49 protein-coding genes are annotated in these 52,622 nt (G+C 70.5%); 30 read left to right on the forward strand and 19 right to left on the reverse strand.

The features are described from left to right. The 4 genes from VK923_00610 to VK923_00625 all read right to left on the reverse strand — a co-directional run. Nucleotides 1-353: hypothetical protein (locus VK923_00610; GenBank protein HSJ43168.1), on the reverse strand; the 353-nt coding region annotated here is incomplete at its 3' end. A 168-nt stretch (nucleotides 354-521) separates the two neighbouring features. Then, nucleotides 522-1,427 carry a carbohydrate ABC transporter permease gene (locus VK923_00615; GenBank protein HSJ43169.1) on the reverse strand — a complete coding sequence of 302 codons (906 nt, stop codon included), beginning with the start codon at nucleotides 1,425-1,427 and terminating at the stop codon, nucleotides 522-524. Between the two features lie 3 nt (nucleotides 1,428-1,430). Next, nucleotides 1,431-2,366: a sugar ABC transporter permease gene (locus VK923_00620; GenBank protein ID HSJ43170.1), complete on the reverse strand. Its 936-nt coding sequence runs from the start codon at nucleotides 2,364-2,366 to the stop codon at nucleotides 1,431-1,433. A gap of 2 nt (nucleotides 2,367-2,368) precedes the next feature. Then, the gene (locus VK923_00625) at nucleotides 2,369-3,619 is read right to left on the reverse strand and encodes an ABC transporter substrate-binding protein (GenBank protein ID HSJ43171.1); all 1,251 of its coding nucleotides are present in this window, start codon (nucleotides 3,617-3,619) and stop codon (nucleotides 2,369-2,371) included. Nucleotides 3,620-3,787: 168 nt separating this feature from the next. On the opposite strand from VK923_00625, the gene VK923_00630 reads away from it, so the two are divergent. After that, the gene (locus VK923_00630) at nucleotides 3,788-5,800 is read left to right on the forward strand and encodes a glycogen debranching N-terminal domain-containing protein (GenBank protein HSJ43172.1); all 2,013 of its coding nucleotides are present in this window, start codon (nucleotides 3,788-3,790) and stop codon (nucleotides 5,798-5,800) included. A 58-nt stretch (nucleotides 5,801-5,858) separates the two neighbouring features. On the opposite strand, the gene VK923_00635 is transcribed toward VK923_00630, so the two are convergent. From VK923_00635 to fadI, 3 genes are read right to left on the reverse strand one after another with little or no spacing between them, the layout of a single operon-like run. Beyond that, on the reverse strand, nucleotides 5,859-7,568 hold the full coding sequence (locus VK923_00635) for an acyl-CoA dehydrogenase family protein (protein HSJ43173.1): 1,710 nt from the start codon (nucleotides 7,566-7,568) through the stop codon (nucleotides 5,859-5,861). Beyond that, entirely contained in the window at nucleotides 7,565-9,760 is a 2,196-nt protein-coding gene (gene fadJ / locus VK923_00640) for a fatty acid oxidation complex subunit alpha FadJ (GenBank protein HSJ43174.1), read from the reverse strand. Before fadJ ends, VK923_00635 begins: the two co-directional genes overlap by 4 nt. A gap of 1 nt (nucleotide 9,761) precedes the next feature. Continuing rightward, the gene (gene fadI / locus VK923_00645) at nucleotides 9,762-11,054 is read right to left on the reverse strand and encodes an acetyl-CoA C-acyltransferase FadI (GenBank protein HSJ43175.1); all 1,293 of its coding nucleotides are present in this window, start codon (nucleotides 11,052-11,054) and stop codon (nucleotides 9,762-9,764) included. A gap of 202 nt (nucleotides 11,055-11,256) precedes the next feature. Between fadI and VK923_00650 the strand changes: the two genes are divergently transcribed. Next, nucleotides 11,257-11,475, forward strand: a complete 219-nt coding sequence (locus tag VK923_00650; GenBank protein HSJ43176.1) for an Rdx family protein — start codon at nucleotides 11,257-11,259, stop codon at nucleotides 11,473-11,475. A gap of 14 nt (nucleotides 11,476-11,489) precedes the next feature. Here VK923_00650 and VK923_00655 read toward each other — a convergent pair whose 3' ends face one another. Then, nucleotides 11,490-11,921, reverse strand: a complete 432-nt coding sequence (locus tag VK923_00655) for a hypothetical protein (GenBank protein HSJ43177.1) — start codon at nucleotides 11,919-11,921, stop codon at nucleotides 11,490-11,492. Between the two features lie 108 nt (nucleotides 11,922-12,029). Between VK923_00655 and VK923_00660 the strand changes: the two genes are divergently transcribed. The 4 genes from VK923_00660 to VK923_00675 all read left to right on the forward strand — a co-directional run bounded on the left by VK923_00660 (nucleotide 12,030) and on the right by VK923_00675 (nucleotide 18,932). Then, nucleotides 12,030-12,518 carry a cupin domain-containing protein gene (locus tag VK923_00660; protein ID HSJ43178.1) on the forward strand — a complete coding sequence of 163 codons (489 nt, stop codon included), beginning with the start codon at nucleotides 12,030-12,032 and terminating at the stop codon, nucleotides 12,516-12,518. A gap of 538 nt (nucleotides 12,519-13,056) precedes the next feature. Beyond that, nucleotides 13,057-15,897: an aconitate hydratase gene (locus tag VK923_00665; protein HSJ43179.1), complete on the forward strand. Its 2,841-nt coding sequence runs from the start codon at nucleotides 13,057-13,059 to the stop codon at nucleotides 15,895-15,897. 12 nt (nucleotides 15,898-15,909) lie between these two features. Next, complete coding sequence (locus tag VK923_00670) at nucleotides 15,910-17,262, forward strand: NADH-ubiquinone oxidoreductase-F iron-sulfur binding region domain-containing protein (GenBank protein HSJ43180.1); 1,353 nt, start codon at nucleotides 15,910-15,912, stop codon at nucleotides 17,260-17,262. Nucleotides 17,263-17,390: 128 nt separating this feature from the next. Next, a complete protein-coding gene (locus VK923_00675; protein HSJ43181.1) occupies nucleotides 17,391-18,932 on the forward strand; it encodes a citrate synthase in 1,542 nt (513 codons plus the stop codon). A gap of 39 nt (nucleotides 18,933-18,971) precedes the next feature. On the opposite strand, the gene VK923_00680 is transcribed toward VK923_00675, so the two are convergent. Then, complete coding sequence (locus VK923_00680) at nucleotides 18,972-20,759, reverse strand: serine/threonine-protein kinase (GenBank protein HSJ43182.1); 1,788 nt, start codon at nucleotides 20,757-20,759, stop codon at nucleotides 18,972-18,974. An 81-nt stretch (nucleotides 20,760-20,840) separates the two neighbouring features. After that, on the reverse strand, nucleotides 20,841-21,410 hold the full coding sequence (locus VK923_00685; GenBank protein HSJ43183.1) for a YceI family protein: 570 nt from the start codon (nucleotides 21,408-21,410) through the stop codon (nucleotides 20,841-20,843). 818 nt (nucleotides 21,411-22,228) lie between these two features. Between VK923_00685 and VK923_00690 the strand changes: the two genes are divergently transcribed. The 4 genes from VK923_00690 to VK923_00705 all read left to right on the forward strand — a co-directional run bounded on the left by VK923_00690 (nucleotide 22,229) and on the right by VK923_00705 (nucleotide 24,737). Next, nucleotides 22,229-23,164 (forward strand): NAD-dependent epimerase/dehydratase family protein, encoded by a 936-nt coding sequence (locus VK923_00690; protein ID HSJ43184.1) that lies wholly within the window; start codon nucleotides 22,229-22,231, stop codon nucleotides 23,162-23,164. Between the two features lie 148 nt (nucleotides 23,165-23,312). Beyond that, on the forward strand, nucleotides 23,313-23,747 hold the full coding sequence (locus VK923_00695; GenBank protein ID HSJ43185.1) for a hypothetical protein: 435 nt from the start codon (nucleotides 23,313-23,315) through the stop codon (nucleotides 23,745-23,747). Further along, on the forward strand, nucleotides 23,693-24,271 hold the full coding sequence (locus tag VK923_00700; protein HSJ43186.1) for a DUF4349 domain-containing protein: 579 nt from the start codon (nucleotides 23,693-23,695) through the stop codon (nucleotides 24,269-24,271). The genes VK923_00695 and VK923_00700 overlap by 55 nt, the downstream gene beginning before the upstream one ends. Before the next feature lie 163 nt (nucleotides 24,272-24,434). Then, a complete protein-coding gene (locus tag VK923_00705) occupies nucleotides 24,435-24,737 on the forward strand; it encodes a hypothetical protein (GenBank protein HSJ43187.1) in 303 nt (100 codons plus the stop codon). Here VK923_00705 and VK923_00710 read toward each other — a convergent pair. From VK923_00710 to VK923_00725, 4 genes are read right to left on the reverse strand one after another with little or no spacing between them, the layout of a single operon-like run. Next, nucleotides 24,707-25,696 (reverse strand): amidohydrolase family protein, encoded by a 990-nt coding sequence (locus VK923_00710; protein HSJ43188.1) that lies wholly within the window; start codon nucleotides 25,694-25,696, stop codon nucleotides 24,707-24,709. The two genes, VK923_00705 and VK923_00710, sit on opposite strands and share 31 nt — an antisense overlap. Continuing rightward, nucleotides 25,693-26,589 (reverse strand): hydroxymethylglutaryl-CoA lyase, encoded by an 897-nt coding sequence (locus VK923_00715; GenBank protein HSJ43189.1) that lies wholly within the window; start codon nucleotides 26,587-26,589, stop codon nucleotides 25,693-25,695. The genes VK923_00710 and VK923_00715 overlap by 4 nt, the downstream gene beginning before the upstream one ends. After that, nucleotides 26,555-26,929, reverse strand: a complete 375-nt coding sequence (locus VK923_00720) for a hypothetical protein (GenBank protein ID HSJ43190.1) — start codon at nucleotides 26,927-26,929, stop codon at nucleotides 26,555-26,557. The genes VK923_00715 and VK923_00720 overlap by 35 nt, the downstream gene beginning before the upstream one ends. 30 nt (nucleotides 26,930-26,959) lie before the next feature. After that, on the reverse strand, nucleotides 26,960-27,211 hold the full coding sequence (locus VK923_00725; GenBank protein ID HSJ43191.1) for a hypothetical protein: 252 nt from the start codon (nucleotides 27,209-27,211) through the stop codon (nucleotides 26,960-26,962). An 85-nt stretch (nucleotides 27,212-27,296) separates the two neighbouring features. On the opposite strand from VK923_00725, the gene VK923_00730 reads away from it, so the two are divergent. Next, nucleotides 27,297-27,461 carry a hypothetical protein gene (locus VK923_00730; GenBank protein HSJ43192.1) on the forward strand — a complete coding sequence of 55 codons (165 nt, stop codon included), beginning with the start codon at nucleotides 27,297-27,299 and terminating at the stop codon, nucleotides 27,459-27,461. Between the two features lie 1,653 nt (nucleotides 27,462-29,114). Continuing rightward, nucleotides 29,115-29,489, forward strand: a complete 375-nt coding sequence (locus VK923_00735; GenBank protein ID HSJ43193.1) for a DoxX family protein — start codon at nucleotides 29,115-29,117, stop codon at nucleotides 29,487-29,489. A gap of 8 nt (nucleotides 29,490-29,497) precedes the next feature. Here VK923_00735 and VK923_00740 read toward each other — a convergent pair whose 3' ends face one another. The 4 genes from VK923_00740 to VK923_00755 all read right to left on the reverse strand — a co-directional run bounded on the left by VK923_00740 (nucleotide 29,498) and on the right by VK923_00755 (nucleotide 32,861). Beyond that, on the reverse strand, nucleotides 29,498-29,920 hold the full coding sequence (locus VK923_00740; GenBank protein ID HSJ43194.1) for a pyridoxamine 5'-phosphate oxidase family protein: 423 nt from the start codon (nucleotides 29,918-29,920) through the stop codon (nucleotides 29,498-29,500). A gap of 48 nt (nucleotides 29,921-29,968) precedes the next feature. Then, entirely contained in the window at nucleotides 29,969-30,136 is a 168-nt protein-coding gene (locus VK923_00745; protein ID HSJ43195.1) for a hypothetical protein, read from the reverse strand. Nucleotides 30,137-30,323: 187 nt separating this feature from the next. Then, complete coding sequence (locus VK923_00750) at nucleotides 30,324-31,688, reverse strand: NAD(P)/FAD-dependent oxidoreductase (protein ID HSJ43196.1); 1,365 nt, start codon at nucleotides 31,686-31,688, stop codon at nucleotides 30,324-30,326. 75 nt (nucleotides 31,689-31,763) lie between these two features. Next, nucleotides 31,764-32,861, reverse strand: a complete 1,098-nt coding sequence (locus tag VK923_00755) for a sulfite oxidase (GenBank protein HSJ43197.1) — start codon at nucleotides 32,859-32,861, stop codon at nucleotides 31,764-31,766. Between the two features lie 190 nt (nucleotides 32,862-33,051). On the opposite strand from VK923_00755, the gene VK923_00760 reads away from it, so the two are divergent. Genes VK923_00760 through sigJ form a run of 3 tightly spaced genes read left to right on the forward strand, consistent with a single transcriptional unit; the run spans nucleotide 33,052 to nucleotide 35,276 of the window. Further along, nucleotides 33,052-33,969, forward strand: coding sequence for an NAD(P)-dependent oxidoreductase (locus VK923_00760; protein ID HSJ43198.1), 918 nt, complete (start codon nucleotides 33,052-33,054; stop codon nucleotides 33,967-33,969). Then, complete coding sequence (locus VK923_00765) at nucleotides 33,962-34,411, forward strand: hypothetical protein (protein HSJ43199.1); 450 nt, start codon at nucleotides 33,962-33,964, stop codon at nucleotides 34,409-34,411. The genes VK923_00760 and VK923_00765 overlap by 8 nt, the downstream gene beginning before the upstream one ends. Then, nucleotides 34,401-35,276, forward strand: a complete 876-nt coding sequence (gene sigJ, locus VK923_00770) for an RNA polymerase sigma factor SigJ (GenBank protein ID HSJ43200.1) — start codon at nucleotides 34,401-34,403, stop codon at nucleotides 35,274-35,276. The genes VK923_00765 and sigJ overlap by 11 nt, the downstream gene beginning before the upstream one ends. Nucleotides 35,277-35,300: 24 nt before the next feature. On the opposite strand, the gene VK923_00775 is transcribed toward sigJ, so the two are convergent. Beyond that, nucleotides 35,301-36,044, reverse strand: coding sequence for a GntR family transcriptional regulator (locus VK923_00775; GenBank protein HSJ43201.1), 744 nt, complete (start codon nucleotides 36,042-36,044; stop codon nucleotides 35,301-35,303). A gap of 438 nt (nucleotides 36,045-36,482) precedes the next feature. On the opposite strand from VK923_00775, the gene iolC reads away from it, so the two are divergent. The 15 genes from iolC to VK923_00850 all read left to right on the forward strand — a co-directional run. Then, complete coding sequence (gene iolC, locus VK923_00780) at nucleotides 36,483-37,523, forward strand: 5-dehydro-2-deoxygluconokinase (protein ID HSJ43202.1); 1,041 nt, start codon at nucleotides 36,483-36,485, stop codon at nucleotides 37,521-37,523. Beyond that, nucleotides 37,516-38,418 (forward strand): deoxyribose-phosphate aldolase, encoded by a 903-nt coding sequence (locus VK923_00785; protein ID HSJ43203.1) that lies wholly within the window; start codon nucleotides 37,516-37,518, stop codon nucleotides 38,416-38,418. Before iolC ends, VK923_00785 begins: the two co-directional genes overlap by 8 nt. After that, nucleotides 38,415-39,353: a 5-deoxy-glucuronate isomerase gene (gene iolB / locus VK923_00790; protein ID HSJ43204.1), complete on the forward strand. Its 939-nt coding sequence runs from the start codon at nucleotides 38,415-38,417 to the stop codon at nucleotides 39,351-39,353. The genes VK923_00785 and iolB overlap by 4 nt, the downstream gene beginning before the upstream one ends. Continuing rightward, nucleotides 39,350-41,278, forward strand: coding sequence for a 3D-(3,5/4)-trihydroxycyclohexane-1,2-dione acylhydrolase (decyclizing) (gene iolD, locus VK923_00795; GenBank protein ID HSJ43205.1), 1,929 nt, complete (start codon nucleotides 39,350-39,352; stop codon nucleotides 41,276-41,278). The genes iolB and iolD overlap by 4 nt, the downstream gene beginning before the upstream one ends. Beyond that, the gene (locus VK923_00800) at nucleotides 41,275-42,771 is read left to right on the forward strand and encodes a CoA-acylating methylmalonate-semialdehyde dehydrogenase (protein HSJ43206.1); all 1,497 of its coding nucleotides are present in this window, start codon (nucleotides 41,275-41,277) and stop codon (nucleotides 42,769-42,771) included. The genes iolD and VK923_00800 overlap by 4 nt, the downstream gene beginning before the upstream one ends. Nucleotides 42,772-42,790: 19 nt before the next feature. After that, nucleotides 42,791-43,729, forward strand: coding sequence for a TIM barrel protein (locus VK923_00805; GenBank protein ID HSJ43207.1), 939 nt, complete (start codon nucleotides 42,791-42,793; stop codon nucleotides 43,727-43,729). Between the two features lie 61 nt (nucleotides 43,730-43,790). Continuing rightward, nucleotides 43,791-44,834: an ABC transporter permease gene (locus tag VK923_00810; protein ID HSJ43208.1), complete on the forward strand. Its 1,044-nt coding sequence runs from the start codon at nucleotides 43,791-43,793 to the stop codon at nucleotides 44,832-44,834. A 9-nt stretch (nucleotides 44,835-44,843) separates the two neighbouring features. After that, nucleotides 44,844-45,653 carry an ATP-binding cassette domain-containing protein gene (locus VK923_00815; protein ID HSJ43209.1) on the forward strand — a complete coding sequence of 270 codons (810 nt, stop codon included), beginning with the start codon at nucleotides 44,844-44,846 and terminating at the stop codon, nucleotides 45,651-45,653. A gap of 30 nt (nucleotides 45,654-45,683) precedes the next feature. Beyond that, the gene (locus VK923_00820) at nucleotides 45,684-46,688 is read left to right on the forward strand and encodes a Gfo/Idh/MocA family oxidoreductase (protein HSJ43210.1); all 1,005 of its coding nucleotides are present in this window, start codon (nucleotides 45,684-45,686) and stop codon (nucleotides 46,686-46,688) included. 39 nt (nucleotides 46,689-46,727) lie between these two features. After that, nucleotides 46,728-47,582 carry a sugar phosphate isomerase/epimerase gene (locus tag VK923_00825; GenBank protein HSJ43211.1) on the forward strand — a complete coding sequence of 285 codons (855 nt, stop codon included), beginning with the start codon at nucleotides 46,728-46,730 and terminating at the stop codon, nucleotides 47,580-47,582. A gap of 125 nt (nucleotides 47,583-47,707) precedes the next feature. Beyond that, nucleotides 47,708-48,712: a sugar ABC transporter substrate-binding protein gene (locus VK923_00830; protein ID HSJ43212.1), complete on the forward strand. Its 1,005-nt coding sequence runs from the start codon at nucleotides 47,708-47,710 to the stop codon at nucleotides 48,710-48,712. A 68-nt stretch (nucleotides 48,713-48,780) separates the two neighbouring features. Next, entirely contained in the window at nucleotides 48,781-49,959 is a 1,179-nt protein-coding gene (locus VK923_00835) for a Gfo/Idh/MocA family oxidoreductase (protein HSJ43213.1), read from the forward strand. 67 nt (nucleotides 49,960-50,026) lie between these two features. Continuing rightward, entirely contained in the window at nucleotides 50,027-51,028 is a 1,002-nt protein-coding gene (locus VK923_00840; protein ID HSJ43214.1) for a sugar phosphate isomerase/epimerase, read from the forward strand. Nucleotides 51,029-51,281: 253 nt separating this feature from the next. After that, on the forward strand, nucleotides 51,282-52,115 hold the full coding sequence (locus VK923_00845; protein HSJ43215.1) for a TIM barrel protein: 834 nt from the start codon (nucleotides 51,282-51,284) through the stop codon (nucleotides 52,113-52,115). A gap of 99 nt (nucleotides 52,116-52,214) precedes the next feature. Next, on the forward strand, nucleotides 52,215-52,622 hold a 408-nt coding region (locus VK923_00850; GenBank protein HSJ43216.1), incomplete at its 3' end, for a Gfo/Idh/MocA family oxidoreductase.

Raw genomic sequence — 52,622 nt, forward strand, 5'->3', positions numbered from 1 at the left:
TGGGGGGCGTAGGTGGTCCGGTGGTAGCCCCAGCCGCTGGTGAACCGGTGCGCCGGCACGCCCGCACCCAGCCACCGCCCGTCCACGCTGAACCAGATGCCGTCGAGCAGTTTGATCGGCGGGGCCCAGAAGCCACCCATCTCGCCTCGGGTGTGGAACCCCATCGCGGGATACAGCCCGTCGGCGGTCGACGTGGCGTACAGCTGATCGCCGATGACCACGGCGCGTCGGTCGGCCAGTCGCGTCGTCTCCGACAGCTCCGGCGACCGGGTCAGGACGCCGGTCGTCGTACCGACGCCCTCGGCGCCGGCCGGCACGGCCAGCACCGACAGCGTGAGCGCGATCGCCAACACGACGCCAACGAGACGTCCACGGACTCGACGCATTGCCATCCCCCCGGTTCAACACCCGGCCTCCCCCGGGATCACCCTGGCCCGTCGTGACGACCGCCGGCGGCGGCCTCCCTGTCGGTGGTGCATCGACCGCCGACACCTCGTCGGGGTCGTCCAGCTGCAGCCGCGCTAGCCCTTCACGCTGCCGGCGGTCAGGCCGGCGACGATCCTGCGTTGGAAGATCAAGGTCATGATGATCAGCGGGATCGAGATGACCACGCAGGCGGCGGTGATCGTGCCGATCGGACGCTCGAACTGGCTCGCACCCGTGAAGAACGCGATGGCCGTGGTGGCCGTCTGCACCTCGAGGTCGCGTGGTGCGAATGTGCTCGCGATCAGGAACTCGTTGGTGGCGTACACGAACACGATGATCGCCGCGGCGAACACACCCGGCGCCGCGAGCGGCAGCACCACCTTGTAGAAGGTCTGCCACGGCGTGGCACCGTCGACGCGCGCCGACTCGGCGAGCTCCATCGGGATCGTCGAGAAGAATGTCACCAGGATGAAGATCGTCAGTGGCAGCGTGAACGCGATGTAGGGGATGTACAGCCCTGGGTAGGTGTTGAGCAGCCCGAGCGCGCGCCACGCCTCGTACAGCGGAGGCACAAGCGCGACCGGCGGGAACAGGCTGGCCGCCAGCACCCCCGACATCCACAGGACCTTCTTCTTCAGCGGCAGCCGTGCCAGCGCGTAGGCCGCGAAGCTGCCGATGACGATGCAGATGACGGTCGTGAAGATCGCCACCACGAACGTGTTGCGCAGGTTGTAGATGAAGTTCTGCTCGAACACGGTCTGGTAGTTGCTGATGCCGAACGGGCCCTGGAAGATGTTCGGGTCGTTCAGCGCGTCGTTGCCCTGCTTGAGGCTGGTGCTGATCAACCACACGAAGGGGAACAGACACCACGCGAAGATGGCCAGCAGCAGCACCGCCTTGCCGACCTTGCGGGCGGTGGTGTCCTCGGTCGAGGCTGCCGCTCTCCGCTGGGGGGGCGGCGCCGTGGTCTCGGTGGTCTCGGCGTCGATCGTCTGACTCATGGCCTACTCCTCCACCCCGATGACCAGATCCCTGCCGAGCGCAGAGATGAACACGATGCCGATCGCCAGGACGATTGCGAACGTCAACGTCGAGAACGCCGAGCCCAGTCCGGGGTCGGGCGTCTGCACCACGAACTGCTGCACCAGGACCGACAGGGTCTCGGTGCCGAACGCGCCGTTGGTCATCACTGCCGGCAGGTCGTAGATGCGCAGGGCGTCGACGGTGCGGAACAGCAGGGCCACCAGGATCGCTGGCCGCAGCAGCGGCAGCGTGATGTTGCGGAACCGCTGCCAGGCGGTGGCGCCGTCGACGCGCGCGGCTTCGTACAGTTCCCCCGGGATGGTCTGGAGACCTGCAAGCAGCAGCAGTGCCACGAACGGCGCCGTCTTCCAGACATCCGCGAAGATGACCGCGAACATCGCCCAGTAGTCGGCGCCCAACCAGTTGAAGTCGGCGGGGACGAACGGGAGCACCGAGTTGATGAAGCCCGGTGTGATGTTGAACATGAAGAACCACATCTGGGCGCTGATGACCGTCGGGATGACCCACGGGATCAGGATGGCCGCCCGCGTGACGCCCCGACCGAAGAACGCCCTGTTCATGATCAGCGCGAACACCATGCCGATGATGAACTCGAAGAACACCGACCCGACGGTGAACACGAAGGTCGCGATCACCGAGTCCCAGAACCGCGGGTCGGTGGCCGCCTCGATGTAGTTGCCCAGGCCCGCGAAGCCGGTCCGCTGGCGCCCCTGGTAGGCCCACAGGCTCAGGAAGGCCGCCCAGATGATCGGGAAGCCGGCGACCAGCACCATCGCGGTGACCGACGGCGCCATGAAGGCGCGGGCCAGGGTGCGCTCGGACATGCCCTGGGGCTGCGACCTCGGCGGCTCGGACTGCTGTCCGGCGCTCGCGGTCTCCTCGGTGTCGACGGCCATGCCTAGCCCTCCAGTTGGCTGGTCAGCTCGGTGTTCAGGTCATTGATCGTCGGCCCGACGGGCGCGCTGCCGTTGTACGCCGGGAAGATCGCCTGCTGGATGTCCTGGCTCAGGAAGTTGTACGACGGGACCGGAGGACGCGGCTTCGACTGCGGCAGGATCTCCGCCAGCAGGCTCATCACCGGGTCGTCGGACAGCTCGTCGTAGACGTCCTCGCGGGTCGGCGGCAGCGAGTCCTCGGCGAGCATCTTCTGGGCCTCCGGGTCGGTCGCGGCCCAGACGACGAAGTCCTTGGCCTCTTCGGTCTTCTCCGAGTAGGCGTTGACCGCGAGGTTGAACCCACCGAGCGCCGACACGGTGCCCTCCCCCGTGAACGTCGGCAGCGGTGCGATGTCGAACTTGCCCTCCACGGCGCTCGGGTTCTCCTCGTCCTCACCCTGCATCAGCGAGTAGGCATACGGCCAGTTGCGCATGAAGACGGCTTTGCCGCTCTGGAAGGTGTTGCGCCCCTCCTCCTCCAGCATGGTGTTGAAGCCGGGGGCGAACGTGCCGTCCTCCAGCGACGTCTGCATGAACTCAAGCGCCCGTTGCCCGGCCTCGTTCTGGTCCAGTACGGCCTGGCTGCCGTCCTCGTTCACCAGCTCGCCGCCGGCACCCCACACCAGCTCGAGGTAGTTGACGACCAGTCCCTCGTACTGGGAGCCCTGACCGACGTATCCGCCGATGCCCTCCCGCTCGCCGATCTCCTTGGCCATCGTCGCCAGCTCGTCCCAGGTCTTGGGTGGCTCGTCGACCAGGTCGGAGCGGTAGTAGAGGAACCCCGCGTTGGTGTTGAACGGCGCCGCCCAGACCTCCTCCTGGTGCAGGGCGGACTCCAGCGCCGGGTCGAGCACCACACCCTCGAGGTCGCCGCGTCGGTCCTCGAGCTTCTCGATCCAGCCGTTGACCGCGAACTCGCCCGTCCAGATCACGTCGAGGCCCAGGATGTCGAACGTCGGGCTCTGCGCCTGCAGCTCGTAGGCCATCTGCTCGCGCTGCAGGTCCGCTTCGTCCGGCAGCGGGACCAGCTTCACGGCAGGACGCGACGGGTCCTGCTCGGTGTAGAGCGTGGCGATCCTCTCGTTCACGGCGCCCGGTGCGGCGGACGCGCCACCGACGGCCCACACCAGGTCATCGGGTCCCGCACCGGTCGACGACGGCGCAGGCAGGCTGCACGCGGCGGCGAGCAGTGCGAGCACCACGAGCGCGGCCACCCTGCGACCGGCACCCACGGCCGGGTTGCGCGCCCCCCGCCCGCGTTGCCTCCTTGGTCTCCGGTTCGGAGCGATCGGTCTGTTCCAGCGCATTCCACCCATGGCCGTGGTATAGACGAAAAGAGCCGATCTGGCTAGACCCCATCGTCGCCACGTCGTGGAAAGGGCGTGCTCATCACGACCCTTGCGTCCCTGCACACCGCGGTCGGTGGCGGTGCGGTGCTGATCACGGCATCCGACGGTGGTGTTACCCCGGACGGGGTCACCGGCCTCTATAGCGGCGACCGCCGGCTGCTGTCACACCTGGCCCTCACCGTGGCCGGCCACCACCATGAACTGCTCGACAGTGCAGACCCGGGTCCCGACCGGCGCACCCTGCACCGGCTGGTCCGGGATGCCGCGGGACGGCAGCGGGCGCTGCTGTCCCAAGTGCACCACGTCGACGGCGGCCTGCGCGTCGATCTGACAGTGCGGTCGCTCGGTGGCGAGGTCACGCTCGAGCTGGTCATCGACGTCGCGACCGACCTGGGTGACCTGCTCACGCTGCGTTATGGCGAGCCCCCACCGCCGCCCGTGCCCTACCGCCCGGCCGGCGCCGGGCTGGTCGGCGGGGACACCACGGTCGGGGTCGAGGTGACCGCTGGCGAGGCGATCCTGGACCCCACCGGTCGGGTGTCGTGGACGGTTACCGCCACCCCGGGGGTGTCGCGCACCGTCGGGATAGACGTCGCACGCCGGCCGCGACGGCGATCGTCCGCGCCCGCCGTCGCCGACGTCGAGGTGACCGGCGACCACCGGTGGCACCGGGCCGTCGCGTCGGCGCGTGCCGACCTCGTGGCCCTGCACATGCACGACGACGAGCGCGGGCTCTCGTGGATCGGCGCCGGCGCGCCCTGGTACATGGCGCTGTTCGGCCGCGACGCCCTCCTGACGGCCCACCAGGCCCTGATCCTGGGCACCGGCCAGGCGCTCGACGTCCTCGAGGCGCTGGCGCACTTCCAGGGGACGACCGACGACGAGCGGACGGGCGAGGCACCCGGCAAGGTGCTCCATGAGCTGCGCACCGGCGACAGCGGCGTCTTCGGGCTGGCGCCCTGGCAGCCGTACTTCGGGTCGGTCGACGCCACCCCGCTGTTCGTCATGCTGCTCGCCGAGGCGTGGCGGTGGGGCGCGGACGCCGATCGGGTGCGCGCGCTGCTGCCCGCGGCCCGCCGCGCGGTGGCGTGGTGCCGCTCCGTGGCCGAGGCAGACGCAGGCGGCCACCTGACCTACGACGCCGACCCCGACGGGCTGATCAACCAGGGCTGGAAGGACTTCCCCGACGCGATGGTGCACGCCGACGGGAGCATCGCACCACCGCCGATCGCGGTGGTCGAGGCCCAGGGCTACCACTGGCGGGCGCTGCGCGACCTCGCCGAGCTGGAGCGGCACGTGGGGGATCCGGTCGCCAGCGACAGCCTGGGCGCCGAGGCCGCGGGCGTGCGGTCACGGGTCCTGGCGGCGTTCCGCTCACCCGCCGACCACGTGCTGGCCATGGCGCTGGACGGCCACGGACGCCCTCTGGAGGTCACGTCGAGCAACGCCGGCCACCTGCTGTGGGTCGGCATGCTTGACGCCGCCGACGCTGCGGCGCTGGCCGACCGGCTGACGGCGGCGGACATGGACAGCGGGTGGGGCCTGCGCACGTTGAGCAGCACGGCGGCCGCGTACGACCCGTTGTCGTACCACCGCGGGTCGATCTGGCCCCACGACACCGCCCTCGTGATCGACGGGATTGCCCGCGCGGGACGGCAGCGGCGCGCCGCGAACCTCATCGACGGGGTGCTGCGGCTGGCCGAGCACGCCGGATGGCGCCTGCCCGAGGTGGTCGCCGGATACGGCGTCGACGAGGTCGACGCACCTGTGCCCTACCCCACCACCTGCAGTCCACAGGCGTGGAGCGCCGCGGTGCCGCTCGCCCTGCTGCGCACGCTGCTGAGGCTCGACCCCGACGTGCCGGCGGGCAGGGTGGCGCTCGGGCCCGCACTGCGCGATGACGTGACCCTCACCGTCACGGGCATCCGCCTCGGCGCCCACCGCCTCGACGTGTCGCTCGACCGCGGCCGCATCTCCGCGCGCACCGACGCCCCCCTCGATGTCACCGTGCGCGACGAACCAGATGTGTCATCGGATGCACGATGACCCGATTCGGTCATCCACCCGGCGGTGCAGCCGCGTCACGGCAGGCCCGCCCGTGGTGTCAGACCGTGTGGTGGTAGCGGTCGCGTTCATAGGCGGCCCGCGCGATCTGGAACGCGCGGTCGTCGTCGTTGCGCTCGATCTGCTCGAACTGGCGGCGGACGCGCTCGGCGGCGCGGACGCAGAACGTCTCGGCGATGAACGGCTCGTCGCCGACCATGCCCTGCTCGGGGTGGTCGAGCACGTCGGACACGCGCGCCAGCGTCGCGACCTGCGCGAAGATGTCGGTCACCGCCGATGCCAGCCGTTTGTGCTGCGCACCTCGCAGCTTGATCGCCTCGCCGTGGTGACGCAGCAGCTTCTCGGTCACCGAGCGTAGCTGCTCGACCTGCTCGCCGACCTCCCGCGCCTGTGCGGCGAAGCGCTCGTGGGTCAGGGTCAGCTTCGGGGGCTGGACGCGCCGGCGGACCATGCCGCCGACGTAGTCGGCCACCACACCGACGGCGTTGATCGGGTCCCGCAAGTCCAGGTGGGACAGGCCCGACAGCTGCGCGGCGACCGGCTCGATGCCATTGAGCGCGATGTAGCTGCGCAGCACGTCGTTGGCGCCCTCGAAGATCGGGAAGATCCTGATGTCGCGCAGCACCTTCTCGTACGGCTCGGTGCGCATGTAGGCCCTGCCGCCGGCCAGCTGGAAGGCCCGGTTCGCGGCCGCCCAGATGAAGTCGGTCCCGGCGACCTTCACGATCGCCGACTCCAGCGAGAAGTCCTCCAGGCCGCGGTCGACCATGCCGGTCGTCAGGTACGCCATTGCCTCCAGGCCGTAGGTGTAGGCGACCATCCAGCCGATCTTGTCCTGCACCAGCTCGAACTCCGCGAGCGGCCGGCCGAACTGCTCGCGGCCGGTGACGTGGGTGATCGCGAGGTCGGTCAGGCTGCGCGCCGCCGCGACCGAGGCGGTGCCCAGCGACATGCGCCCGTTGTTGAGGATCTCCATCGCGATGGTGAAGCCCTCGCCCTCGGACCCGAGGACGTTGGCCCTCGGCACCCGCACGTCACGGAACGACAGGCGGCGCAGGTCGTTGGCCCGCAGCCCCATCGTGTCGTAGCGCTTCCCGACCTCGAAGCCATCCATGCCGCGTTCGACCAGCAGCGCGACGTGCGCACCCGCGGGTGTGCGCGCGAACGTGGTCAGCACGTCGGCGCGCGAGCCGTTGCCGATGTAGCGCTTGTCGCCGTTGAGGATGTACGAGCCGTCGGCCTGCAGCTCCGCGGTCGACTCGAGGTGGTAGGCGTCGGACCCGGCGTTGGGCTCGGTCAGCGCGAACGCCGCCAGCCTCCGGCCGCGTGCGAGGTCCGGCAGGAACCGGTCCTTCTGCTCCTCGCTGCCGAACAGGTGGATGCCCTTGTAGCCGATCGACTGGTGGACGCCCAGCACGATCCCAAGCGTCGGGTCGACCCCGCTGATGGCCTCGAACATCCGGCAGTAGGCGGTCTGGCTCAGCCCGAGCCCTCCGTGTCGCGGGTCGACGAACAGGCCGAGCAACCCCATGTCGCCGAGCGCGTGCAGGACGTCGTCGTCGATCCACCGCGCCTCCTCGACCGCGCGCGCGTCGTAGTGCTCCGCGGCCCAGTCGCGCAGCTGTCCGGTCAGCGCGTCGACACGCGCATGCTCGTCGGCGGCCATGCGGGGGTAGGGCGTGACCAGTCCCTCGTGCAGTTCGCCGAGGAACAGCGGCTTGACGAACGACGGTGCGGTGTGCCGGGTCACCGCGGGGACACATCCGCGGTGAACGACCCGCCCCGCTCGGCGACCTCGATCAGCAGCGGTGCCGGCGTGAAGCGCTCGCCGTGGTCCGTCACCAGGGCGCGCAGGCGGTCGACGACGGCGCCGGGACCGCGGTCGTCGATGTAGCGAAGCGGGCCGCCGAGGTGCGGTGGGAAGCCCAGCCCGAAGATGGCGGCCGCGTCGCCGTCGCGCGGCGAGCGCAGCACGCCGTCGCCGAGCGTCCATGCCGCCTCGTTGGCCATCGCCAGCACCGCCCGGTCGACGATCTCGTCGCGGCGCGGCGCCGGCCGCGGTGACCGTGCCACGAGCTCGTAGATCGACGGGTCGACCTCACCGCGGACCTGGCCGCCGTCGTGCTGCTGGTAGCGGTAGAAGCCGCGACCGTTCTTGCGGCCCTCGCGCCCGTCGTCGACGACCGCCGCCATCGAGGGCGCCGGCGCCATGCGGGAGCCGATGCCCTCCTGCAGGATCCCCGAGATCTTTGCGGCGACGTCGATGCCGACCTCGTCGACCAGGCGGAACGGTCCCACGGGGAAGCCCAACTGCTCCAACGCGGTGTCGATCGCGTCGACCGACGCGCCGTCGGCGAGCAGGTGCGCCGCCTCGTTGATGTAGGGCCCGAGGATGCGCGACGTGTAGAAGCCCGGACCGTCGCCGACCACCACGACCGTCATCCCCTGGCGTCGGCCGACGTCCACCGCGGTGGCGGTGGCCCGCGGGTCGGTCCGCGGCCCCTCGACGACCTCCAGAAGCGGCACCCGCGGCACCGGCGAGAAGTAGTGCATGCCGATGACCAGCTCCGGCCGGCGGTAGCCGTCGGCGATCTGGTCGATGGGGATCGACGACGTGTTCGTCGCGATGATCACCTCATCAGACGTGACCTCGGCGACCTCCTTGAGCACCTGGTGCTTGACGGCGAGGTCCTCGACGACGGCCTCGATCACCAGGTCCACGCGGCCGAAGCCGCGGTAGTCCGTGCTGGGATGCACCAGCGACAGCACGCGGTCACGCTCGTGGGCCGTGATCCGCCGCCGTTCCACGCGTTGATCCAGGTAGTCACGGATCGAGCGCATGCCGCGGCGCAGCGCCGCCCGATCGACGTCCTTCAGGCGCACCGGCAGCTCCGCACGGCTCGTCGTGACCGCGGCGATGCCTGCACCCATGAGGCCGGCGCCGATCACCGCGACCTTGCCGACGTCCCGCGCCTGCTCGGCCGCAGCGCGTGCCTCGCGGCGCAGCTGCTGGCGCATGTCGAGGACGCGCATCAGGTTGCGCGCCTGCGGCGTCACCGCGAGCTCGCCGAACGCCTGCGCCTCGGCGGCGTAGCCGGCCCGTGCACCCTGCTCCACGCCGGTCCGGACCACCTCGATCGCGCGCAGCGGCGCCGGCAGGTTGCCGTGGGTCCTCGCGCGCACGTTGGCCTCGGCCTGGCGGAACAGAACCGCCCGGCCCGCAGGGTTGTCCTCCAGCAGCGCACCGCGGACCCGCTCGATCAGATCCCGGCGCCGACCGTCGGTGCCGTGCGACGACGCGAGGGCGCGTGCCCGATCACACGCGACGTCGACGAGGATGGCCGGGTGCACGACCTCGTCGACGATGCCCATGCGCCGCGCACGCGACGCCGACACGTCCCTGCTGGTCAGGATCAGGTCGAGCGCCTGCTCGATGCCGACCAGCCGCGGCAGGCGCTGTGTGCCACCGGCACCGGGGATCAGCCCGAGCTGGATCTCCGGCTGGCCGAAGCGGGTCGCCGGGTCGTCGGAGGCCACGCGGCCGTGACAGGCCATCGCCAGCTCCATGCCGCCGCCCAGGCACGCGCCGTGGACGGCGACGACGACCGGTGTCGTGCAGCCCTCGATCCGGTCGAACACACGCTGTCCGTCACGTGACAACGCCACGCCCTCGGCGACCGAGCCGACGCCCGCGAGCATCTCGATGTCGGCACCGGCGATGAAGCTGTCGGGCTTGCCACTGGTCAGCACGATCCCACGCACGTCCCGGTCCGCCTCCAGGTCGTCGAGCAGGCGCTCGAGCTCGGCGCTGAAGTCGGTGCGCAGCGTGTTCATCGACTGACCTGGGACGTCGAGCACGACGATCGCGACGTCGTCTCGGCGCTCGACCGTGAACGCGGACTGCATGTCGTCCGCCCTGTCGCTGTCAGTGGTCGAGGTCACGTCATGCCTCCAGGATCATGGCGGCACCCATGCCGCCGGCGGCGCATGCGCTGCACAGCGCGACGCCACCACCGCGCCGGCGCAGCTCGTGCAGGGTCTGGGCGATCTGCCGCGCGCCGGTCGCGGCGAACGGGTGGCCCAGCGCGATCGATCCGCCGAGCACGTTCACGATGTTCCAGTCGACTTCGCCGATCGGCTCGTCGACCCCCGCGTAGCGTTTGCACATCTCGGCTGACGCAAACGCCTGCGTGACCGACAGCACCTGCGCGGCGAAGGCCTCGTGCAGGTCGATGAGGTCGAGGTCGTCGAACGCGACGCCGGCGCGCTGCAGTGCGATCGGCGTGGCGCTGACCGGACCGAGCAGCAGCTGGTCGGCCGGGTCGAGCGCCGTGAAGGCGTAGCTGCGCAGCCAACCGAGCGGCTCGCGTCCCTCGGCCTCGGCGCGGTCCTCGCTCATCAGCAGGAGTGCTGCGGCACCGTCGGTCAGCGGCGAGCTGTTGCCGGCCGTCAGCGTGCCGTGGTGGCGGTCGAAGACCGGGGCCAGATCGTCGTAGCGTCGCCGGTCGCTGTCGAACCGCACCGTCGTGTCGACGTCGACCGTCTCCTCGTAGCGCGGCGGCACGTCGACCGACACGACCTCGTCCGGCAGCTTCCCCTCGTTCCAGCCACGGGCGGCCAGCACGTGGCTGCGGTGTGCGAAATCGTCCTGGGCGCTGCGGTCGATGCCATTGATCTTGGCCATCCGCTCGGCGGACTGTCCCATCGTCTCCTGGGTCGACGGCTCGGTGAGGTCCGGCGGCCGCGGTGCCAGATCCCCGGGGCGCACGTCGGCGAACGCCTGGACCCGTGCTCGCAGCGACCGCGCCTCGGCGGCGGCGCGGAACGCGTCCTGTAGCGCCGGGGACACCAGTACGGGAACGTTGCTCGCGGACTCGGCTCCACCGGCGACGCCACAGTCGATCACGCCCGCAGCGATGGCCTGCGCGATGTTGACCGTCGTCTGGTAGCTGGTGATGCAGGCCTTGCTCACGCTGTATGCCTCGACCGTGGGCGGCAGCCCGGTGCCCAGCACGATCTCGCGCGCGATGTTCGGCGTGCTCGGATCCAGGATCACCTGCCCGAACACCACCTGTCCGACCGACGAGGGATCGACGTCGTTGCGGTCGACCACCTCCGACACGACGTGACGACCCAGGTCGATCGCCGTCATGCCGGCCAGCGCCCCCGCCCGCTTGGTGAACGGCGTGCGGACGCCGTCCACGATCGCTACGCGTCTGCCATTGCCCTCCGCCATGCGGCCCTCCTCAGCCGGCCAATCCACGGGTGGCGCGACCGGTGGTCAGCGCCGACCGGTCCCCATGCTACCGAGCGGTAACCTCGGTCATGCAGCTACGTGGGACGACCTGGCGAGCCGCGACCGCACACGGGGATAGGGTTGCGGCATGCTCGATCCGACCCACGCTTTCACCATCGAGTTCTGCGTCCCCTGAAGCTATGTGGAGCGCGCCGCCGGTCTGGCGGCCGAGATCCTCAGCGGCTGGGCCCCCGTCATCACCGACCTCCGGCTGGTGCCATCGTCAGGCGGACGCTTCGAGGTCACGCTCGACGACGAGGTGATCTTCTCGAAGAAGGCGCTGGGGCGCCACGCTGCCCCCGGGGAGGTCGTCGGCGAGGTCAGGGCCCGCCTGGGCCCCGAGGTGCTCGAGGAGCGCTAGGCCAGCGTCGGTCGCTAGCCTGAGAGTGAGCCCGTGTCAGCCGTCGCGCTGTGCAGCAGGCGGTGCAGCAGCGCGCGGCCATAGGCGTTGGCCGCGTCCGTGTCGCTGTACTCCATGCGGTGGCCGTCGACGTCGACGACGCAACGCAGCCCGGTCGGCGTGCGCTCGAGCGCGATGAAGCGATCGCCGAGCAGCTCACGCAGCTGCCCCTCACCGGGCAGCCAGATCACCTCACGCTGCATGATCGAGTCGAGTGCCCATTCGACCGTGCCGTTGAACGCGATGAGCTTGCCGACCGGTGATGAGCGCACGTCGATGGTCATCTCACTGATCGAGAACACCTGCCCGTCCAGGTCGCGGTCCGGGATCATGAACTGGTCGCCGCTGGCGGGTTCCCACCGAAGCCCGGCGTCGCGCAGCTCGCGGGCGAGCTTGACCGAGATCACACATCATCCGATCGTCGTCGTCATCTCCGACGTCAACCAGCGTACGCATCCGGATGCGCCGCGGCCCCGACGATCCAGCATCGCCGGTCGGTCCCATAGGATCGGTGCGTGCAGACCGCCGCCCAGATCATCGCCGCGCTCGACCTGGCGCCGCATCCTGAAGGCGGCATCTTCCGCGAGACGTGGTGCCACGACGCCGGACCCGACGCCCGCGGCGCGGGTACGGCCATCTACTTCCTCCTGCGCGATCGGGACCGGTCGCACTGGCATCGAGTCGACGCCGACGAGCTGCAGCACTTCCACGCTGGTGCACCTCTGACGCTCTGGCGCGCACCTGACGCCTCGACCGCGCCGGACGAGGCGGTGCTCGGCGTCGATCTGGCCGCCGGCGAGCAGCCACAGCTGCGGGTGCCGGCCAGCTGGTGGCAGGCAGCGGAGTCGACCGGTGACTGGACCTCGTCAGCTGCGCGGTCTCGCCCGCGTTCACGTTCGACGGCTTCGAGCTGGCGCCCACCGACTTCGAACCGGGTGGCTGAACGGCACGCCTGCCTGGCGTGTCCACCTGAGACCCGGACCCGCATGATGCGGCCGAGCTGATAAGCGGTCCGTGCAGTCTCGGAGCCAGCACGCTCGGCGCCAGCATGCGGACGCACCGGTGGCCCGCCGGTGTAGGCGGGTGTCCGGTGCGCGGGGTCGTCGGTGTGTGGTGCGTGCTCGACCGCGGGGGTCGGAACGCGGGCGCGTTGCGCGGCGGTCAGGTGCCGCGTCGCGGCCACGATGGCACGCACCGCAGCCCACGACACCACCCCGGGCGTGGAACCACGCGTCACCGCGGCATGTCGCCCAGGCGGTCCGCGGCCGCCAGCAGCATCCCCGGCGTCGCTGCTGGTGCGGCCGGCCGCCCGTAGCCAGTTGTCGCGGGTCACCCCGTGCGCACCGACCACCTGATGATGATCGGCGGCCTGCAGGATCGTGATCACCGCCGCGGCCACCCGGTCGACCGCGGTCAGCAGCCCCGCGTGACCGTGGCCGTGGCCGCGGCGACCATGGTGGCGGTGGTGCGGCCACCCCATCCATGCGGGAGCTGCGACGCGCGTGCGACTATTGGACCCCCGAGCACGACCGGAGGCCAGCCATGCCAGAGACCAGCGACCAGCTGCAGGTCGGCGAGCACAGCTACCGCATCCATCGCCTCGACGCGGTCGCCGACGCCGACCAGATCGCCCGGCTGCCGTACGTGCTGCGCATCCTGCTCGAGAACGTGCTGCGTCACGTCGACGGGGAGAACGTCACCGACGACGATGTGAGGGCTCTGGTCGACTGGAACCCGGCGGCCGAGCCGAGCCGGGAAGTGCTCTTCACGCCCGCCCGCGTGCTGCTGCAGGACTTCACCGGCGTGCCGGTGGTGGTCGACATCGCCGCGATGCGCGACGCCATGGAGGCGCTCGGAGGCGATCCGTCGAAGATCGACCCACAACTGCCGGCCGATCTCGTGATCGACCACTCGATCATCGCCGAGGTCGCCGGCGTGCCCGATGCCTTCCGGCGCAACGCCGAGCTCGAGTTCCAGCGCAACCGCGAGCGCTACGAGTTCCTGCGCTGGGGCCAGCAGGCGTTCGAGCGCCTGCGCATCGTCCCTCCCAACACCGGCATCGTCCACCAGGTCAACCTGGAGTACCTGGGGCGGGTCGTCTTCGTCGACGACGACGGGGACGCCTACCCCGACACCCTGGTCGGCACCGACTCGCACACCCCGATGATCAACGGCCTGGGAGTCCTGGGGTGGGGCGTCGGCGGCATCGAGGCCGAGGCCGCGATGCTGGGCCAGCCGATCTCGCTGCTCGTCCCCCGCGTGGTCGGCTTCAAGCTCACCGGCGAGCTGCCGGAGGGCACGACCGCGACCGACCTGGTGCTGACCGTCACCGAGTTGCTGCGCGCGCACGGCGTCGTCGGCAAGTTCGTCGAGTTCCACGGGCCCGGCATCAGCCGTGTCCCACTGCCCAACCGCGCCACGATCGGCAACATGTCGCCCGAGTACGGCTCGACGTGCGCGATCTTCCCGATCGACGACGAGACGCTGCGCTACCTGGAGTTCACCGGTCGCGACCCCGGGCAGATCGCCCTCGTGGAGGCGTACGCCCGCGCACAGGGGCTGTTCTGGGACCCCGACGCGCCGGAGCCGACCTACTCCGAGACCGTCGAGCTCGACCTCTCGACCGTGCAGCCCAGCCTGGCGGGCCCAACCCGCCCACAGGACCGCGTGTCGCTCATCGACGTCCCCGCGGCACTGCGCACCAGCCTGCAGCGGTTCGTGCCGGACGCGCGGGTCGCGACAGGCGACCAGCTGCCCGCCGACGTCGCCGAGGCCTCGACCGACGAGGCCGTGGCCGAGACGTTCCCGGCCAGCGACCCCCTCGCGATCGACACCAACCGCGCCGGGCCGCCACTGCGCCGGCCGCAGCCGTCCCCCGGCCGGCTGCCGTCCGACGCGATCGAGGTGACCACCGCCGACGGCGCCTTCACGCTGGACCACGGCGCGGTCGTGATCGCCGCGATCACCAGTTGCACCAACACCTCGAACCCCGAGGTGATGCTCGCCGCCGGGCTGCTGGCCCGCAACGCGGTCGAGCGCGGCCTCCAGACCCAGCCGTGGGTCAAGGCGTCACTGGCACCAGGCTCGCAGGTCGTCATGGACTACTACGAGCGCGCGGGTCTGCGGCCGTACCTGGAGAAGCTGCGCTTCAACCTGGTCGGCTTCGGCTGCACCACGTGCATCGGCAACTCCGGGCCGCTGGCGCCGGAGATCTCGGCTGCGATCGCCGAGCACGACCTGGCGGTGTGCTCGGTGCTGTCGGGCAACCGCAACTTCGAGGGGCGGATCAACCCCGACTGCAAGCTGAACTGGCTGGCCTCGCCGCCGCTGGTCGTGGCCTACGCGCTGGCCGGCACGCTGGGCGTCAACCTGGTGACCGATCCGCTCGGCACGGGTGCCGACGGCGAGCCGGTGCACCTGCGCGACATCTGGCCGAGCACCGCGGAGGTGACCGAGGTGCTCCGCACGTCGCTGCAGCGCGAGATGTTCACGTCGCGCTACGCCGACGTCTTCGCGGGCGACGAGCACTGGCGGTCCCTGCCGACGGCGGGCGGCGACCGATACGACTGGAGCGCCACCTCGACCTACGTGCGCCGGCCGACCTTCTTCGACGGCATGCCGGCCGAGCCGGCGCCGCTGACCGACATCCGCGGTGCACGGGTGCTGGCACTGCTGGGCGACAGCGTGACCACCGACCACATCTCGCCGGCCGGGTCGATCGCGTGGGACGGCCCGGCGGGCCGGTGGCTGCGCCAGCAGGGCGTGGAACGCGGCGACTTCAACTCGTACGGCTCCCGTCGCGGCAACCACGAGGTGATGGTCCGGGGCACCTTCGCCAACATCCGCCTGCGCAACCTGCTGGTGCCCGGCACCGAGGGCGGCTACACCCGCTACCTGGCCACCGGCGAGGGTGAGGGCGAGGGCGAGCGCCAGCGAGCCGGCGGGCGGGGTTCTCCCGACGTCACCGACATCCACGACGCGGCGCAGCGCTACGCGGCCGACGGCACGCCGCTGGTGGTGCTGGCCGGCAGCGAGTACGGGTCCGGCTCTTCGCGCGACTGGGCGGCCAAGGGCCCGTCGCTGCTCGGGGTCCGCGCCGTGATCGCCGCGAGCTACGAGCGGATCCACCGGTCGAACCTGATCGGCATGGGCATCCTGCCACTGCAGTTCCCGGAGGGTTCGTCGGCCGAGCAACTCGGGCTGACCGGCGAGGAGACGTTCGACATCGTCGGACTGGCCGGCGGAGACACGATCCCCGAGGAGGTCACGGTGACCGCCGACGACGTCGAGTTCCGCGCGACTGTGCGCATCGACACGCCGCGGGAGGCCGACTACTACAGGCACGGGGGGATCCTGCAGTACGTGCTGCGCCACCTGCGCTGAGGAGGGCTAAACATGCACCGCGTGCTGCCGGCCACCCCGTACGACAGCCTCCACGACTACATCGTGGACGGGGGTGGGGACGGGCTGGCGACCGCGCTTGAGCTCATGCCCGATGACGTGATCGACATCGTCGCGGCCTCCGGGCTGCGGGGCCGGGGCGGCGCCGGGTTCCCGACCGGCACCAAGTGGCGGTCGGTGGCCGACGCCGCCAGCGAGGCAGGCGAGTGCCACATCGTGTGCAATGCGGCCGAGGGCGAGCCGGCGACCGCCAAGGACCGGGCGCTGCTGGCGCGAAACCCGTACGCGGTCATCGAGGGCCTCGCGATCGGCATGCACGCCATCGGCGCCCGTGGTGCATACGTCGGCGTCAAGCGGCGCTTCACGCACGAGGTCGAGCGGCTGATATCCGCGCGCGACGCCGCCGTGGACGCGGAATGGCCCGGTGCGGAGCGGATCCGCATCGTGACGGGGCCCGACGAGTACCTGTTCGGCGAGGAGTCGGCGATGCTGGAGGTGATCGAGGGCAAGCTGCCGCTGCCCCGCATCCTCCCGCCGTACCAGACGGGCCTGTTCGCCACGATGGCCGAGCCGAACCCGACCGCGGTCAACAACGTCGAGACGCTCTCGCACGTGGCGAGGATCCTGCGCGACGGTGCCGACTGGTTCCGCGAGGTGGGCACCACAGAGTCGCCGGGCACCATGGTCTTCACCATCGTCGGCGACGTGGCGCGCCCGGGCGTGTACGAGTTGCCGCTGGGCACGCCGGCGCGCGAGCTGATCGTCGATGTGGCCGGCGCCACGGACATCCTGGCGATCTACGCGGGGACCTCAAACACCGTCGTCACACCCGACGTGCTCGACCTGCCGATGGACTTCGACTCGTTCGCCGAGGCCGGCGCCGGTCTGGGCAGCGCCGGTTTCGCGGTCTACGACACCAGCCGCGACATCGTTCAGGTGTGCGCGGCGCTCGCTCGGTTCCTCGCCATCGAGTCCTGCGGACAGTGCCTGGCCTGCAAGCTGGGGACGGCCGAGATCTCCGAACGCCTCGACGCGCTGGTGCGAGGTGACGGCACGTCGACCGACATCGCCGAGATCCGGCGACGGACCGACACGGTGACCGATCTGAACCGCTGCTACCTGCCGGTCGGTGCCGCCCTGCTCGTCCGCTCGACGCTCGACGTGTTCGTGGACGAGTTCGAGGCACACGTGGGACGGGCCACCGATCCCGCGGTGGCGGTTCCTGTGCCGAAGATCAGCGCGATCGACACGGCGACCGGGGAGGTCACGTTCGATCCCACGTACCACCGCAAGCGCAGCGACTGGAGCTACGAGCCGGCCGAACCATCACCGAGCGACACGGCCTGATCGCACACCGGAATGGTCCGATGCACCTACGATGAGTGCAAGATCGGGCAAAATTGCGGCGGTTGGGCCTGTTCGCGGACCTTACCGACGGGTACGGTTGCTAGAGATGTCAAGCACGGGAGGCACGCGTGACGTCACGTGAAACCGTCGGTGACCTGATGAAGCAGCCGCCGCTGACCGTGGAGCCAGAGGCCCAGGTGCAGACCGCGGCCCACCGGATGCACGCGAACGGCTCGGGGTCGATCGTCGTGGTCGACGCGGACGACCGCGTGGCAGGCATCCTCACCGAGCGCGACCTGCTGCGGCTCGCGGCGTCCGGCAGCGATGCCTCCAAGGAACGTGTCGCGGACTGGATGACGGCCGACCCCACCACGGCGGAGCCTGACATGCCGGCCACCGACGGCCTCAAGGGCATGAACGAGGGCAAGTTCCGGCACCTGCCGGTGGTCGGTCGGGACGGGCGCCTGGTCGGCGTCGTGTCGATGCGTGATCTGATGGCCATCGCCAAGGTCGAGGCCGTCCGTCACCCGGGTGAGCTTGACGCGCCCAAGGGCCTGGCCGGCGTCACCGTCGCCGAGACCGAGGTCGGCGGCGTCCGCGGTCGGGAGGGCTTCTTCCACTACCGGCAGTACGCCGCGACGGACCTGGCGCGCCAGCGCACCTTCGACGACGTGTGGCACCTGCTGCTGGTCGGCGAGCTACCCGGGTCCATCAAGGAGCACGAGGCGTTCCTCGACCGCGTCCGCCCGTTGCGCGAGCTGTCTCCCAAGACCGCCAGGCTGCTTCACCAGATCGCCGAGGCGGGCAGCTCGCCGCTGGACGGCCTGCGCACCGGCGTGTCGATGGTCGCCGCAGAGGAGGGCTTCCAGCCGAGCATGGACGTCTCCGCCGACGACCTGCTCGAGCAGGCGCTGCGGATCACCGCCGTCGTGCCCACCATCATCGCCACCCTCCACCGGGCGCAGCAGGGTCAGGACCCGGTCGCGCCGCATCCCGACCTGCCGTACGCCGCCAACTACCTGTACATGCTGCACGGCGACGTCCCCGAGCCCGACCACGCCCGCGCGATCGAGCAGTACCTCATCTCGACCGTAGACCATGGCTTCAACGCGTCGACGTTCACCGCGCGGGTGATCACGTCGACCGGTGCCGATCTGGGCGCTGCGATCACCGGAGCCATCGGTGCACTGTCGGGTCCGTTGCACGGGGGCGCACCATCGCGTGCGCTCGATCTGCTCGACGAGATCGGCGCGGTCGAGCGCGCCGACGAGGTCGTGCGGCGCAAGATCGAGACCGGCGAGCGCATCATGGGGTTCGGTCACCGGGTGTACAAGACGCGCGACCCACGGTCCGTGCTGCTGCGCGAGGTCGCCGAACGGATCGGTGGCGACGACGCACAGCTGGCCACCGCGGTCGAGGACATCGTCGTGGACGTGCTGGCGGAGCTGAAGCCCGGTCGTGAGCTGTACGCCAACGTCGAGTACTACGCGGGCATCGTCATGGAGTCCGCCGGTCTGCCGACCGACCTGTTCACGGCGACGTTCGCCGCCAGCCGCACGGTCGGCTGGTGCGCACACGTGATGGAACAGGCGGCCGACAACCGCATCATCCGGCCATCGGCCCGCTATGTGGGCACCCCACCGCCGCAGGACGTGCCGGCGATCGACTAGCGACTGACGGCGGTTCCGGTCGAGCGCCGGGCGGTCAGGTCACGGCTCGAACCGGTGCGATGCGAGGAAGTAGGGCCACAGCTCGCGCGCGGCGTCGAACTCGGACTGGCGAGCCTGCAGGTTCAGGGCGAAGCCGTTGTCCCCACGGTTCACGCCGAGGTTGTAGGCGTGCAGGGTGGCACCACCCTCGCGGTACCGGTACTCCCACAGCGCCGCGCGATCCCCGCGGTAGGTCGTCGGTCGCAGCTGGATCCGCTCGTAGCCCGCGTGCCGGGCAGCGAACGACTCCTCCTGACGTTCCCACGCGGCCACCGGGTCGCGCCGGTCGGCGACCCAGTCCAGTCGCAGGTACATACCCGTCCGGGGGTCTCTGACATCGGTCAGCGTCGCGCTCTGGCGGACGACCTCCCAGCCGGGTGGGTGCGCGACCCGATAGGGCAGGTCGTCGGGGTCATGGACCATCCACTCGTCGGGCGCGTCGACGTCGTAGGAGGGCAGGACGCCGTCGGCTGCGGGCGTGGGGGACGGCGACGGAGCCGTCGGTTCGGACGGCGTCGGTGACGCCCCGTCCGCCTCGGGATCCTCCGCACCGGCCGCATCGGTGACGGCCGCGGACGGCGTCGCGGCGGGCGCCCCCGCGGCCGCGGGCGGTGAGGCCCGCCCCGTCGCGGTGGCGGCCCCGCCTCCGCCGGGACCGTCAGCCCGCGTCAGGGCGAAGGCCGTGAGGACCAGCACCGCCAACGCCACACCGACCGCCACCCGACGCCGTCCGGGATCGCCCGACGCGGCAGCGTCCTCGACATCATGTGGTCCCGCGACCGCAGGACCTTCTACCGCGTCCGCCACATCGGACATCGGACGGTCGTCGTCGGGGGTGGTGGCGTCGGACGACCTGTCGCCGCCTGAGGGCGCAGCAGCCGACGCGATCTCGTCGGTCGAGGGCCACTCGTCCAACGCAGCGGTGACGGCCACGGTGCCGCCCCGACCGTCCGCTTCCCACGCGTCGTCGCCGGTCCCGGCGATCTCCTCGAGCCGCGCACGGAGGGCGTCCGCGGCAGGTCGCGCAGCGGGATCCTTGACCAGCAGCTCCTCGAGCACGTCGGTCAGGGGCCCCGCCCGCTCGAGGGGTCGCGGCGGATCGCGGAGGACGGCCATCACCGTGGCGAGCGACCCACCGGACCCGAACGGTGGGACCCCCTCCACGGCGTAGTACAACGTGGCGCCGAGCCCGTAGATGTCGACTGCCGGCCCGATCTCGTCGCCGCGCGCGTGCTCGGGTGCGATGTACGCCGGCGTGCCCATCACCACCCCGGACCCCGTCAGCGTCACGTCGTCGCCGAGCCGCGCGATACCGAAGTCGGTCAGCCGCGGCTCGTCACCGTCGATCAGCACGTTGCTGGGCTTGACGTCGCGATGCACGATGCCCGCTCGGTGGGCGGTGTCGAGGATGTCGAGCACCCGCAGCCCCAGCGTGGCCACGGCATGAGGTGTCATCGGTCCGGCACGTCGCACCAGCGTGTTGAGGTTCGGCGCGTCGACCAGCTCCATGATCAGGTACGCACGGCCGTCGGCTTCGACGATGTCGTAGACCTCGACGACCCCTTCACCGCCGAGGCGCGCGGCGGCGCGGGCTTCGCGCAGTGCCCGCCTGCGGCCGACGTCCGCCTCGTCGGCGTCGGCGGAGAATGCGATCTCCTTGATCGCGACGAGGCGGCGCAGGCGCTCGTCGAACCCGCGCCAGACAGCACCGGACCCGCCCCGACCGATCAGGCGATCGAGGCGGTACCTGTCCGCGACCTTGCGTGCCGAAGCCGGCTCATCCGCCATGTCGGATGTCTGCCCAGCGTGGCCCGTTGGAACACGGCCGGCCGGACGTGTCGTCGAACGCCTGGCCGGCCGCGCGAACGATCAGCAGCCGCGTGACGCGACGCCTCTGATGCGCACCCGGATCGTGTCCGAGAGCAGCCCGCCGTGCCGGCGGACACCGAACTGCGCGCAGCGCAGCGTCGTCGTGCCGGAGAAGGCGATGGTGGCACCACCGTCGAGGGGCCGCACCACGCCGACCGCAATCCGCGCCGGGCGCGTCACACCGCACAGGGTCAAGTTGCCGACGAGCGCCCACAGCGGGCGGTCGCCGTCGTGGGTGACGAACGACTCCAGGATCGGCTCCATCCGGTCGGCCTCGAAGTGCGTCACAGGACCGGCGTTGGCCTCGACGCCCCGGCGCAGCAGCGCGCCGAGTGGGCCGGCGGTGGGAGCGAAGCTGCCCGGGTCGACCGTCACGGAGACGGTCGCGCGGGTGAGGTCGTTGAGGACCTCGATCCTTCCGGCGACGCCATCGAAGGTCCCGCCGACGGGGAGGCCCGCACAGCGCGTCCTGATCTCGATGGACGTGGACGCGGCGTCGATCTCGTAGCGACCCGCGGTGCGTGGCATGCCGGCGTCGACGGCGGCCCGGGGGCTCGAGGTGGGTGTCACGGCGGTTCCTTCGGCGGACGTTCGGCTCATCACGGCAGGAGCCTAGGCCGCACTCTGCCGCGTGGAATCGCCAAAACTGCTGAACCCCGGCGGCGTCGCCGGGTCAGCGGACGATGCGGACCGCGATCACGCGAGGTCGCGGGTCAGCGGACGACACGGACCGCGATCACGCGAGGTCGCCGGGCTCGCCGGGACGACCGCCGCAGGCGCCGGACGCACCGCCGCGGCCACGTCGACCGGCAGCGAGCGCGGGCCCACCAGGCTCATGGAGCCCAAGAACGACGCTCCACAGCTGGGGCAGCTCGTCGAGGGTCGGACGCGCGCAGCAGGCGACCGACGCGGGTCACCCTGGGTCGCCAGCGAGCTTGAACAGCGGGCCGGTGGGTTCGTTCCTCGTCCGCAGCAGCGCCTGGCTCGCCTCCGCGCGGGCGGCCATGGTCCGGAACTGTATATCACGAACGGGCGGAGTCTCGTCCGGTCCGACCCTGCCGGAACAGCACCGGCCCGGGGAGTCGACCGTGGTCGCGATGGCGGTGCGACCAGGACCCGGGGATGGGACGAGCAGCGCGTGGACATCCGCGTCCTGGCGTCAGCCTTCGCCCACGTGTCGGGTCTGCTCGGTGCGCGCGCTGCGCCGTCGGTCGAGGTCGGATGGATGTGAGATCGTGCTCGATCGGGTCAGACGCCGTTCGCTCGACGCACAGACATGCCCGACCGGCTACCGTCGACTCGGTCGTGGTCCAGGTTCACGCGTGCACTGACGCCGGCCGCGGGCCGTCCGTCGTCCACACGCTCGACTCGTCCCAGGGGAGCATGTCATGAAGGTCATGGTCACCGGCGGTGCCGGGTTCATCGGCGCCAACCTCGTCCGGCGCCTGACCGCCGAGCCGGCGATCGACGGCATCGTCGTCATCGACGACCTGTCGACCGGCGAGGCCGGTCGGCTCGACGGGCTCAGCGGCGTCGACCTCGTCAAGGCGTCCGTGCTCGACGCCGACGCGCTGAGTGCGGCCGGGTCAGGCTGCGATGCGATCGTCCACCTCGCCGCGCTGGCGTCGGTGCCCGAGTCGCTCGACCGACCGGGCGACTACCACTCCGTCAACGTCACCGGCACGCTGCGAGTGCTCGAGGCGGCGCGCCGCCACGGCAGCCACATGATCCTCGCCTCGTCGGCAGCCGTGTACGGCCAGGACCCGCCTCTGCCTGTCAGCGAGTCGCTGCCACCCGATCTGCACAGCGTCTACGCGTCGAGCAAGCTGGCCGCCGAGGCGCACGCGCTGGCATATCGCAACGCCTTCGACCTACCCGTGCTGGTCCTGCGCTTCTTCAACGTGTTCGGTCCACTGCAGGACGTCGGGCACACCTACGCCGCGGTCATCCCCGCGTTCGTCTCGGCGGCCGTGCGTGGGGCGCCGGTCACGATCTTCGGCGACGGCGAGCAGACCCGCGACATGATCCCCGTGGGTGCGGTCACGGCCGTGTTGACCGATGCCGTCCTGCGACGGGTCAGCCACCCGACAGCCGTCAACCTGGCGTCCGGCAGCCGGCGCAACCTGCTCGACATCCTGGGGCGCCTCGAGGAGATCCTCGGAACGAGCATCACGCGCGACCACCAGCCACCCCGTGCCGGGGACGTGCGCCACTCCCAGGCCGACACGTCGACGCTGCACCGGCTGTTCCCGACGCTGGACACCCCGAACTTCACCAATGAACTGCGCGCGACCGTGGCGTGGTTCCGCGAGTGTGGCAGCTGACACCGACATCCCGGCGCTGACTGCCACGCAAACGCCAGCGTGGCAGCTGACACCGACATCCCGGCGCTGACGCCACGCAGGATCGCGGAACTTTCCGGCCGCCCCGGACGTCCTACGCCGGTAGGACCGCTGAGCCTGGAGGCGTGGGATGAAGCGCTTTGCAGTGATGACCGTGATCCTGATGACGATGCTGGCCGGCTGCGTGGCGAGCGACGAGAGCACCGGCGCCGATGGTGCCGCCGAGGAGGCCGCGGCAGAGGTCGCCGACCGCGACGCAGCCGACCGGGCCGCCGCGGGCGGCGCGGGCGAGCAGGAGGCCGCCGACCGCGGCACGGGCGGCGGGGGCGAAGAGCAGGCGGTCGGCGACGCGGCGCCGGACGGCGTCGACGACCGAGCGTCCGCTGTGCTGACCGCCGGCATCGGCGACCGCATCGTGAGGGACGGAACCATGCGGATCCGCGTCGAGGAGACGCCTTCGACAGCGCCTTCGATCGTCTCGTCGAGCTGGCCGACCAGCTCGGAGGCACCGTGCTCTCCAGCGACGCGTCCACCGCTGACAACGGCTCGACGTCGGGCACCGTGACCCTGCGGGTGCCGGCGCCGGACTTCGACGACCTGCTCGTCGCGGTCGGCCGGGTCGGAGAGGTCGAGCAGCGCTCGATCACGTCGGAGGACGTGTCCGCCGAGTACGTCGACCTCGAGGCGCGTCTGCGGCACAACCAGGCGCAGGAGCGCTTCTACCTGTCCCTGCTCGACCGCGCCCGGGACGTCGACGATGCGATCGCCGTGCAGCAGCAGGTGGAGGGCATCCAGCAGACGATCGAGCAGATCGAAGGGCGGCTGCGGTTCCTCGACGACCGCACCAGCTACTCCCGCCTGACCGTCGAGCTGTTCGAGGCCGGTGGCGCGTTCCAGGCCGGCGGCACACCGGAGCCGAGCTTCGCAGAGTACTGGGCCACGGCACGGGCCGCGCTGGTTACGGTGCTGGGTGGAACGCTGGTGGTCGCGACGGTCGCACTGCCGTTCCTGGTCTTGGGCACGGTGATCCTGACGCTCGCGCGTCGCCACGGTGTGCTGCGGCGCCGTGCGGTCGCGCGGGACGCCTGAGGCTCGTCGTTTGGGCACGCACCCCGGTCGCAATGCTGTCGGCACGACGTCGGCGGATGCCGCCGGGCACGACACCGAGCAGAGGCGGCCACGGTGAGCACTCCCGCGCGGGTTCGTCGCCTCCGACTGGCTGATCGCGCATGACGGCGAGCCGTCCCCGGAGATGGCCGACTACCTGATCGCCGAGGACCTCGGCTTCGGCATGGCGTCACCCGAGCGCTACCGGCGGGGGCTCGTGGACGCCGGCTTCATCGACGTGGCACTGCGCAACCGCAACGCGTGGTACCTCGACACGGCGCGCGAGGAGCTACGGCAGCTGGAGCGGTTGGATCGGGCGCGGTTCGACGCTGTGGTGGGGGCCGACGAGGTCGACCGGCAGATCCGCACGTGGCGGGCGATGCTGCCCGTGCTCGGGTCTGGCGAGCACTGTCCCCATCACCTGCGCGGCCGCCGGCCGCCGGGCTGACCACCGGCGCCTGGCGGAACCGACCCGCGCGTGACGGCACGATCCGCCGCGGTCCGCACGGCGGCGAGCAGCCGCTGCGGGTTGTGCCAGCACACACGGCGCAGCCAGTCGGCGCCCAGGCCGACGCGGGCCAGCACGTCGATCTGATGGGCGTAGTGGTACGGGATGTTCGGGAAGTCACTGCCGAGCACGATGCGGTCGGCGTGCTCGGCCAGCCGCGGGACCAGCGCGCGCGGGTACGGTGCGAAGCGCTCGACGAAGTCGGTGAACACCATCGTGGTGTCGAGGTGCACGTTGGGGTAACGCACCGCCAGGTCCAGGAACGGCCCGTACTCGGGCATGCCCATGTGCGCGATGACGGCCGTCAGCCTGGGATGGGCGGCCAGGACCTCGCCGAAGACGTCCGGCCCGGTGTGGGCGCCCGGTCGTGGCCCCGAGCCGGCATGGACGATGACGGGCACCTCGGCGGCGGCCAGGCGCGCCCACACGGGACGGAGCTGGGGGTCGCGCGGATCGAAGCCACCGACCCGCAGGTGCACCTTGAACAGCGCCGCGCCGGCCTCGAGCGCCGCGGCGACGTAGGCGTCGGCTTCTGGTTCGTCGTGGAACGTCGCGCAGTGGACCGCGTCGGGGACCGCGGCCGCGAAGTCCGCCGACCAGATGTTGAGCCACTCGGCCATGCCCGGACGGTGCGCGTACGCAAGGGCACCGAAGCGCGTCACGCCGAGCGCCCGCAGGCGTGCGACGCGAGCGTCCTGATCGAGCCGGTAGGTCACGTGCCACGGCGTCCCGTCGCGCAGCCGCACACCGTCGAAGAACGCCCACACCTTGCACAGCACCCGGTCGGGCATGAAGTGGACATGCAGGTCGACCGCACCCGGCAGCCCGAGCGTCCGCCAGAACTCGGCGACCTCGGCGTCACCGGCTGGCCCGGCGACGCCTGCGTCGGCGTCGGTCACGCGGCATCGGGGAACGGGCCCGCGCGCGAGAGCAGGCCCGGCACGGTCATGCCGAGCTGGTCGCCGACCCACGCGGCGACCCGGCTGGTGGCGGCCAGCGAGACGCCGTGGTCGACGCCCATGCGATCCAACAGGTAGATCAGATCCTCGGTGGCGATGTTGCCTGTCGCGTCGGGCGCGAACGGGCACCCGCCGATGCCCCCGACGCTGGCGTCCAGCGCGGCGACGCCGGCGTCCAGCGCGGCGACGACGTTGGCGAAGCCGGTGTTGCGGGTGTTGTGGAAGTGGCAGCGCAGTGGGACCGGGCCGATGCGGTCGGCGACACGGGCCATGAGGTCGGTCACCTGCGGCGGGACGGCCACGCCGATCGTGTCGGCCAGGGCGATCTCGTCGGGTCCGGCGTCGGCGACCCGGACTGCGATGTCGGCCACGCGCGCCGGGTCCACCTCTCCCTCGAACGGGCATCCGAACGCGGCCGAGAGCGTCACGCTGGTGCGCAGACCGGCGTCCCGGGCGCGGCCGGCGATGCGCTCCCACGCCGCGAGCATCTCCTGCACAGTCACGCCCTGGTTGCGCCGGCTGAAGGTCTCCGACACCACGACCACGACGTTCGCCTCGTCGACGTGGGCGTCGAGCGCGCGGTCGAGCCCGCGGTCGTTGAGCACGAGGCCGATGTAGGACGCGCCGCGGTCCCGAGGGACGGCAGCCATGACCCGCTCGGCGTCCGCCATCTGTGGCACCCGTTTCGGGTGCACGAAACTGGTCGCCTCGATGCGTCGCACGCCGGAGTCGAGCATCCGCTCGATCAACGCGACCTTCGTCGGCGTGTCGACCAGCGTGTCCTCGTTCTGCAACCCGTCACGGGGTCCGACCTCGACGATCTCGACCTGCATGGTCACCTTCCCACGGCCCGGCACCAACCCATGATCGCATGCCCTCGGCGGCACCATCCGGCCTGGCGGCACGGCTGGTCTCCACGATCGGATCTGGTGCCTCAGCCAGCCACGTCCTCGGCGAGCGCCGCGACCACCTCGTGTGGCGGTCCACGTCGGCGGCGGTCGGGGCCGGCGACATGAGTGCCATGTTGTGGAACGGCGTCATGACGATGCCGCGGTTGAGCAGGTACAGGTGGATGAAGGCGTCCACCTGCTCGTCCTGGCCCGCGGCGGCCTCCGCGCCGGTGCGCGCCGCGTCCGCACGGAACAGGTACTCGATCCTGCACCCGAGGCGCACGACGTGCCAGGGTCAGGCCGCGCGCCTCGATCACGTCGCGCACCCCTGCTCGAAGCGCGCCCCGAGGTCGACCATCCGCGCGAACGGTCGTCGGTCAGGATCCGGTCGAGCGTCACGCGCATCGCCGCCAGCGAACAGCGTGTTGCCCGTGAGCGTGCCGCCCACGCCGCCGACGTCGGCGTTGTGCCAGTCGATCCGGTCGTGCACCCGCTGCGCCACGTCGGCGCTCATCCCGTGGGCGGCGCACGGGATGCCCGCGCCCAGCGTCTTGCCGATGGTCACGATGTCGGGCTTCAGGCCCCACGCGCGGGTGCAGCCGCCCGCCCGGCACTGATGGTGTGGTCTCGTCAATGATCAGCAGCACGTCGTGGCGCGTACACAGGTCGCGGACCGCGTTGTGGTAACCGGGCTCGGGCAACACGATGCCGATGCTTGTCAGGGCGGGCTCGAACAGGCACGCCGCGACGTGTCCGGGCGCCAGGGTCGCCTCGAGGGCGACGAGGTCGTTGATCTCGACCACGCGGGGGTCTGATCGAGCGGGACCGGCGATCCGATGCTGCCCTCACGCTTGATGGTTCCGCCGTCGGGCCCGAGCGTCGCGAACGTCTCGTCGACGGTGCCGTGGTAGCACCAGTTGTGGACAACGATCTTCGACCGCCCCATGATCTGCCGGGCCCAGCGGATCACGAAGCGGTTCGCATCGGTCGCGGTAAGGCTGAACGCCAGCGGGGCAGGCCGAACCGCCGTGCCAGCTCGTCGCCGACCCAGATGGCGTCGGCGGTCGGCAGCATCAACGTCATTCCCTTCGCGGCCCGGCGGGCGATGGCGGCGACGGCGTCGGGCGAGGCATGTCCCGCCATGTTCCCGGTTCGCCGAGGCCAGAAGTCGATGAACTCGTTGCCGTCGACGTCACAGACATGCACCGGTGGCCCCGGCGACGTGGACCGGATGCGCGCCGGGTCAGCCGGTCATCCAGTTCATGGGCACGCCGAACAGCAGTGAGCGGCGGGCGTCGCGCCAGCTCGCCGGACCGCGGATGCCGCTCGAGGAAGCGGCGGCGCTCCCGCTCCATCAGCCCGCGAAGACGGGTCCGGTCGATCTGTCGCACTGCGCACCTCACCGACCAGTGTGGTCACGCCGGTCTCGCCGGCAGCGTGGACCGACGCCACCGGGGGCGCGGCCCGCGCGGAGTCCAGAGCCGTCATCGGGCCAGGCACAGCCGCCCGCCACACAGCACGACGCCGGCCACGTGGCTGGTGTCCAGGTGACCGGCGTCGGGGTCGGTCCACAGCCGCTACCGATGGGCGAGCCTGCGCTTCGGCGGCCAGAGCCGCCGAGGCGAGCGGACGCGGACGCGCGGATCGCGTGGCTCGTCCGGGAGGGGACCGCGTCGCCGCAGCGCACGGGCACGCGCGGCGTGCTCCATGCGATACAGCTGGAGGTGGGTCTCGGGGTGCATCGTGCGTCTCCTTCCGCCGCACCGTTGCGGCGGATCGTTGTCGGTGCCCGCTGGATCGTGGGCGTCGGTGGCGACCGGCGCGCGACGAGCACTCACGATCCGACAGGACGTCGGTGGAGACGACGAAGGCGGCGGCCGCAGCCACCGCCTCTCAGCACGTCGACCGATCTGTGATCAGTCGGGACGAGGCGACGGTGGCGGGGCGGAACGCGGGCATGTTCCAGCCCCCGACACGGCGAACTGCTGCGTGATGGCTGCTGTCATGGCGTTCCTCCTCCCGATGTGCGTCGCGCTTGTCGGCTGCCCGTCTGGGGGGCAGGTCCGCAACCCTCGCGCGGGGCTGCGTCGATGTCAAGAGCCAGTAACCACCGTCGCTGATACATCGCGGCGTCCCGAGAGGCTCGATCGCCACCGCGAGAGACACCGTCGGTCGTCGACGGACACATTCGAGGGTGTCCCTCAGCTATCGACCATGTCCCTTGGCTGCCGTTGGACCCCCCCGGGCGTCGGTGACCGTGATGAGCGCCTGCACGAGGCGAACCTGTTCGACCTCGACGCCACGTCCGCCGACGTCGTCACCTGAGTCCGACGTGGCTCCTACCTCACTGCCGTCGGCGCGCACGACTGACGCCGACCCGGACGACGCACCAGTGGACGGTGGGGCGCGTGTATCCGTGCGTGGCTGGACATGATCCCGAACATCCCGTCACGCGAAAGGCATCGACGATGTTTGGACTCATCCGCCGGGCGCTGCTGGCGGCCGTCTTCGTGTGGAGCGCGATCAACGCCATCCAGAACGCCGAACACATGACCGGACCCGCCGACGCCCTGGGCCTGCCCGAGCCCGAGAGGATGGTCAAGGTCCACGGGTGGGTGAACCTTGTCGGTGGGATCATGCTGGCGCTCAACGTCAAGCCGAAGCTGGCTGCGCTGGCCATGGTCGCCAACCTGATCCCGACCACGGCGGGTGGCCACCAGTTCTGGGAGGCCGACGACGAGGGCGAGAAGATCAACCAGATGGTGCACTTCTTCAAGAACGTCAGCCTCCTGGGCGGGCTGCTCGGCGTCCTCGCCTCCCCGAGGTCGTCCGACGACGCGTAGCCTCAGCCTCAGGGGGTCCACACGCGCGCGGCGTGCTGCGTCTGGAGGCGGGCACGCCGCAGCGCCACCTCGACGAACACCGCGTCGGTGTCGCCGGGGTCGCCGAAGAACGCGGCCAGGTGGTAGGGCATGATGCCGGCGTCCCACAGCCGGCGACGGACGTCCGCGTCGTCGTGGAGCGTCGCCGTGCCCCACGCGGCGAGCTCCCCCGGCGCCTCGGCGTTGCCGATCGGCCAGTGGAACGCAACCTCACGGTTCTCCTTGAGGTTGCGCAGCTTCTTCGATGACACGCGCGTGACGAACCACACGGTCCCGTCGGTGAAGCCGGGCGCGACAACGGCGACGTGCGGACGCCCGGCAGCGTCGGCTGTGCCAATGTAGGTCGTCCAGCCGCACGCCGTCGCCGCGTCGACGACCTCGTCCCACTCCATGGCCGCATCGTGCATGCGACGCGGGTCGCAGACAAGACGCCAGTGGACTCAGCCGGACAGGGCGACCACGGACAGGACCAGAAGCGCGAGCAGGATCAGGCTCACGACGCCGACGATCATCCATGGCACCGACGACTGCTCACGCGGCGGCTCGGGCTGGATCTCGGGGATGTCGATCGTCTTGGTCTGCTCCCCGTCCTCGAACGGGCTGGGCATCCCACACCGACCGCAGTGCGCGGCCTGCCGGCTGTTGCGCGCGCCGCAGCGGGCGCACCTCCACATCTCTGCCCGCCTCCCGATCGTGGTCCACGGGGCGCTCGACGCCAGGGGTGCACAAATCTAGCCGTCCGGTGACGCGGATCCACCGCGTCCACCGACCAGGCGCACGGACCTCGGCCTCCCGTCAGGCGAGGTCGCCGAGCGCGATGTCGTAGGCTTCGGCGTAGGTCGGGAACGCGTGGATGGTGTCACGGAGCACGGCGAGCGGCACGCCGGCGCGGATCGCCAGCACAGCCTCGTGGATCCATGCGTCCGCCATGTCCCCGATCGCGCTCGCCCCGACCAGCACCTGTGCGTCGGCGTCCGCGACCAGCACCAGGCGTCCGCCAGGCGCGCCGGCGACGCTGGTCCGGGGCAGGTCGGACAGGTCAGCCCAGCCGACAGCGACGGTGCCGCACTGTTCGCGGGCCTGCGCGGGTGTCAGGCCGACACCGGCGACCGGCGGATCGGTGTACATGGTCCGCGGGATGGCGCGGTGGTCGGTCCGCGCGTGACCGCCGGCCAGGTTGTCGGCGACGACGCGGGCCTGGTAGTTGGCCATGTGCGTGAACGGCGCGACCATCGTGGCATCGCCCGCAGCCCACAGGTGCTCGGCACCGACGACGCGGCACCGCTCGTCGATCTCGATGCCGCCGGACACGTCGAGGCCGAGGGTCTCGAGCCCGAGGCCCGCCAGGCGCGGCGTGACGCCGGTGGCCGCCAGCAGGACCGCGGCGTCGACGGACGATCCATCGCCGAGGTGGGCCCGCACGCCGCCGTTGCGCGGCTCGACCCGTTCGACGTCGACGTTGGTGCGGACCATCACGCCGTCCTCGGCGAGCCGGTCGGCGACGAGGCGGCCGATCTCGGGCGGCTCGGTGTTCGCGAGCGTCCCGGCCATCTCGACCACGGTCACCGGGACGTCGAACCGCGCGTACAGCTGCGCGATCTCGCACCCGACGGGGCCGCCGCCGATGACCATGAGGGACGCTGGCCGCTCCTGTGCGGCCCATGCGTCGTCGCTCGTCCACACAGCGACGTCGTCGAGCCCGTCGATCGGCGGGCGGGAGTCAGCTGCGCCGGTCGTGATGACGAGATCGTGCCACGTGTGCTCCTGCCCGTCGACGGTCAGCCGGCCCGGCCCGGTGACACGGCCGTCGCCCCGCAGCAGGGTCGCCCCGGCCTGGCGCAGGCCGTCGGCGTGCCGCGCATCGTCCCGGTGGTCGACGAGGTCGTCACGGCGCCGCGCCGCGCTCGCGAAGCCCTTGTCGGGCTGCCTCGGCGTGACCGGGTCCATCGTCGCGCCGAGCTCGATGACGCGGCGCAGCAGCGTGCGGACCTCGCCGGAGCGCAGCATCGCCTTGCTGGGCATGCACGCCGTGAACGGGCACTCGCCGCCGACCAGGTCGCGCTCGACGACCGCGACGTCACGTCCGGCCCCAGCCAGCGCGCGTGCGACGTTCTCTCCCGCCGAGCCTCCGCCCAGCACGATCACGTCGTGGTGCGCCACGCCTGGACCTCCTGTCGTCTGCGTGAACCTCGGCGTACCCATCGGCGCCGGCGGACATCCCGCCGAGGTTGGAGGTCAGGTGCCCGGTGGGTGCGTGGTGACCGTCACGGGGACGCGGTGGACGGTGTTGACGGCATAGCCACCGAGGTTCCAGCGATGCTCGTCGGGCTGGGTGTCGCCCGCGCTGTCCGTGGCCCGGCACACCAGGACGTGGTCGCCCTCGTCCGCCGTCCACCGGAAGCGCCAGCCCTGCCAGGCGTGGTCGGCGACGGCCGCGTCGAGCTCGGCCTCGGTCCAGGTCGCGCCGTCGTCGGTGCTCACCTCGACCCGGTCGATCATCCCCGCGCCGGACCACGCGCGGCCGGTCAGCGTCACGTCGCCGGGCGGCAGGTAGCGGGCACGCGTGAAGAAGTCGGGGATGCCCGGGGGCACGATGAGCGAGCGCACGGCCATGCGGGTCACCGGCTCGCCCGCATCGTCGGACTCCGCCCTGAACCGGTAGGCCGTCGCCTGCTGGTAGCCGGTGAATGGCTCGGTCGACGCCGTGATCCGGGCCAGCCACTTGACGCTGGTCATTCCATACCAGCCGGGGACCAAGAGGCGCAGCGGGAAGCCGTGCTGTGGTGGCAGCGGTCTGCCATTGAGGCCGTGGACGAGCAGCGGGCCCTCGTCGCGCACCTGCTGTGGGGTGAGGCTGCGCTGGTATGCCTGCTCGACGCCACCCTCGACCCCCCGGTCGAGCCCAGTGAAGACGATATCGACGGCGTCGGGCGACAGTCCGGCGTCCTCGAGCAGCGGCCACAGCGGCGTGCCCGTCCACTCGCCGGTGCCGACCGCCTCCAGCAGCCACGGCTGGCTCAGCGCGCGGGGCGACAGCCGCGCCCGACCGTTGCCCGCGCACTCCATCGTCACGGGGCGCGTGACCGTCTCGCGAGCACGCAGGTCGTCAAGCGAGAGCGACAGTGGCGTGTCGACGGCGCCGTCAATCTCCAGGCGGAACGCCGCCTCGTCGACCACCGGGATGTCGTAGTGCACCAGCAGGTAGTGCAGACCGACCGGTGTCACGTCGTAGCGCATCGCCTCGAGCGGCATGCCGTGGTTGCGCGCGGCGAGCTGCAGCTCCTCACGTGTGATCTCCTCGGTGGCCGCGGTGCCCGTCGGCGCGGTCGTCATGTCGTTCCCTTCGTCGTCCGTCCCCGGGGTGCCGGGAGCGGTCGCCTGCGTCGCGCGGCGCCCATCGTCGCACGATGCCGAGCGCGCAAGGGCGAGCCTGGCACGAGAGCGCCAGGTCCACCACCGGCGATGTCACACCTCGTCGGTGTCGGTCGTCAGGTGGGGCGAGGACGAACACAGGAGGTGTCCGATGAGGATCTTCGTCGCCGGAGCGACGGGCGTGCTCGGCCGCCGGGTGGTCCCCGGGCTGATCGCCGCAGGCCACGACGTCGACGCAGTCGCCCGGAATCCGGCCAAGGCAGAGCAACTGCGGACGCAGGGTGCATCGCCGATCGCGGTCGACCTGTTCGACGCGGCCGCAGTCGCGACCGCCGTCCGCGGCAGCGATGCCGTCGTCAACCTGGCCACTGCGATCCCCCCGATGGGCCGGATGCTCCGACGGTCGGCGTGGGAGATGACCGATCGCCTGCGCACCGACGCGTCGCGCAATCTGGTCGACGCCGCCCTCGCCACGGGCGCGCGGCGCTACGTGCAGGAGGCGTTGGGGTTCGTCTACCCCGACCGCGGCTCGGCCTGGATCGACGAGGACACGGCGCTGGCGCCAGCGCCCTTCGCCAGGGCGGTCCTCTCGGCGGAGGCCGAGGCGCGACGGTTCGGCGCCGACGGCGGGACCGGGATCGCGTTGCGGTTCGGGCTGTTCTACAGCGCTGATTCAGAGCAGACGCGCCAGATCGCCTCCGGGGCACGCGGGGGCTGGCTCGCGCTTCCGGGGCGTGGAGACGCGTACCGGCCGTGGGTGCACGTCGACGACGCGGCTACCGCCGTCGTGGTCGCGCTGGACGCTCCCGGCGGCGTGTACAACGTGGTCGACGACCACCCCCTGACCAACGACGAGCATGCCAGCGTCCTGGGCGAGCTGGTCGGTCGACGCCTTCGCCGCCCACCCTCGTGGCTCGCGGTCGGCCCCCTGCGGCTGCTGACCCGGTCGTTGCGGGTGTCGAACCGGCGGCTGCGCGACGCGACAGGGTGGCGTCCGGCGTACGCGTCACTGCGCGAGGGCTGGGACGAGGTGCTCGCGCGCCTGGGTGCGGTGACGGCCGGTGTCTAGTCGCCGCACGGCGCTGTGGCTGCTTGCCGCGGCGATGGTCACGGTCGGTGTGTGGGCGCAGTTCGCACCGGCGTCGTTCTACACGTCGTTCCCGGCGGGCGGTGCCTGGGTCGCGGCCGACGGCCCCTACAACGAGCACCTCGTACGCGACGTGGGCGGTCTCAACCTCGCGTTGGCGTTCCTGCTCGCTGTCGCCGCGACCCGCCTGGAGCCGCACGTGACGCGCATGGTCGCGGTGGCCGCGCTCGTCTACGCCGTCCCCCACCTCGTGTACCACGCCCAGCATCTCGAGCTGTATGGCGCCGGCGACGCCGCCGCGAACGTGATCACACTCGGCCTGGTGGTGCTCGTGCCATGCTGGTTGGCGATCTCGCCCACACCACGCGGCGATCCGGCGTCAGCCGGGCCGCGGACCCCGGAGGTACAGGCCGGTGGACGCTGAGGCGCTCATCGCGAGCGAACGGCCTCGTCTGTTCGGCATCGCCTACCGGATGCTGGGCGAGGCCGGCGAGGCCGAGGACGCGGTGCAGGAGACCTTCCTCCGGTGGTCCCAGGCCGATTGGGCCGAGGTCGACAACCCGGCGGGCTGGCTGACGACGGTGCTGGCACGCATCTGCCTCGATCGACTGAAGTCGGCCCAGCACCGGCGGGAGACCTACGTCGGGCCGTGGCTGCCGGAGCCGATCGCGACCGACACGCTCGATCCCGCCGACGACGCCGCGCTCGCCGACAGCCTCAGCCTGGCGTTCCTGGTCGTGCTGGAGCGCCTGTCCCCATTGGAGCGCGCGGCGTTCCTGCTCCACGACGTGTTCGGCTACGCCCACGACGAGGTCGCGGCGATGCTGGAGCGAACCCCTGCGGCCGTGCGTCAGGTCGCCGCGCGCGCCAGAGGCCACCTGGCCGCGGAGCGTCCACGGTACGAGCGCGACGCGGCGCGCAGGGAGGCGGTCACGGAGGCGTTCGTCGAGGCCGTCGACGGCGCCGACCTCGACGCGTTGATGGACGTCCTCGCGCCCGACGTGGTGTTCGTCGCCGACGGTGGCGGAATCGTGGCCGCCGCGCGTCACCCCCAGCACGGCGCGGACCGGGTCGCCCAGGTCATCATCTCGCTGGCGCGCCTCAAGCCACCCGACTGGACGCTCGGCGCGCGCGAGCTCAACGGCGAGCCGGGCTTCACCGTCCACCGCCCGGACGGCACGATCGACAGCGCGTGGGTCCTCCACGCAATCGGGCACCGCGTCGTCCGCATCGACGTGCTTCGCAACCCGGCCAAGCTGGCCGGCCTGGAGCCCTCCGAACCGAACTGACCGATGGCTCCGCGCCCGGCGCCGTCAGCGGTCGACGACCATGACCTCGAACGAGTACTTGTCCGCCCGGTAGATGTGCCGCCCAAGCTCGACGGCCCGGCCACTGTCATCGTACGTGGTGCGCTCCATCGTGAGCACGCAGGTGCCCCTCCGCACACCGAGCTGCCTGGCCTCGGCCGCCGACGCGTCGCGCGAGCCGATCCGTTGCGATGCGATGCGAGGATGGATGCCCTTGGCGCGGAACAGGGCGTAGAGGCCACCGGTCTCGAGCTGTGCACGGGTGAAGGTCGCTGCGACCTCGGCCGGCAGCCAGTTGCGCATCAGCGCGAGCGGCTCGCCGTCCGCGAACCGGAGGCGCTCGAGGTGCAGCACGTTGTCGCCGGCCGCGATGCCGAGGGTCTCGGCGACCGCCTCGTCAGCCTCGATGAAGGAGTGGACGAGCACGTCCGTCCGCGGCTCCTGGCCCGCCTCCAGCAGGTCGTCGTAGAGGCTCGTGAGCTGGACCTGCCGCTTGACCGCGTGGCTGCCGACGACCTGGGTCCCGATCCCCCGCTTGCGCACCACCAGACCCTTGTCGACCAGCTCCTGCATGGCGCGTCGCACCGTCGGACGCGACAGACCCCAGCGCTTGGCGATGCCCGTCTCGTTCTCGAGCCGCGTCCCGGGAGCGAGCTCTCCACGGTCGATCGCGGCCTCGATCTGCCGGGATACCTGGTAGTACAGCGGGACAGGGCTGGAGCGATCGAGGTCGAAGGTCAGCTCGGGCAAACGGTCTCCGTGCGTGTCAGATGGCGCGATGGATCTATCGCTGCCGACCATCGTATCGTCACCCGCCCCGGCGGGACGCGTCACCTGCATGTGTGGACATCGTGACAACCTCTTGACGTAGCGGCACGTGTGCCCGACGCTGGGTCCAGGGCCACACTGCGCCGCACCGGAAGGCCGGGACGGTCACGGGGGTAGACGTGCCGCAGGGCGAAGATCACATCCTCACCACCCTCCCGCGCCGCCCGCCTGGGTCACGTCCTACGGCGTGATCATCGGGCTTCGATGTCGGTTTGTAAAGACATTCTGTCAATACGACGTAGTTATGTCTTTATCACCTATTGACATCCTGCTCTCGATGCGCGATGGTCACCGTGCGAGCCAGGCTGGCGAGCGAGGGCAGGAGGACGCGGTGCGTCGTTGCAGCCGGATGCGCGCGGCATGACCTACGACGTCGTGACGATGGGACGGGTCGGGATCGACGTCTACCCCCTCCAGGTCGGCGTGGGGCTCGAGGAGGTCACCACCTTCGGCAAGTTCCTGGGCGGCAGCGCGACGAACGTCGCCGTCGCCGCGGCGAAACACGGACGGCGCAGTGCCGTGATCACCCGCACAGGCGCCGATCCCTTCGGACGCTTCGTGCACACGGCACTGCGCGACCTCGGCGTCGACGATGCGTTCGTGACCGCCGTCGACGGTCTGCCGACGCCGGTCACGTTCTGCGAGATCTTCCCGCCCGACGACTTCCCTCTGTACTTCTACCGCCTGCCCAAGGCACCGGACCTCGAGCTGCGGGCCGACGAGCTGGACCTCGACGTGATCCGGGAGGCGGGGATCTTCTGGATGACCGTCACGGGGCTGTCGCAGCAACCCAGCCGTGACGCGCACCACGCCGCGTGGCGGGCACGTGGGCGCCGCACCCACACCGTGCTCGACCTCGACTACCGCCCCATGTTCTGGTCGTCCCAGGAGGAGGCCCGCCGCGAGATCGCGCCGGCGCTCGAGCACGTCACCGTCGCCATCGGCAACCTCGAGGAGTGCGAGACGGCCGTCGGCGAGCGCGAACCGGAACGGGCCGCGAAGGCGCTGCTGAATCGCGGCGTCGAGCTCGCGATCGTGAAGCAGGGGCCCAGGGGCGTGCTCGGACGGACCGCCGACGAGAGCGTTGAGGTGCCACCGTTCCCGGTGGACGTCGTCAACGGGCTCGGCGCCGGCGACAGCTTCGGCGGCGCGGTGTGCCATGGGCTGCTGTCCGGGTGGTCGCTCGAGCGGATCCTGACGTTCGCCAACGTGGCGGGCGCGATCGTCGCGTCACGGCTCGAGTGCTCGACCGCGATGCCGACCAGCGCCGAGGTCGAGGCCGAGCTGCGGGGCGAGGTCGAGGCCGAACTGCGGGGCGAGGTCGAGGCCGAACGTCAGCGAGCCGGCGGGCGGGGGCCCGAACAGGTCGCCGCGACGCGGGAAGGTGGCGGGGATGCCTGAGCTCGACCTGCACGAGCTGCGCGGGGTGCGGGCCCACGACCCGCAGGCCGTCGCCGACGCCGCGCGGCGACGGGTGCGTCGGCCGTTGTTGGGCGGCGACGGCAGGCTTATGCTGGTCGCCGCGGACCACCCGGCACGCAACGCGATCGGCGTCGGAGACGAGGCCAACGCGATGGCCGACCGCACGGAGCTGCTCACGCGCCTGGTGACTGCGCTGTCCCGGCCCGGCGTCGACGGCGTGCTGGGAACCGCCGACATCGTCGAAGACCTGCTGCTGCTCGGCGCGCTCGACGACAAGGTCGTCATCGGCTCGATGAACCGGGGCGGGTTGCAGGGTGCGGTCTTCGAGCTCGACGACCGCTTCACCGGGTACGACACGGAGACCCTCGTCGACCGCGGCCTCGACGGCGGCAAGATGCTGTGTCGCATCGACCTGGCAGACCACGGCACGCTCGCAACCCTGCAGGCGTGCGCGACGGCCGTGACCGAGCTGGCCGGCCGGGGCCTGATGGCGATGCTCGAACCGTTCATGTCCACGCGCTCGGATGGCCCGGTCCGCAACGACCTGACGCCCGACGCGGTGATCCGCTCGATCGGGATCGCCAGCGGGCTCGGCGCCACGAGCAGCCACACGTGGCTCAAGCTGCCGGTCGTCGACGACATGGAGCGGGTGATGACGGCGACCACCCTGCCAACCCTGCTGCTCGGTGGGGACCGGTCGGGCCCGCAGGACGAGGCGTACGCCAGCTGGGAGAAGGCACTCGTGCTGCCGGGCGTGCGTGGCCTCGTCGTGGGGCGGACGCTGCTGTACCCGGCGGACCACGACGTCGAGGCGGCGGTCGACGTCGCCGCCTCGCTCGTGCACACCGGACCGATGGCCGAGGAGCAGCGATGACCGACACTCTCCGGTTGCACAGGACGGCCGCCGAGCTCGGGACCGGGCCGTGGACACTCGAGGTCAAGCCCAAGTCCGCCGGCTGGGAGCACTCGAGCCTGCGCATCCTCGACCTCCCGGCCGGCGGAGCGCACGAGTTCGACACGGACGAGGACGAGACGCTCGTGCTGCCCCTGTCGGGATCGTGCGTGGTGGCCTGCGAGGACGAGCGTTTCGATCTCGACGGCCGTGACGACGTGTTCACGCAGATCAGCGACTTCGCCTACATACCCCGCGACGCGACCGTGCACATCAGCAGCGAGCAGGGCGGACGGTTTGCGCTCCCGGCGGCGCGGGCATCTCGGCGGCTGCGACCACGCTACGGTCCGGCGGCCGATGTCCCGTCCGAGCTGCGAGGTGCGGGCCAGTGCTCCCGCCAGGTCGTGAACTTCGCCACGCCCGAGGCCTTCGAAGCAGACAACCTGATCGCGTGTGAGGTGCTCACCCCCGCGGGCAACTGGTCGTCGTTTCCGCCCCACAAGCATGACGAGGAGCGCCCGGGCGAGGAGACCCCGTTGGAGGAGATCTACTACTTCGTCGTGGCGGACGGCCCCACCGGCCCCGGCATGGCCTACCAGCGGGTGTACGGCACGGACGACCGGCCGATCGACGTGCTGGTCGAGGTCCGGTCCGGTGACGTGGTGCTGATCCCCCATGGGTGGCACGGCCCGTCCATGGCCGTGCCGGGCTACGACCTGTACTACCTCAACGTCATGGCAGGTCCCGGCGCCGAACGGGCGTGGCGGATCTGCTTCGACGCCGCACATGCCTGGGTCACCGAGACCTGGGGCGAGCAGCAGATCGATTCCCGCTTGCCGATGTCCGCAGCGGAACCAGGCCCCGCGGAGGATCTGCCGATGTCTTCCGCGGTGTCCGAGGAGAGGAACCGCCAGTGAGCGGGACGGTGCGGTTGACCGCTGCTCAGGCGGTCGTGCGCTTCCTGGCCAACCAGCACACGGAGCGCGACGGACGGCGCCGGAAGCTCTTCGCAGGCTGCTTCGGGATCTTCGGCCACGGCAACGTCGCAGGCGTCGGCCAGGCGCTGCTCGAGGCCGAGCTCGCCGAGCCCGACGCCCTGCCGTACCACCTTGCCCGCAACGAGCAGGCGATGGTGCACGCGTCAGCGGCGTACACCAGGATGCGCAACCGGCTGACGACATTCGCCTGCACGGCGTCGATCGGTCCGGGCTCGACGAACATGCTCACCGGCGCGGCCCTGGCGACCATCAATCGGCTGCCGGTGCTGCTGCTGCCCAGCGACATCTTTGCCACCCGGGTGTCGAGCCCCGTGCTGCAGGAGCTTGAGGATCCCCGCAGCTATGACGTCTCGGTCAACGACGCGTTCCGCCCGCTGTCGGCGTTCTTCGACCGTGTGTGGCGGCCCGAGCAGCTGCCGGCGGCGCTGCTGGGCGCCATGCGGGTCCTGACCGACCCGGCGAACACGGGCGCGGCCACGATCGCGCTCCCGCAGGACGTGCAGGCCGAGGCGCACGACTGGCCGGTCGAGCTGTTCGACGAGCGCGTGTGGCACATCGTCCGCACTCCGCCCGAGCCCGACCAGCTGACGCGGGCGTGGGATGTCATCCGTACCGCCGAGCGACCGATCATCGTCTCCGGGGGCGGCGTGATCTACGCCGAGGCCACCGACGACCTGCGCGCGTACGTGGAGGCGACCGGCATCCCGGTCGGCGAGACCCAGGCAGGCAAGGGCTCACTGCCCTACGATCATCCCCTGGCCCTCGGCGCGATCGGCAGCACCGGGACGACCGCGGCCAACCGCATGGCGCGTGAGGCCGACGTCGTCATCGGCATCGGCACGCGCTACAGCGACTTCACGACGGCGTCGCGCACCGCGTTCGCCGATCCTGGCGTGCGGTTCGTCAACATCAACGTCGCGCCCCTCGACGCCCACAAGCACGCGGGCGTCGCCGTGCTCGCCGACGCGCGTGAGACGTTGCGCGCACTGGCGGACGCGGCGCGGGGGTGGTCGGTCGGTGACGCGTACCGCGACCGCGCCCGCGAGCTCTCGGCGGAGTGGGACAGCACCGTCGAGCACGCCTACACCCTGGGGCACGGCCCGCTGCCCGCGCAGTCGGAGGTCATCGGCGCGGTCAACGAGCTGTCGGATCCCCGCGACGTCGTGGTGTGCGCGGCCGGCTCGATGCCCGGTGACCTGCACAAGCTGTGGCGGACCCGCGACCCCAAGGGCTATCACGTCGAGTACGGCTACAGCTGCATGGGCTACGAGATCGCCGGCGGGGTCGGCATCGCGCTGGCCGCACCCGACCGCGACGTGTTCGTCATGTGCGGCGACGGCTCGTATCTGATGATGTCGTCCGAGCTGGTGACGGCGGTGTCGGAGGGCATCAAGATCATCGTCGTGCTGGTCCAGAACCACGGCTTCCACTCGATCGGCGCCCTGTCCGAGGAGCTGGGATCCCAGCGCTACGGCACGCGGTACCGGTACCGCGACGACGACAGCGGTCGGCTCGACGGCGCGAAGCTGCCGATCGACCTGGCCGCCAACGCCGAGAGCCTGGGCGTGACCGTCCTGCGTGCCGACGACGTCGACGCGTTCCGCGAGGCGCTGGCGCAGGCCAAGAAGCACAGCGGCGGCCCCGTGCTCGTGCACATCGAGACGGACCCGCTGGTGCACGCGCCCGACAGCGAGTCGTGGTGGGACGTGCCGGTCTCGCAGGTCGCGGAGCTGGACTCGACGACCCAGGCGTTCACCACCTACCAGAAGCACAAGGAGCAGCAGCGTAAGTACATGGCGGACCCCGCGGCAACGGTCACCGACGACGAAGGACGGACGTCGTGAGAACCATTCAGCACTGGATCAACGGCGCATCGACGCGCGGTGCAGCGGAACGAACGGGGCCGGTGTGGAACCCCGCCATCGGCGAGCGACAGGCCGAGGTGGTCCTGGCCTCCACCACGGATGTCGATGCGGCCGTGCAGGCTGCCGCGACCGCCTTCGAGAGTTGGTCCCAGACGTCGCTGTCACGGCGGACCAACATCATGTTCGCCTTCCGCGAGCTGATCAACGACCGCATCGCCGAGCTCGCCGAGATCATCTCCGACGAGCACGGCAAGGTGCTGTCGGACGCCGCCGGCGAGGTGCAGCGGGGGCTCGAGGTCGTCGAGTTCGCCTGCGGCATCCCGCACCTGCTCAAGGGCGAGTACTCCGACCAGGTGTCGACCAACGTCGACGCGTTCTCCTACCGCCAGCCGCTCGGCGTCTGCGCCGGCATCACGCCGTTCAACTTCCCGATCATGGTCCCGATGTGGATGTACCCGGTCGCGATCGCCTGCGGGAACACGTTCGTGCTGAAGCCGAGCGAGCGGGATCCGTCGGTCTCGATGCGGGTGGCAGAGCTGTGGGCCGAGGCCGGGCTGCCCGACGGCGTGTTCAACGTCGTGCACGGCGACAAGGAGGCCGTCGACGCGCTGCTCGACCATCCCGACGTCGCGGCCGTGTCGTTCGTCGGATCGACGCCGATCGCGAAGTACATCCACAGCCGGGGCACCGAGCACGGCAAGCGCGTCCAGGCACTCGGCGGCGCGAAGAACCACGCGATCGTGCTGCCCGACGCCGACCTCGACTTCGCCAGCGACCACCTGGTCGCCGCGGCCTTCGGCTCGGCGGGCGAGCGCTGCATGGCGATCTCGGCGGCCGTCACCGTGGGAGCGGCCGGCGACGCGCTCAAGGAGGTGCTGCAGGACAAGGCGACCTCGGTGCGGGTGGGGCCGGGAGACGATCCCGACAGCGAGATGGGCCCGGTCGTCACCAGGCAGGCGCAGGAGCGGATCCTGCGCTACATCGACTCGGGCGAGCAGCAGGGCGCCGACATCACCGTCGACGGCCGCGGTCTGGTCGTCGAGGGCTACGAGAACGGCTTCTTCGTCGGGCCGACCGTGATCGACCGCGTCACGACCGACATGGATGTGTACCGCGACGAGATCTTCGGTCCGGTGCTGTCGGTCGTGCGCAGCGACACCGTCGACGAGGCGATCGAGCTGATCAACGCCAACCCGTATGGCAACGGCACCGCCATCTTCGCCCGCAGCGGGGAGGCCGCGCGGCGGTTCCACCGCGGCGTCACCGTCGGGATGATCGGCATCAACGTCCCCGTGCCGGTCCCAATGGCCTTCTATTCCTTCGGGGGCTGGAAGGACTCGCTGTTCGGCGACCACCACATCCACGGCCCGGAGGGCGTGCGGTTCTACACGCGCGGCAAGATCGTCACCGCCCGCTGGCCACACATGGAGCAGCCGCTCGACGCCAGCTACGACATGCCGACCGCCGAATGACCCGAGCGGAGGGGCACCGATGATGACCGACGCGTCGCAGACCGAGCCGCAGGTGAAGCTCGGCACCGCTCCGGACTCGTGGGGTGTGTGGCTGCCGGACTCTGACCTGCAGACACCGTGGCACCGGTTCCTCGACGAGGTCGCCGCCTGCGGCTACGAATGGATCGAACTCGGGCCGTACGGCTACCTGCCCACCGACCCGGCGCGTTTGCGCGATGAGCTCGAATCGCGGGGCCTGCGATGCTCCGGGCAGGCGGTGTTCGCGCCGTTCCACCACGCCGACGGCTTCGACAGGACGTTGCCCGACGCGCGGGCGGTGGCCGAGCTGACCAGCGCGATGGGCGGCCGCTACGTGATCCTGCTGCCAGGTCTGCACACGGACGAGTTCGGTACGCAGACCGAGCCGAAGGAACTGGACGACGACGCCTGGAAGCGTCTCGTCGACGGCAACAACCGGATGGCCAGAGTGCTGGCCGAGGAGTACGGCTGCACGCTCGTCTTCCACTCCCACGCCGACAGCCACGTCGAGTCGCAGGAGCAGATCGACCGGTTCGTGGCCGACACCGACCCCGAGTACGTCCAGCTGTGCCTCGACACCGGGCACGTCGCGTACGGCGGCGCGGACAATTTCAAGATCATCGCCGGCCATCCCGAGCGCATCGGCTACGTGCACCTCAAGTGCATGGATCCCCAGATCCTTCGGCGCGTGGTCGAGGCACCGCTGTCGTTCGCGCAGGCGGTCAAGGAGGGGGTCTGCATCGAGCCGCCCGCCGGCGTGCCCGACATGCGCCTGATCAGCGACGCGCTGCACGGTCTGGACACCGAGCTCTTCGCGATCGTCGAGCAGGACCTCTTCCCGTGCGACCCGGACCTGCCGCTGCCCATCGCACGACGCACCCGGGGGCACCTGCGGGCGTGTGGGATCGGCACCCGGATGCGAGGAGTGAGCTCGACATGACTGTACTTCCGGCGGACCGCGACAGTCCGCCGGCCGGAACCCCGGCACTGCGGAGGTATCCATGAGCCAGACGCTTGGCCAGCAACCGACGGCGGAGGCCGATGATCGGACCCAGGGCCGGTCGCTTCTTCGCCGATTGATCGCCCGCCCAGAGGTCGGCTCGGTCATCGGTGCGATCGTCATCTTCATCTTCTTCTTCGCTGTCGCACCACCGTTCAGAGGCATATCGGCCCAGACCACTGTGCTGTACGCCAGTTCGACGATCGGACTGATGGCCGTCGCCGTAGCGCTGTTGATGATCGGTGGAGAGTTCGACCTGTCGGCCGGTGTGGCGGTCACCACCGCGGCGCTCACCGCGTCGATGTTCGCCTACCAGATGCGTGCCAACGTGTGGGTCGGTGTCCTCGTCGCGCTCCTGGTCGCGCTGGCGATCGGGTTCTTCAACGGCTGGCTGGTCATGAAGACGGGCATCCCCAGCTTCCTTGTGACGCTCGGCTCCTTCCTGATGTTGCAGGGCCTGAACCTGGCTGTGACCCGGCTGGTCACGGGCGTTGTCGCAAGCCCACCGATCAGCGACATGGAGGGGTTCCCCAGCGCGGAGGCCGTGTTCGCGTCGTCGATCTCGATCGGGAGTGTGTCGCTCCGGATCACGGTCATCTACTGGCTGGTGTTCGTCGCGATTGCTACGTGGGCGCTGCTGCGGACGAGGATCGGCAACTGGATCTTCGCGGTCGGCGGTGACGCGGATGCCGCCCGTGCGGTCGGTGTTCCGGTCAAGGGCACCAAGATCGGGCTCTTCATGTTCGTCGGCTTCATGGCCTGGTTCACCGGGATGCATCTGCTGTTCACGTTCAACAGCATCCAGTCCGGTGAGGGCGTTGGTAACGAGTTCCTCTACATCATCGCCGCCGTGATCGGCGGCAACCTGCTCACCGGTGGCTACGGGTCGGCGGTCGGATCAGCGGTCGGTGCCTTCATCTTCGGCATGGCCACGCAGGGCATCGTGTTCGCCGGCTTCCAGGCCGACTGGTTCTTCTTCTTCCTCGGCGTGATGTTGCTGCTTGCGACGATCGCCAACACGTGGGTTCGAGAAGCCGCTCGCTAGGAGGGCGTCATGAGTGACAACGGACCAGCCGCGGTCAAGCCAGGCGAGCACACACGCCTCGTTGAGATGCATGACGTCGGCAAGCACTACGGCCACATCTACGCCCTGGAGGGAGTGTCCCTGGGTGTCGACTCGAGCGAGGTCACGTGCGTGCTTGGCGACAACGGCGCCGGCAAGTCCACGTTGATCAAGATCGTCGCCGGGCTGCATCAGCACGACGAAGGCACGCTGATCGTCGACGGCGAGGAGACCCGGTTCAACTCGCCGCGGGATGCCCTGGACCACGGCATCGCCACGGTGTACCAGAACCTCGCGGTCGTGGAGCTGATGCCCGTGTGGCGCAACTTCTTCCTGGGCTCCGAGAAGGTCAAGCACCGGTGGCCGGTCAAGTCACTTGACGTGGACTTCATGAAAACCACGGCGCGCGACGAGCTGCTCAAGATGGGGATCGACCTCCCCGACATGGAACAGCCGCTCGGCACGCTGTCCGGAGGTCAGCGTCAGAGTGTGGCGATCGCCCGCGCCGTCTACTTCGGCGCCCGGGTCCTGATCCTCGACGAGCCGACCGCCGCGCTCGGGGTCAAGCAGTCGGGAGTGGTCCTCAAGTACACCGCCCGCGCCCGCGACGCGGGGCTGGGCGTGATCTTCATCACGCACAACCCGCACCACGCGTACATGGTCGGCGACCACTTCGTGATCCTCAAGCTGGGCCGGATGGTCCTCGACAAGACACGTGCGGAGACCAGCCTCGACGAGTTGACCCGCCAGATGGCGGGCGGCGACGAGCTCGAGGAGCTCTCGCACGAGCTCGAGCGCTGACGTCGACCCGCACCCCGAGGAGGGACCCCCATGCTGCTCAACGTCGGTGTGATCGGCACCGGCAACATCGGCACGTACCACATCAACCGGCTGGCCCGCCACATCTCCGGCGCGCGGGTCGCCGCCGTCTACGACCTGGCGAAGGAGCGTGCTGCACAGGTCGCGGAATCCGTGGGTGCGAAGGCGCACAGCGAGCCCAGCGACGTCATTGCCGACGACGGCGTCGACGCGGTGATCGTGACGTCGCCGGGCGATACGCACGCGGAGTTCATCCTCGCCAGCATCGCGGCGGACAAGCCGGTCCTGTCGGAGAAACCGCTGGCGACGACGGCAGAGGACGGTCTGCGTGTGCTCGAGGCCGAGGTGGTGCACGGTCGTCGGCTGGTGCAGGTCGGGTTCATGCGGCGGTTCGACGCCGGCTACCGCCAGGTCAAGGCGACGATCGACGACGGCGCGATCGGCACGCCGCTGCTCGTCCACTGCGTCCACCGCAACCCGATCGCGCCGGATTTCTTCACCAGCGAGATGCTGCCGACCGACTCGGTGGTCCACGAGATCGACGCGACGCGGTGGCTGTTGGAGGCCGAGTTCGCGGCGGCGACGGTGCTCACACCGCGCAGCAGCCCTTCGGCTCCCGACGGCCTGCTGGACCCGCAGCTGGTGATCCTCGAGACGACCGACGGTGTGATCGTCGAGGTCGAGGTCTTCGTCAACGCGCAGTACGGCTACGACGTGCGGTGCGAGGTGGTCGGCTCCGAAGGGACCGTGGAGCTCGAGACACCGTCGACGGTGTCGGTGACCCGGGACTTCGCCCGCGGCCGGTCCGTGCCCGCCGACTGGAAGGAGCGCTTCGACAACGCCTTCCACGCCGAGATCGCGCAATGGGTCGACGGCCTGCATGCCGGGACGATCACCGGCCCGAGCGCCTGGGACGGCTACGCCGCGACCGTCGTCGCAAACGCCAGCGTCGACGCGCTGCACAGCGGCCAGCGCAAGGCGATCGACCTGGTCGACAAGCCCGACTTCTATGCCTGACCTCCCGCCCTGTCCGCCCACATCCGTGAGGGAAAGACGATGAAGATCGCGCTGGACCCGTACATGCTCCGCTCCACGCCGCTGCTCGAGTTGCCCGGCGTCGTCGCCGACCTCGGCTATGAGCACATCGAGTTGTCGCCGCGGGAGGACTTCCTGCCCTTCTTCACGCACCCGCGCGTCGACGACGCCACCGTGGCCGCGTTCCGCTCGACACTCGACACCGCAGACGTCGACGTGGCCTGTGTGCTGCCGCTGTACCGCTGGTCGGGACCCGACGAGGACGCACGCCAGGCCGCGGTCCGCTACTGGAAGCGGGCGATCCAGATCACGGTCGACCTGGGGTGCGAGGTCATGCTCTCGGAGTTCAACGGCCGCCCCGAAGCCTCGGACGTCAGTGAGGCGCAGTTCTGGCGGTCGATGGAGGAGCTGCTGCCGATCTTCGAGCGCGAGGGGATCCACCTGCGCCTCGAGCCTCACCCAGACGACTTCATCGAGGACGGCTTCGCGGCGATCGACATGATCCGTGGGATCAACTCGCCGAATGTCACCTTCGAGTACTGCGCACCGCACTCGTTCCATCAGGGTGGCGACATCGAAGGGATCATGACCTACGCCGGCGACCTGCTGACCCATGTGCACGTCGCCGACAGCTTCGACCACCGCCTATCGTCCGGGTTGCGTTACATCGTCAACCCGCCGGGCTCGCCGGCGCGGGTGCACCAACACCTGGACATCGGGCAGGGCGAAGTCGACTGGGACGTGTTCTTCGGCACGCTCGGTCGGCTGGGGTTCGACGGGATCATGACCGCCTGCGTCTTCGCGTGGGAGGAACGCGCCCATGAGTCGTGCGTCTTCATGCGCGAGCAGATCACCCAGTACGTGGAGAAGTGGTGACCGAGCCCGGGAGCTGCGCGGTGGCTTCGAGCCCCGCGGCGGTGCGCCTATGGGCACCACCGCCCAGCCCGACCTTCCCGATCCGTCACGTACGCACCGACGCCATTGAGCGAAGAGGAACCATCATGTTCAGAGCCGGCAGGCACCTACCACTGTCCGTTATCATCGCCGCCGTGCTGGCGCTGCTCCTTGCAGCGTGCAGTGAGACTGGTGGAGCCCCACGAGCCGAGGGCGGTGGTACCGGGCAGGCCGTCGCTCAGGCCGACACACCTGCCGCCACTATCGCGTTGGTCACCCATGGCCCGCAGGGCGACACGTTCTGGGACATCATCCGGACCGGCGCGGAGGCCGCAGCCCAGAAGGACAACATCACCCTGGAGTACGCGAGCGACGCCGACCCCAGCCAGCAGGCGAACCTGATCCAGAACGCGATTGACCGCGGCGTCGACGGGATCGCGGTCACCATGCCGAGCAGCGAGGCGTTGTCCCGCCCGATCCAGCAAGCGGTCGAGGCCGGCATCCCGGTCACGATGCTCAACGCCGGGTTCCAGGACTGGCGAAACACCGGCGCACTCATGTACTTCGGCCAGGACGAGGGGGTGGCGGGCGAGGCCGCCGGCGAGCGGCTGAATGAGGAGGGGGCGACGAAGGTCCTGTGCGTGCCCCAGGAGCAGGGCCAGTCGCAGCTGGAGGCGCGGTGCGACGGCGTCGATCAGACGTTTCAGGGCGACTACGAGAAGGTGTACGTCGACGGCACCAACATGCCGTCGGTGCAGTCCACCATCTCGTCGAAGCTGCAGCAGGATCCGAACATCAGCCACGTGCTGACGCTCGGGGCACCGTTCGCGCTGACCGCGGTGTCAGCTATCGAGGAAGCCGGCAGCGAGGCGCAGGTCGTCACGTTCGACACCAATGCCGAGCTGGTCCAGGCCATCCAGTCCGGCGATGTCCTGTGGGCGATCGACCAGCAGCCGTACCTGCAGGGCTATGGGTCTATCGACGGGCTGTGGCTGTACCTCAACAACCGCAACGTCATCGGCGGGGGCGAGGCCGTCCTGACCGGCCCAGCGTTCATCGACGAGAGCAACATCGACGCGATCGCGGAGCTCGCCCGGCAGGGCACCCGCTAGGAGGCCCAGGACCGGCGGGCAGGTCGCCGCAGAGCGACCGGCCCGCCGCAGTCAGGAAAGGAGTTGCCATGGCATCGTCCATCGGGGTCGCCGTCGTAGGCGCCGGCATGGTCGGTCGCGCCCACGCCAATGGGTACCGGGCCGCCTCGACCGTGTACGGGACCGACGGACCGGACGTCCGGCTCGTGGCCATCGCCGATCCCAACGAGGAGTTCGCGCAGGACACGGCGACACGCTTCGGCTACGAACGCACCGAGAAGAGCTGGGAGGCCCTCGTCGACGCACCGGACGTCGACGCGGTGAGCGTCGCGGTCGCCAACCACCTGCACCGCGAGATCGTCGAGGAGATGCTCGCCGCCGGCAAGCACGTGCTGTGCGAGAAGCCACTGGCCCCGACGACCGAAGACGCGCAGGCCATGGTCGAAGCCGCCGAGCCGTCCGACCGGGTCGCCGCGGTCGGCTTCACGTTCCGCCGCTCGCCAGCGATCAACGCGATCCGGGACCAGGTGGGCGATGAGCACCTCGGCGCGGTCCGTCACTTCAACGGCCATTACTGGTGCGACTACGGCGCCGACCCCAACGCGCCGATCAGCTGGCGTTACCGGGGGGGGCCGGGATCGGGCGCGCTCGCCGACATCGGCAGCCACATGGTCGACCTGGGCGAGTTCCTGTGTGGTCCGATCGACACCGTGCGGGGCGCCGTGCTGGCGACGCTCGTCGAGGAGCGCCCTGTGCCGATCGGCACGGCGGTCGGACATGCTGCGACCGAGGTCAGCGATGAGAAGGAGCCGGTCGACAACGAGGACATCGCGACCTTCACGGCAACGTTCGCCAGCGGCGCTGTCGGCACCTACTCGGTGTCGCGCGTCCATTTCGGCCACGCCAACGCGCTGGGGTTCGAAGTGTTCTGCGAGCACGGCGCCGCCGGGTTCGATCTGGAGCGCGCAGCCGAGTTCACCATCGCGGACAGCACGCCCGCCGCAGTAGTCAACGGCTACCGTCAGGTGCTTGTCGGTCCGGCACATCCCTACGTGGCCAAGGGCCTACCGATGGACTTCCCCAGCGTCGGCCACGGGCAGAACGACTTCTTCACGTTCCAGGCCCGCGCGTTCCTGAACGCGGTCGCCGGTCGCACCGACGAACTGCCGCCTCCCCCGACGATGGCGGAGGGCCTGCACAACATGCACGTGCTCGACGCCGTGAAGGCCTCCGCAGAGACCGGCGGCGCAGCCGTGACGGTCCAGTGACCAGCGAGCCGAACTGACCGCCTCCGCAACGACCACCGAGAAGCTTGACCCACGGAAAGGACGGACGATGAAGCTCGGCGCCTACACGGCATGCCTGCATGACAAGTCGCTCGGCGAGACCCTCAAGCTGTTGGGCGACATGGGTCTGGACAGCGCAGAGATCAACGCCGGAGGGTTCATCGGTGCCCCGCACCTGCCGATCGAGCGGCTTCGCGAGAGCGCGGATGCGCGCAGCGAGTACCTCGGCCAGTTCGCCGACGCCGGCATCACGCTGACGGGACTGAACTGCAACGGCAATCCCCTGGACCCCGACCCCAAGGTCGGCCCGAAGCAAGCCGACGACCTGCGGCAGGCGATCGAGATCGCCGGCCTGCTCGGCGTCACGCGGGTCGTCGCCATGTCGGGGCTGCCCGGCTCCGACCCGCAGGCCCGCTACGCCTCCTGGGTCGTCAACCCCTGGAACAGCGAGTACCTCGACGTCATGGCGTACCAGTGGGACGAGGTCGCCGTGCCGTTCTGGAGGGAGATCGACCGCCTCGCCCGCGACAACGACGTGAAGGTCTGCATCGAGATGCACCCACACAACGTCGTGTTCAACCCAGGGTCGTTGGAGCGCCTCCTCGATCGGATCGACGCCACCAACGTCGGCGCCGAGATGGACCCCAGCCACCTGTTTTGGCAAGGCATCGACCCGGTCGCTGCGATCGACCACCTCGGTGCCCTCGTCTACCACGCGGCCGCGAAGGACACGAAGATCCACGACGACAACTGCAGGATCTACGGCGTCCTCGACGACCGCCACCAGCGCGTGCCCGCCGATCAGGACCCGCTGAACGTCGGCGGCGACTACACGCTGAACCGGTGGCCGGAGAACCCCGCGTGGGAGTTCGTCGCCGTGGGCCGCGGCCACGACCAGGACTTCTGGGAGCGCTTCCTGAAGGCGCTGGCCCGCGTCGACGCCGACATGGCCGTCAACATCGAGCATGAAGACGCCGCCTTCGACCAGGTCGAGGGTCTGCGGCTGGCCGCCGAGAACCTGCGCGCTGCCGCTCAGGAGGCCGGCGTGTGACCGCCACAGGACGCTTCATCGGACGGCTGCCCGTTCGATGGGGCATCCTGTCCACAGCTGCGATCGGCCAGGTCGTGACGACGGCAGCCCGTCAGGGGCGGGAGGCTGCTGGCACGTGACGCGGTCGACATCGACACGCTGACCAGCACTGTCGTTGGACTCGCCGACTTCGCCGACGCCTTCGCGGCGCTGCGCCAGCCCGAGCGGACAATCAAGGCACTGATTCGGACATCTGACGGATGAGGAGGAGCACGTGGCGGTGCCCGCGTTCGATCTCGCGGTCTGCCCCGAGATGGTCTTCCTCGACCTGCCGCCGGTCGAGCGGGTCGAGCGGATCCATGACCTGAGCTTCGCCGTCGAGATCTGGGACCACCGCACCCGTGACATTGACGCGCTCGCGCGCACCGGCACGCGGATCGAGTCGATGACCGGCTACCTCGAGGGCGGTCTGATCGACAAGGCCGGCGACGATGCCTACGTCCGCACCGCGCAGGCGTGCATCGACGTCGCCGAGCGGCTCGGCTGCCAACTGCTCAACTTGCACGGCACCGCCCTGGACGACCGTGGGCTACCCGTCGGGTCGATCACCGAGGTCACCGGCCCGATGTGGCGCGCGGCAGCACGGACGCTCGAGCGGCTTGGCGCGCTCGGCGAGCGCCACAGCGTGACGTTCTGCCTGGAGAACGTCAACGCCGCCGTCGACCACCCTGGCGTGCCGTTCGGACGCGCCGCTGACACGCTCGCGCTGATCGAGACCGTCGACCACCCGTCCGTGCGGATGAACGTCGACCTGTACCACGCTCAGATCGGCGAGGGGAACTTCGCGGAGCCTGGTTCCACGACGTCTGGACGTCTCGCTGACGCTCGACTTCCAACAGCCGAGGGACCGCTGCGCGGGACGGAGTACCTCATGGAGCTGGTACGCCGGCCCCAGCCGGTCGTCGGTGAGATCCAGGTCGCGGACGTGCCGGGGCGTTGCGAGCCCGGCACCGGCGAGATCAACTGCCCGGCGATCCGCGACGCGCTCTGGTCCTGGGCTACGACGGCACGGTCGGCCTCGAGGCGTGGGCGTCCGGCGACCCGATGACGGCCCCCGACCGCTTCCGCGTCGCCTTCACCCCTGCATCCGACGATCCCAATGCCGGGGAAGCTCCATGACCCGACCGGTAGGCATCAAGGAGGTGGCATGACCAACGAGGGGCACAGCGCACCCCCACGTCGGCTGCGGTGGGGCATGGTCGGCGGCGGCGCGGGATCGACGATCGGCGACTCGCACCGACGCGCCGGCCGGTACGACGACCGGTTCGAGCTCGTCGCCGGCGTCTTCGCGACCGACGCGGATCGCAGTCGCGCGTTCGCCCGTGGTCTCCGGATCGACGAGGACCGCCGGTACGGCAGGTGGGACGAGATGGCCGAGCGGGAGGCGAACCGAGAGGACGGCATCGAGGCGGTTACGATCTGCACGCCCAACCACAGCCACCACGCGATCGCATCAGCGTTCCTCGACCACGGCATCGACGTGATCTGCGACAAGCCGCTGACCACGACGGTGGACGACGCGCTCGACCTGGTCGGCCGGCAGCGCCACACTGGC

Source organism: Euzebyales bacterium, from assembly GCA_035461305.1.
In the GTDB taxonomy this organism is placed as follows: Bacteria; Actinomycetota; Nitriliruptoria; order Euzebyales; family JAHELV01; genus JAHELV01.

Excerpts from the sequence above, each read along its gene's own strand:
- VK923_00615 (HSJ43169.1), bottom strand. The coding sequence starts at position 1,427 with ATGAGTCAGACGATCGACGCCGAGACCACCGAGACCACGGCGCCGCCC.
- VK923_00760 (HSJ43198.1), top strand. The coding sequence starts at position 33,052 with ATGAGGATCTTCGTCGCCGGAGCGACGGGCGTGCTCGGCCGCCGGGTG.
- VK923_00690 (HSJ43184.1), top strand. The coding sequence starts at position 22,229 with ATGAAGGTCATGGTCACCGGCGGTGCCGGGTTCATCGGCGCCAACCTC.
- fadI (HSJ43175.1), bottom strand. The coding sequence starts at position 11,054 with ATGGCGGAGGGCAATGGCAGACGCGTAGCGATCGTGGACGGCGTCCGC.
- VK923_00695 (HSJ43185.1), top strand. The coding sequence starts at position 23,313 with ATGAAGCGCTTTGCAGTGATGACCGTGATCCTGATGACGATGCTGGCC.
- VK923_00810 (HSJ43208.1), top strand. The coding sequence starts at position 43,791 with ATGAGCCAGACGCTTGGCCAGCAACCGACGGCGGAGGCCGATGATCGG.
- VK923_00705 (HSJ43187.1), top strand. The coding sequence starts at position 24,435 with ATGGCCGACTACCTGATCGCCGAGGACCTCGGCTTCGGCATGGCGTCA.
- VK923_00830 (HSJ43212.1), top strand. The coding sequence starts at position 47,708 with ATGTTCAGAGCCGGCAGGCACCTACCACTGTCCGTTATCATCGCCGCC.
- VK923_00805 (HSJ43207.1), top strand. The coding sequence starts at position 42,791 with ATGATGACCGACGCGTCGCAGACCGAGCCGCAGGTGAAGCTCGGCACC.
- VK923_00815 (HSJ43209.1), top strand. The coding sequence starts at position 44,844 with ATGAGTGACAACGGACCAGCCGCGGTCAAGCCAGGCGAGCACACACGC.
- VK923_00745 (HSJ43195.1), bottom strand. The coding sequence starts at position 30,136 with ATGCCCAGCCCGTTCGAGGACGGGGAGCAGACCAAGACGATCGACATC.
- iolB (HSJ43204.1), top strand. The coding sequence starts at position 38,415 with ATGACCGACACTCTCCGGTTGCACAGGACGGCCGCCGAGCTCGGGACC.
- VK923_00735 (HSJ43193.1), top strand. The coding sequence starts at position 29,115 with ATGTTTGGACTCATCCGCCGGGCGCTGCTGGCGGCCGTCTTCGTGTGG.
- VK923_00620 (HSJ43170.1), bottom strand. The coding sequence starts at position 2,366 with ATGGCCGTCGACACCGAGGAGACCGCGAGCGCCGGACAGCAGTCCGAG.
- VK923_00785 (HSJ43203.1), top strand. The coding sequence starts at position 37,516 with ATGCCTGAGCTCGACCTGCACGAGCTGCGCGGGGTGCGGGCCCACGAC.
- iolC (HSJ43202.1), top strand. The coding sequence starts at position 36,483 with ATGACCTACGACGTCGTGACGATGGGACGGGTCGGGATCGACGTCTAC.
- VK923_00680 (HSJ43182.1), bottom strand. The coding sequence starts at position 20,759 with ATGGCGGATGAGCCGGCTTCGGCACGCAAGGTCGCGGACAGGTACCGC.
- VK923_00835 (HSJ43213.1), top strand. The coding sequence starts at position 48,781 with ATGGCATCGTCCATCGGGGTCGCCGTCGTAGGCGCCGGCATGGTCGGT.
- VK923_00840 (HSJ43214.1), top strand. The coding sequence starts at position 50,027 with ATGAAGCTCGGCGCCTACACGGCATGCCTGCATGACAAGTCGCTCGGC.
- VK923_00715 (HSJ43189.1), bottom strand. The coding sequence starts at position 26,589 with ATGCAGGTCGAGATCGTCGAGGTCGGACCCCGTGACGGGTTGCAGAAC.
- VK923_00740 (HSJ43194.1), bottom strand. The coding sequence starts at position 29,920 with ATGGAGTGGGACGAGGTCGTCGACGCGGCGACGGCGTGCGGCTGGACG.
- VK923_00825 (HSJ43211.1), top strand. The coding sequence starts at position 46,728 with ATGAAGATCGCGCTGGACCCGTACATGCTCCGCTCCACGCCGCTGCTC.
- VK923_00820 (HSJ43210.1), top strand. The coding sequence starts at position 45,684 with ATGCTGCTCAACGTCGGTGTGATCGGCACCGGCAACATCGGCACGTAC.
- VK923_00665 (HSJ43179.1), top strand. The coding sequence starts at position 13,057 with ATGCCAGAGACCAGCGACCAGCTGCAGGTCGGCGAGCACAGCTACCGC.
- VK923_00755 (HSJ43197.1), bottom strand. The coding sequence starts at position 32,861 with ATGACGACCGCGCCGACGGGCACCGCGGCCACCGAGGAGATCACACGT.
- VK923_00670 (HSJ43180.1), top strand. The coding sequence starts at position 15,910 with ATGCACCGCGTGCTGCCGGCCACCCCGTACGACAGCCTCCACGACTAC.